Genomic DNA, 57,544 nt, shown 5'->3' with positions numbered 1-57,544 from the left:
GCACCAGAAGTCAGCGAACTGGATTACGCCAACGCCATCAACATCGGCGGCACGCCAGTGCCCGCGCTGACCGTGCGCCGCACAGACACCAGTGTGTCGCTGGCCGACGGCGAAAGTTTCGTCATCAGCGGTTTGATCAGCACCACCAACACTTCGCAGGTGAACAAGTTTCCGGGCCTGGGCGACATCCCCGTGCTGGGCGCGTTTTTCCGTGATTCGCAGATCAAACGCGAAGAGCGCGAACTGCTGATGATCGTCACACCGCACCTGGTGCAGCCGCTGGCCGCCGACGCGCAACTGCCGTCGTTGCCGGGGGAAAAACTGCGCAACTACGACCCGAATTTCTATCGCATGTTCTTCCTCGAAAACGGCAATTTCGACAAGCGCAGTGGGTTGTCCCAATGAGCCAGAGCCTGAGCCAGACGTTCCTCGCCATCACCCGCAACAGCACCGATCTGGAATGGCTGCAAAGCGCCCTCGCGCCGCTCGGCCAAGTGGTCAGCGCCGGTGGCGGCAGCCTCGACGAATTGCTCGCGCTGGTCGATGTCACCTTCGCCAATCTGGTGTTTGTCGGCCTTGATCGCGAACACGTCGTGGCGCAGAGCGCGCTGATCGAAGGTGCGCTGGAAGCCAAACCGATGCTGGCGATCGTCGCCCTCGGCGACGGCATGGACAATCAGCTTGTGCTGAATGCAATGCGCGCCGGCGCACGGGATTTCGTCGCCTACGGTTCGCGCTCCAGCGAAGTCGCAGGATTGGTGCGGCGCCTGAGCAAACGTCTGCCGCCGGTGGCACCGAACACGCAACTGGGTGGCCTGACCGTGATGTATGGCGTGCAGAGCAGCTCCGACGGCGCACTGCTGGCCAATCACATGGCGATGGTCGTGCAAAAGAGCGGTCAGCAAACCTTGCTCCTCGACCTCGGTCTGCCCCGTGGTGACAGCCTCGCGTTGCTGGGCCTAGAGAGCTCGTTCCACTTCGGTGATGCCCTGCGCCATCTAAGACGCCTCGACGCCACGCTGATCGACAGCGCTTTCACCAGCGCCGAAGCCGGGCTGCGCATCCTCGCTTACGCCAGCAGTGACGAGCCGCTGGAAACCACCAGCGCCGCCGAACTGTTCATGCTCCTCAGCGCCCTGCGTCAGCACTTCCAGCACATCGTCGTCAACCTCACCGGGCAAGCCGACAGCGAAGCCTTGCGCACTTTTGTCAGCCATTGCGACAAGCTGCTCTGGTACACCGATCAGAACGTGCTCAACTGCCGACGCAACCTCGCCGTGCTCAATAACTGGCGCGAGAAAGGCATGAAACTCGACCACGGCCGACTGCTGATCGACCGCTATTTAAGCAACGTCGCGCCGGATGCGGAAACCCTCGGCAAGACCTACAACCTGGAAGTTATCGCGGTTCTGGCGGCCAACGCCGAAGTCCGCCTCAACGCAAAAAATCAGGGTGTCAGCCTGTTCGAACTGGCGCCGCGAGAAAAACTCACGCAAAGCCTGCGCGCCCTCGGCGAACGTCTGGCGAAACGCTCCGAAGGGCTGGCGAAACCGAAAGTCACCTGGTTCGGGCGTCTGCGAGGCAACACATGAGCAGCGAAAAACTCTTCGGCTCGCCGCAACGCGGGGCGGTGGGCAACACCGATCACGAAGGCCTGAAACTGGTGCTGCACCGCTACATCATCGATGCCATCGAAGAGTCGGGAAAAAACCTGCTGGAGGGTTCGCGCCAGCAACTCGCGCAATTCGTCACCGACAAAGTCGCCGAATACATCGCCCGTTTGCACCTGGCGATCTCGCGTTATGAGATGGAGCGGCTGGGCGAAGAAATCGTCGACGAGCTCACCGGTTTTGGCCCGCTGGAAGTGCTGCTGCGCGATCCAACGGTGACGGAAATTCTGGTCAATGGCCCGCACCGGGTGTTCATCGAACGCGACGGCGTGCTGCATCAAAGTGACCTGCGTTTTATCGATGCGCATCACGTTGAACGGGTGATGCAGCGGATTCTCGCGCCGCTCGGTCGGCGTCTTGATGAGTCGTCGCCAATGGTCGATGCGCGCCTGCCGGATGGCAGCCGGGTCAACGCGATCATTCCGCCAATTGCCCTCGACGGCCCGTGCCTGTCGATTCGGAAATTTCGAAAGGACATGCTGAAAAGCAGCGACCTGATGGCGATGCAAACCATCGATCTGCAGATCTTCGAATTCCTCCAGGACGCGGTCGGCAAGCGCTGCAACATTCTCATCAGCGGCGGTACCGGCACCGGCAAAACCACGCTGCTGAACATCCTCAGCCAACTGATCAACCCGCACGAACGTCTGGTGACCATCGAAGACGTCGCCGAATTGCAGCTCGGCCACCCGCACGTGGTGCGTCTGGAAACCCGTCCGCCGAATGCCGAGGGCCACGGCGAAGTGAAGGCCAGCGACCTGATCCGCAACGCCCTGCGGATGCGCCCCGACCGCATCATCCTCGGCGAGATTCGCGGCGTCGAAGTGGTCGATGTGTTGACCGCGATGAACACCGGCCACGACGGTTCGATGAGCACCGTGCACGCCAACAATGCGCAGGATGCGCTGCTGCGTCTGGAGACGCTGGTCGGCCTGACCGGTCGCGCCATCGCCGAGCGCACCTTGCGCCAGATGATCTGCGCGGCGCTCGACGTGATCATCCAGTTGACCCGCATGCCCGACGGCCGCCGCTGCGTCAGCGAAGTGGTGGAAGTGGTCGGCATCCGCGAAGACGTCTACGTCACCAACACCCTGTTCCGCCTCGACCGCCGCACCGGTTTCGGCTTCCTCCGTGAAGCGGTCAATCCGGCGGGCGACAAGTTGCGCCACGAGACTCATCTGGGCTGACGGCAAGGAGCACGGAGCATGCTGGGACCGGTCATTCTCATCACCTTGTGTCTGGTTTTGCTCGGGCTGTCGATCCGTTTGTTTCTGCATGGCATACGCAAAACCGCCAACGAAAAAGTCCTCGGTCGACTGGCCGCCGGGCAACCGCAACTGGCCGAAGAAAAACCAAAATGGGTGGGCCTTGAGCGGATGTTTTTGCGCGCAGGTTTGGGCCGTCCGACCGAGCGTTTCGGCTTGTGGATGAGCCTGTGGGCGGTCTCCATTGGTCTCGGTTATCTGTTGTTCGACTGGGTCGGTTTGCTGGTGATGCTGGTCGCTCCGCCGCTGATTTTGCGGCTGTACATCGCCTTCCTTTATCGGCGCCGAATCAAGCGCATGATCGAGCAGCTGCCGCAGTTACTCGATCACACCGTGCGCAGTCTGAAGTCCGGGCGCACCTTGAGCGACGCGGTCATGGGCGGCATCGAGGCCAGTGACGATCCGCTGAAAAAAGCCATGGGCCGGGTGCAGCGCAACGTACAACTGGGGGTCAATCTGCCCGACGCGGTCAGCGACTTTGCCGAGCTGTACGAGCAGGACGAACTGCGCATGTTCGCCCTCGGCCTCAAGGTCAATCACCGCTACGGCGGCAACGCCAGCGAGCTGCTGGAGAACCTGATCAAACTGATCCGCGAGCGCGATCAGGGCGCCCGCCAATTGCGTGCCCTCACCGGTGAAACGCGGATGACCGCGTGGGTGCTTGGCTCGCTGCCGATCATCCTCGTCAGCTATTTCATGCTGACCAATCCCGGTTACATGCTCGGCATGTGGCACGACTCGGGTGGCCACACCATGTTGATCATCGCAGCGCTGTTGCAAGTGTTCGGATGCCTGGCGCTGTGGCGCATGTTGCGGAGTGTTTGAAATGCTCTATCTCGCCGCCCTGATGTTATTGCTTGGCGCCCTGCTGCTGGTGGCCAACCACTTGCTCACCGAGCGCCGTCGCGTGCGCCAGGTCAACCAGCGTTTGCAGGGGCATCTGGTGCGTGAAAACCGCTTCGGCACTTGGTTGCGCGCGTTCGGTAACACGCGTTTTGGGCGGCGCTCGGTGAGCATCGACAGCGAAACCCAAACCCTGCTCAGCCGCATTGGCTGGCGCCGCGCCAACGAGCGCGCGCTGTTCGCCGCCTGCCAGATCGGTACGCCGTTGCTGACTCTTGGCGTCGCGGTGTTTCTGCAGGAAGTGTTTTTCCCTCACGCCGATAACGAATGGATCATGCCGATGCTCGCTGCCGGCGCCGGTTACCTGTTGCCCAAACGCCTACTCGCCTACGCCGCCGGGCGTCGGCAGAAAATCATCTCGGTGGAAATTTCCACCTTCATTCCGCTGCTGCGCATCCTCTTCGAATCCGGCATGGCGGTGGAACAAGCGCTGCGCGTGCTGAGCATCGAAGGGCAAAAACTGCTGCCGGAACTGACCAGCGAACTGCGCCTGATCCTCGTCCGTGTCGACTCCGGCCTGGAGCTCGGTCAGGAGCTGAACAAAGCCGCGGTGATGCTCGCCGTCGACGAATTCACCGACACCTGCGTGATCCTTCAACAACTGATCCAACAGGGCGGCGGCGCGATGAAATCGCTGCTGGCGCTCAAACAACTGCTGGATGACCGGCGCCTGACACGCTTGCAGGAATACATCTCGAAGATGTCGGCAAAAATGTCGGTGGTGATGATGTTGTTCCTGTTCCCGGCGCTGCTGATCGTCCTCGCCGGCCCCGGCTTCACTGCGATTACCCGGGCGTTTGCATCCTGAATCCGACTCATGGAGCGTGTTTGATGAAAGTACTGATAGTCATCGCCAGTCTGCTGCTGCTCGGCGGTTGCGCCACCAACGGCCAGGCGCCGTGGACGTCGTTACTGTCGCCGTCCAGTTGCAGCAAACTGTCCTCGGAACAGGAACTGGCGCTGAACCTGGCGGACGACCTGGCCAACGACGGCAAACTGCACGCCAGCCTCGCCAACCTCGAAAGCCTGCCGGACAACCTCAGCGAAGTGCGTCTGCGCAAAGCCAAGGTCTATCGCCTGCTCGGCCGCAGCGAAGCCGAACCGCTTTACCGCAGCCTCGTCGGCGGCTGCCTGACCGCCGAAGCCGAACACGGCCTCGGCCAACTCTATGCCGCGCGCGGCGACAACGGCCAGGCCCAGGCGCACCTGCAACGCGCCGTGCGCCTGGCGCCCACCGACGAAAAAATCCGCAACGACCTGGGCGTGGTCTACCTCAACCAACTGCGCCTGAACGACGCCAGCTTCGAATTCCTCACCGCCCTCGAACTCAAGCAAAACAACCAACTGGCGGCGCAGAACCTGGTCACCTTACTGCTCTACCAGAACAACTGGCCGCAAGCCGCCGAAATCGTCAGCCGCGCCAAACTGACCCCGGATCAATTCACCGAAGCCCAGGAACGCGCGGAAAAACTCAAAGCCCCGGTCAAAGCCAAACCCGCGGCCAGCAACCAGGTCGCGGTCGTCGCCGACCCACTGCCGTCCTCGATCAAATAAGGAGACAGCCATGAACCCCGTCAAAGGCCTGTGCTACCTGACCCTGCTCAGCCTGCCCCTCAGCGCCCACGCCATCGACGCCGGCCCCGCCTCGGCGCAACAACAGGAAACCGAAGGCTGGCTCGTCCTGCAAAGCCGCAACCAGGCCGCCTCGAAAAACCCACAACCGGCGACGGCCACTGAGCGTGAATTGGCGATGCAGCGCTGGATCAAAAAATACAAATACGAAATCCCGGATCTGTATGACCCGGATGCGGGCGGGAAGATTGAGACCAAAAACTGACAATCTCATACCGTGTAGGAGCTGCCGAAGGCTGCGATCTTTTGATTTCGTTTTGTAAGACAAGATCAAAAGATCGCAGCCTTCGGCAGCTCCTACACAGGATGAGTGCACGCTCGGCCGCCGCGCATGATCTGAAAGCCCCTCACCCTAGCCCTCTCCCAGAAGGAGAGGGGACTGACCGGGGTGTTTGGGCGAGGTACGCCGACGTGAAATACCGAGCCGAACACAGACTCTGAAAACCACAAAAATCGGCCCCCTCTCCCTCGGGAGAGGGCTGGGGTGAGGGGCAGCCTCAACACAAAACCAAAGCCGAACACGCCACGCTCTTAACCACTCGACACGATGAGCGCAAGCTCGGGTGCAGCTTTTGATCTTAGTGCCCGTCGGGAGGCTGAGCGGGAGGAATTCGTACGGCGAAAGCATTGAGGTGCAGCGAAGCAAACCGTGGGCGATGCCCCCCTAGCCGAAGGCTGCCGCGTATGATCTGAAAGCCCCTTACCCTAGCCCTCTCCCAGAGGGAGAGGGGACTGATCCGGGTGTTTGGGCGAGTTACGCCGACGTGGGATACCGAGTTGAACTCACATTCTGAAAAGCCCAAAAATCGGCCCCCTCTCCCTCGGGAGAGGGCTGGGGTGAGGGGCGAATCCAACGAAGATCAAAAGATCGCAGCCTTCGGCAGCTCCTACATGAAATCGCGGCGATCCACGCCAACCACTAGGCCGAGTGTCAGCTCGCCTGCTTTTGATTTTGATCTTAGAGCCCGTCGGGAGGCTGAGCGGGAGGGATTCATACGGGGAAAGCATCGAGAGGAGGTGCAGCGAAGCAAACCGTAGGCGATGCCCCCGGATGAACCCGGAGCGAAGGAACCCGAGCCTTAGCGAGGGCCGGACGTCAGGGCAAAGACCTTTGGTTACTTTGGGGCGTTTGCCAAAGTGACCCGCCGTAAGGGCGGAACCCTAATCCGCCATCACACAAATACCGGATATGTACCCAAATCAATGCGCCGTAACCCGCCCCCGCCCAGGCGAAAGCGCCAACGCCAACTGCGTCCGATTATGCATATGCGTCAACCTTAAAACCTGCGAAACATAAAGCTTCACCGTGTTCTCGGTAATCCCCAACTCACAAGCAATCTGATAATTCGTCTGCCCCTTCCCCACCAACCGCGCCACATCCAACTGCCGTGGCGACAACTGATTGAAAATCTCCGGCATCTCCGCCGCCTCAGCCTCCCCGCCCAACCTATCCCGCACCACCGTCGCAGGACTACGCCGAACCTTATCCAGATCCTGGTAAAGGTCATCAATCGACTCAGACAAAAACTGCAACTTCTGATTCAAATGCCCAAGCTGCACATTTTTGTGCCGCTCCTGCAACGCCAACTCCTGACGCTGCAAACCCTCCAGCAACTCCGCCAGATCAATCGGCTTCTGATAATAATCAGCAATCCCCGCGCGCAACGCCTTGATCACGTCCTGCTTGTCCGCGCGCCCGGTCAACATGATCGCCTCGAACGCCCGCTGCTTGCCGGCCAGGCGCTGCAACGCCTGCACCAGTTCAATGCCATCCATCCCCGGCATGTGCAGATCGCACAACACCAGACCAATCTGCGCGTCTTCAGTAAAACGCTCGATCGCCTCTTGGCTGGAAACGCAGGGGACGCAGCGATAACCGCTGGACTCGAGAAACTCGCACAACTCCTCGACAATCAAGGGTTGATCATCAACCACGAGGACTTTTACCGCAGACGTAAGCTTGTTCACGTGCCACTCCATGCCCTAGGCCAAAGCTGACCATTCCTGTACTGACAGCCCTTGGCTGTATAACCAGCTCCTTTGAAAGTAGACGTACTTTCCGACTATGTACATAGAACTAGTGGCACCCGGCGACTAGTGGATCCAATAAAAAGCCAGCCCCGTGCCGAGCAGCACAAACGGCGCAAATGGCAGCTTTTTTGACGATCCCGGGCCCAAATATCGAAGACGATCTCTAAGCCCTTGACTCATATGCAGCCAGACTCTTGGCGCGAGCAGCAGCCAGAGCACGCTGGCGATACCGGCGCCGACAAATGTCCAAAGAACAAAAATACCGTCCGTCGCAAGGCCCAGAGCTGTCATTAGTTTCACATCGCCGGCGCCCATGCGGCCCATCAAATAACCCGGCAGGGTGAACGCCAACGCCAACAAAACCGCCCAGCCGCCCTGCCCGGCCTGAGCACCCAGCCATGTGCTGCCGGTGGCCAATAAAAACCCCAGCGCCAAGGCACCGACACCGACGGTCAAGAGATTGGTGATGCGCCGCTGCCGGGCGTCCTGAGCGGCGCAAACCAGCAGCCATACGAGAAGGATAAAACTCTGCATCCGGTAAAAACCGTCCGTTTTTGCTGAATGATTCTATGCTGATACTACGCAGTGACTGTCAGGGTAGACGCACTCATGAAAAACGGCTTTCGGAAGTCGCAAAAAGGTGCGGTGGCGATTGAGTTCGCCTTGGTGTTCGTGATCTTTTTTGCGGTGTTTTACGGCTTGATCAGCTACAGCCTGCCGTTCGTGATGATGCAATCGTTCAATCAGGCGACGGCTGAAGCCGTGCGCCGTAGCGTCGCCATTGACCCGACGACGCCCGGTTATGCGACGGCGGTCGTCAATGCTGCGAATGCAGCACTGACTCAACAATTGTCTTGGGTGCCGTCGTCGTTCAATTTGGTGATTGGCACCGATACCAGCGCGGTTTTCGACAGCACTAAAGGTCTCAACGGCACGCTCACCGTCAGCGTCAATTACCCGGTCAGCAAACTCAATCAGGTGCTGCCGTTTCTGGTGCTGCCGGGAGTTGGTACCGTGCCCAGCCTGCCGACCAATCTGACCGCCCAATCGAGTCTGCAATTTTGACGGCGGGCGATAAACTTTTCGGGCGGTTGCTCAAGCGTTCAGCGGTCGTCGCTCACGAACCGCTGGAGCCTCTGGTCTCGCCGATGCTGGGCCTGCACATTCATCTCGACGATGACGGCGCGGTATTGCAGATGGCCGGGCCGTTGCGCCATGTACTGGAACAACAGAAACCTCATGCTCAACCGTTACCGCTGAGCGACTACTTGCTTGCCCACAGTTGCCTGGCCATCGAGGGCCAGCCAAGTGATTGGCAGGGGCAACTGCTCGATCTCGACTTCGCCTGCCTCGGCGATCAGGTGCTGCATTTGCGCGGCTGGGCGCAGCGCTGGGGCAACGGCTGGCTGTTGCAGTTGATGGACATCGCCGACTTGCTCATCGAACGCCAGCAAGCGCGCCACCACGACGCCTGCCAAGTGATCGCCGGGCAAATCAGCGAACAATTGCGCAGTTGCGGCCCGCTGCGTTTGCCGACGATTGTCAGCGAACAACTGCAGATCATCGCCCAGCGCTGGCATATCCCTTGTCTGGCATTGGCGCTGCTCGATGAACAGGAACAGGGCTGGCAAATCTATCGGCAGTTTCAGGCCCATGATGCGCCGACGCTGTGGCACGACGGTCAGCGACTGGGCACGCCGCTCGACAGTTTGAACGGCACCGCGCCGCAGCGACTCGACGCGCATCACGGCCTCAACGAACATTCGCGGGTGCAGATTATCTTCGGCAACGCCGACGGTTTTGCCGTGCCCTACAGCGATGATCGCGGCGTGGTCGCATGGCTGCTCTGCGGTTTTTACGACGTTGATCACGCAGCGCCCTATCTGACCGTGCGCGACTGGATGTGGCTGGCAAGTTCACTGGCGGCGCCGTTGCTCGGGCGTCTGCGCGAGCAGCAACATCATCGCCAGCACGAACGTCTGGAATCCCTACAGACCTTGCTCGGCACCGGTTGGTGGGAAATCCCCGGTGTCGGCGACGCGGTGCAATTGGCGCCGTCATTGGCTGCAGCCCTACAACTGCAGGCGACACGATTGACCCAGGAAGAATGGCTGACGCAGATCCATCCTGCCGATCGCGAGGAAATGCGCAGCGGACTGCACGCCCTGCAACAACACGGCGAGCCGCTGACCTTGAGCGTGCGTCTGCACCCTGCGGATAACGAGCAGGCGCCGACGTGGTTTCGCGTGCAAGGACAAGTCACCGGCAGCGCCGAACACCGGCGGCTGGTCGGTTTCATGCTCGACATCAGCGACATCAAAAACCAGCAACAACTGGCCGCCGCCGCCCATGCGCGGCTGGACAATCTGATCGCCAGTTCACCGGCGGTTATTTACGTGCAGCACTACGCCGAAGGTGCGTTGCAACCGGCGTTTTTCAGCGCCAGCCTGCAACCATTGCTCGGTTTGCGTCTGGAGGATTGCAGCGCGGCGGCGCTGATCGAGCGCCTGCATCCGGAAGATCGCGAGGTGTATTTCCAGCGTACTCGGCAGCTGCTGCGCGAAGGTTCGGTGCGTGCGCGTTATCGATTGCGCGACAGCCGTGGCGACTATCACTGGCTGCTCGACGAGGCCAAACTGCTGCGCAACGACCTCGGTTTGCCGGTCGAAGCTGTTGGCCTGTGGCTGGATGTCACCGATGCGACGCTGGCCGCTGAGCGGATCAAACAAAGCGAAGAGCGCTATCGGATTCTGGTCGAAGATTCACCGGCGATGATCTGCCGCTATCGTCCGGATCTGACCCTGACTTTCGGCAACCGGCCACTGGCTAACTATCTGGAATGCACGCCGGAGCAATTGCCGGGCATCGATCTGGGCACCTGGATGTCCGACGAGCAGCGCGCCGCGTTCGTCCAGCGCCTGACGCTGCTGACCCCGGACAACCCGGTGAGCACCGCCGAAATCAGCCTGCAATTGCCTGGCCGCGAACATGCCTGGTGGGTGTGGTCGGATCGCGGTGTGTTCGATGAGCGCGGGCAGTTGATCGAAGTGCAAGCGGTGGGTCGCGACAACACCGAAGTGCGCCGCTCGCAGCAGCAACTCACGCAGAGCGCAAAAATGGCCACCCTCGGCGAGATGGCCACGGGGTTGGCGCACGAAATCAATCAGCCGCTGAACGTGATGCGCATGGCTATCGTCAACGTGCTCAAGCGCTTGAGTAATGGCGATGTGCAGGTCGATTACCTGACCGACAAACTCAACCGCATCGACGCGCAGGTGCAGCGTGCGGCGAAGGTTGTCGATCACATGCGCGTGTTCGGCCGCCGTTCGGAGATCGAGCAGCAACTGTTCAATCCGGCCTCCGCCATCGAAGGCACGTTGTCGCTGTTGGCTGAAGGCATGCGCGGCAAAGGCGTGGATCTGCGCATCAGCGACACCGGTTTTCAGGTACAGGTGCGCGGTTATGTCGATCAACTGGAGCAGGTGTTGATCAACCTGATGGTCAACGCCCGCGATGCGTTGTTGAGCAAGCGTGAGAAGGATTCGAGCTTCAAACCGTGGATTTCGATTTATGCCGAGCGTGATGATGAGAAGGTCAGGCTGTGGGTCGAGGACAACGGTGGCGGCATTGACCCGCGTTTGCTCGAGCGGATTTTCGAGCCGTTTTTTACCACCAAACCGATTGGTGTCGGCACGGGGTTGGGGCTGTCGGTGAGTTACGGGATCATCGACAACATGGGTGGGCTTTTGAGCGTGCGCAACTCGGTCGAGGGCGCGCGGTTTTGTATTGAACTGCCGATTGCGGCGGACGATTAGATGACTAGATAGGCTTTGCCGGTTTGCCCGCAGGTCATGTTGGCGCCGACGTCGACGTCCATCAGGTTGATGCCTAGGCTTTTTAGCAGGTTGTTGAGAATAGGATCCAGCAAGGGACTCAGCACAGCGGTGACCGCTGGGAGTAAACGGTTGGTGACGTCACTGATCAGTGACGCGACGCCCGTGACAATGGCACCCAACGGATTGCTACCCAGCGGTCGATAGACAATCAGGTTAACCCCCGCCAGCGTGTTCGACAGGCTGTTGACGATGTTGGTAGTCGGCACGGCCGCCTGAATGCTCGGCGGCAATTTCAGGTTGGCCGGGGTGGCGAACGGCGTTGAGCTGGAGAACACCAGATCCTGCGAGTTTTGCGCGACGCTGGTGTCGAGCATGATGCCGATACCGCCGGCGCCGAAAGGGACGTGGGTGGATGCATCACAGGTTCCGAGCCCGAGGATTTTGTGGCAGGTGACGATACCCAGATCGATCAATGCCAACGGCGCCACCGTCGGTTCGGCAGCCGAAGAGAACGCATTGGTCGCGTCGATCTTGCCGAGTTTGAGGTCGGCAATCGACGTGATGGTGTGGGCGGTCAGGCTTTTGGTGCCGGTAGCGCCCGTCGGGCAGCGGAAATCGGTGACATAACTTTTCGCACCGCCAACATCCAGGCTGATGTCGATGCGCGGCGTCGGCAGCAGTTGCGGATCCAGTTGCTCGCAACCCGCGCCAAGCAGGCAGCCCAGCGAGTTCAGCGTGCCGACCAAGTCCAGACTCAGCAGCGCATTGAGCGTCGGCGTCAATGCACCGACTAGTCCAAGCACGGCGTTGGTCAGCCCGGTCACGCCGCTCAGCACCGGTAGATTCGTTGAAATCAGCGTGCGAATTTGCGCAGTGCGCACATAAATCCGGTTCGCCCCCAGCGGATCGACCTTGGCCAGCGCCGGATCACCAATCGCAGAAAACTGCGGCGGCTCGATCACCTTCACTTTCACCGTGACATTCGCCAGCCCCAACACACTGATCGGCAACGTCGCCGCCACCGCGCTTTTGCTGTTGGCCAGTTGAATCACGCCCTGCACCAGTTGCAGCAGTTGCAGATTAGCGTCGAGCCCCGCCGCCGTGGTGCCGGTCTGCAATTGCAGAATATCGCCAAGTTTGACCGGCGCCGCGTTGATCGCCGCCACCTGCAACTGGCCCAGCGCGGTGATCACCTCCGCCGTCGCGCCGTTGAGTTGCACCACCGTCGCGGCGGCCTGAATCAGTTGAGTGACCGTGGCCTGGGTGTTGAGCAGTTGCGTGTAATTACCGGCGGCGACGTTGAGGTTGATCGCCAATTGATTGAGGTAGCTGAGCAGGTTGATATCGGTTTTGAGCAAGCCGTCCCAGCCCAGCGCCGTGAGGTTGACGTTACCGCCGAGCAGCCCGGAAAACAGCGGATTGAGGATGTTCGATTGCGCGGTATTGATCGTGGCCAACGTGCTGCGAATGTTCAGTTGGGCGATGGTCGGCTGGGGTTTCGCGGCGACGGCCGTGGCGTTAAGCGTGGTGTTGAGGCTGACCGCCGTGCCGCTGAACAACGCCTGCACGCCGCCGGCAAAACTGGTGGTGAGGGTGTGACTGCCGACTACGCGCACCGCTGCCACTTGCGTGGCATCCACGGTAAACGAGCGCAATCCGGTCGCGGCCGTGACTAACGAACCACAGGTGGTGGCGAGGGTGTTGTTGGCATCGACGGTAAAACCATTACGCACCGCGCTTTGCCCGGCGTAAGTGGCAGCGGTCAAACCGGGCAGACAGTTGCCGCCACGGCTCACCGCTTCCAGCGCGGCGTTATCCACCACCCGCTGCAATTTGCGCTGCTCCATGTACAAGCGCCCGGTGTCGACCACCAACAGCATCGCCACCAGCGCCACACTCAGCGTGGCAGCCGCCATCAACCCGATCGCCCCGCGTTGCCGGGCCGGGCCATTGAACTGCGAACGAGGCGACATGGCGCACTCCTTTGCCGGCGCACTGCCGAGCGCAACCTCCATTGATGCGATTGAGTGTAGACGCGACCGAGCAACACTGCTGGCAACACGCCAGCGCACACAGCACAAAATCTGTAGGAGCCGAGCTTGCTCGCGAAAGCGGACTGTCTGCCACATCAACGTTGGATGTGCCACCCTCTTCGCGGGCAAGCCCGGCTCCCACAGTGACCGAGGTGCGCACAAATTCTGTGAACACCCCAAAAACCTGTGGGAGCAGGCTTGCTCGCGAAAGCGAACTGTCTGCCAAATCAATGTTGAATGTGCCGCCCTCTTCGCGGGCAAGCCCGGCTCCCACAGTGACCGAGGTGCCCACAATTCTTCTGAACACCATAAAAACCTGTAGGAGCCGAGCTTGCTCGCGAAAGCGGTGGGGCATTCAGCATTGATCTGCCTGACACACCGTCTTCGCGAGCAAGCTCTGCTCCTACAATGACCGAGGTGCCTACAAATTCTGTGAACACCTCAAAAACCTGTGGGAGCGAGCTTGCTCGCGAAAGCGAACTGTCTGCCACATTAATGTTGAAAGTGCCGGCCTCTTCGCGGGCAAGCCCGGCTCCCACAGTGACCGAGGTGCCCACAATTCTTCTGAACACCATAAAAACCTGTAGGAGCCGAGCTTGCTCGCGAAAGCGACGGGTCATTCAGCATTGATCTGCCTGACACACCGTCTTCGCGAGCAAGCTCGGCTCCTACAGGGATTGGGATTTCAGCGCGGTGGGTAGTTGGCGAGGATCCGGGTGACGGTCTCGCGGATGGCGTTGCTGCGGTCTTCCGGGTTCGGTTTGCTGGCGAGCATCTGCTCGTCGCTGCCGCGCCACACCAGTTTGCCGTCTTTGCCGTCGAGCAAGTCGATCTGGATGGTCGCGACTTTGTAGGTGATGTTGCGTGTTTCGTTGTACATCGGCGCGCCCCAGTAGCCATTCCACGGGCCACCCCAACCGCCGCCGTAGTTGGTCGTCACTTGCTGCTGACGATCCTCGACGATCAAGTAAGTCTGCACACTCAAATCACCCTTGGCCCCGGCAGCGGCCGGGCGCAAACCGCGCTGATCGAGTTGATCGGTGACGGCCTGGCGGATGCGTTGCTCGGTCAGGTCGCTTTTGATCCGTGGATCATCCGGGCGATATTGCAGGGCGGGTTCTTTCCAGCTCCAGTTGCGATACGCAGCAAAATCGCGGCTGGCGTCGAAGTCATGATTGACCTGATTGGCGGCGCAGGCGCTGAGCAACGCGGCCATGGCCAGTAAGGCGAGACGACGGAACATGGTTTTTCTCCGGTAGAAGACATGACCTGCACAAGCTTCTCATTTGCAAGAAGCTAACTGGGAGGATACGCCGACATGGCCTTTTCCACAGCCTCCCGGATCGAATCAGCTTGATCACTCTGGTTGCCACGGGTGCCTGTTTCGGCGCTGGAACTCCAGACCGGTTGTCCGGTACCGGCGTCGAACAGATCCACCTGAACGACGACCACTTGTTCGGAGTACGTGCGCACGATCGGCACGCTGTTGTACATCCCGTAACCCCGACCATAACGATCATAGCCACTGTATCCGCCGCCGTAGTAGCCGTAATCGTCCTGCACCTGACGCAAGCGTGTTTGCAGACTCAGGTTGGCGCTGACCAACAGGTCGGCCGGACGATTGTCGTGCAGCGGGCGCAGACCTCGTTGATCCAGCGCGTTGCTGACTGCCTCGGCCACTTGCGCCGAATCCGCCCATGCCGTGCCCGGCGGCAATTGGCCGTTGAGCCAGGCCCAACTGCGATAGCGCCCGTAATCACGCGGCGGCGCCGGATAAGCACTGCGATCAAAGGTGTTGGCGGCTTGCGGCGGCGCCGGCGGCAAGGGCCGCGATTGCGCCACATAAGGGTTGCTGCCCTCGCAGGCGGCCAACCCCAGACAGATCAGCAATAACCCGGATTGAGCTTTCATTTCGCGCTCCGATCAGATCGGCCGGCAGATCCAGTGCAAGTAACGCCCAAGCCCGGCGAAGCTTGGGTGACGACGATGAGCGAGCTCCATCTCGAGCAAATCGACGAGTTCGGCGCGGGCCTGAAACTCCACCGGCATGTAGTCGTGGAAAACCCGGATCCCGCTTTGAGTTTCGACCTGCCACAACCCTTCGAGTTGCGTTGCCAATTCGCGCGGATCGAGTGGTTGCTGCGGGGTCAGGCTCTGCTTTTCACCGGCCATGTCGTTCTTGCGCATTTTCTTGAAATGGCCTTTGAGCAGGTTGCGGTAGATCAGCGCGTCACGGTTGTAGAACGCCAACGACAGCCAGCCGCCGGGCTTGGTCAATTGATGCAGCACCGGCAGGATCGCGTGGGGTTCGGCGAGCCACTCGAGCACGGCGTGGCAGATCACCAGGTCATACGGTTCGGTGAGTTGCCCAAGCAATTCCTGCCACGGCGCCTGAATAAACGTCGCGGTCTGCCCGGCTTCGGCGAAACGCTGGCGCGCACCTTCGAGCATCGGCTCGGCCGGTTCGGTGAAGGTCACGTCGTGGCCACGCTCGGCCAGCCACAGCGACATGTGGCCGAGACCACCGCCGATGTCGAGCACACGCAACGGACGATCCGGCAGCGCTTCAACGAGGTCGGCCTGCAACACCGCGAGGCGAATCGCGCCTTTGGCACCGCCGTAGATTTTTTCGGCGAAACGCGTCGCCAACTGATCGAAATGGCGGTCGCTCATCAGCTGAACCGCCGTTCGCTGTCGGCGAGCTTGGCGCGCACCACTTCATTCATGTCCAACCCCAACTCGCTGCACAGCAGCAACAGGTACAGCACGATATCGCCGACTTCCTGCCCGGCATGGGCGAGTTTGTCAGCGGGCAACTGGCGCGACTGGTCTTCGCTCAGCCACTGGAAGATTTCCACCAGCTCAGACATCTCGACGCTGGCGGCCATGGCGAGGTTTTTCGGGCTGTGAAATTGCCGCCAGTCATTGCGGTCGCGAATGGCGTGCAGGCGTTCGGTCAGTTCAACAAGGTTCATCGGGCTCTCCTGAAGGCGTATAGCTTCAAGCGGATGCCCGCTGAAGGCAAGCGCAAACCCTGTAGGAGTGAGCCTGCTCGCGATGACGCCATTGCATTCAACATCACCGTTGACTGACACACCGCTATCGCGAGCAGGCTCACTCCTACAAGGGCGGTGTAAACCCACTATCATGCAGGGAACTCGGCCACCTGCGTTGTGGCCCAAGGCTCAGCTCTTTCATCAGGATGCACACATGCAGGTAGAAAGCTTTTTCGAATGGCTCGGCCAGGCGCTCGGGTCGGTGATCCGCTTTATCGTCGATGGCCTCAGCGGGCTGTTCAATATTCTGAGCAATGCCGGCGGCAACTTTGTCGACGGGCTGGCGAAGACGCTGGGGATGGACACGTCGATCATCAGCATCATCGCGCTGATTGTCGGGTTGATGCTGTTGTGGTCGGCGATTCGGGCGTTTATGAATGCGTCGATCATTGCCGGGATTATCTGGTTGTTGCTGGGGTTGTGGTTGCTGAGCTGGATTATTCACTGACACCACCGCCCTCCTGTAGGCCTTCGCCTGCTCGCGATAGCGGTGGTTCAGTTGAAACATCTCTAGCTGACACACCGCTATCGCGAGCAGGCTCACTCCTACAGGGGATTGCGTTAATCGCTACAATGCCGCTCCCCCAAGGAGCCCGCATGTCCAACCTGACCACCGACTGGCGCGACCGCCCGACTCACCGCAAGGTCTGGGCGCTGGCTGCGCCGATGATCCTTTCGAATATTTCCGTGCCGCTGGTGGCGCTGGTCGACAGCACTGTCATCGGCCATTTGCCCCACGCCCATCAATTGGGTGCAGTGGCGGTCGGCGCCAGTCTGTACACCTTTCTCGCCTGGGCCATGGGTTTTCTGCGCATGGGCACTACCGGTTTTGCCGCGCAAGCAGCCGGGCGCAGTGACGGCGCGGCGTTGCGACAGATTCTCTTGCAAGGGTTGCTGCTGGCGATGGGTCTGGCGCTGGTGCTCGGCACCCTCGGCGTGCCGTTGAGCGGCGTGGCTCTGCATTTCATGCAGCCGTCGGCGGAGCTGGATCAGCTCACCCGGGAGTTTTTCCATACGCGGCTGTTCGGCCTGCCGGCGGCGCTGGCCAGTTATGCGCTGGTCGGCTGGTTCCTCGGCACGCAGAACGCGCGGGCGCCGCTGGCGATTCTGCTCAGTACCAACCTGATCAACATCGCCCTCAATCTGTGGTTCGTCATCGGTCTGGACTGGGGCGTGGTCGGTTCGGCCCGCGCTTCGGTGATCGCCGAATGGAGCGGCGCCTTGCTCGGCCTCTACATGACCCGCAAAGCCCTGCGCGCGTATCCGGGGCACATTGCCTGGGCGGCGTTGAAGCTGTGGCAGAGCTGGCGCCCACTGCTGGCGGTCAATCGCGACATTTTCATCCGCAGCCTCGCCCTGCAATCGGTATTTTTCCTGATCACTGTGCAAGGCGCGCGGCTGGGCGATGCGACCGTCGCCGCCAACGCGTTGCTGCTCAACGGCTTGCTGCTGACCGCCCACGCCCTCGACGGTCTGGCCCACGCCGTCGAAGCCCTCTGCGGCCACGCCATCGGCGCGCGTGATCGCCTTGCGTTGCGTCGATCGCTGGTGGTGGCTGGCGGATGGTCATTGATCGCCAGCGTCGGTTTTGCCGTGCTGTTTCTGCTCGGCGGGCATCTGTTTATCGAGATGCAGACCAACATCCAGAGCGTGCGCGACACCGCATTCATCTACCTGCCCTACCTCGCCGTGCTGCCGTTGATTGCGGTGTGGAGCTACTTGCTCGATGGCCTGTTCATCGGCGCCACCCGCGCGCGGGAAATGCGCAATGGCATGTTGATGACCGTGGTTCTGCTGCTGCCCTTCGCCTGGGCGCTGCAAGGTCTGGGCAATCACGGCCTGTGGATAACGTTTCTGCTGTTCATGGTCTTGCGCAGCCTGACGCTCGGCGCGCAAGCGCTGTGGCTCAAACGCAATGACGGCTGGTTCAACGGTGGCGCTCATTGAGTGGGCGTGTGCTCGATAAAACCGACCACCTGATCGAGCACCGGCGCCAATCGCCGCAATGGTCGTGACAGTGTCGCCACCAATGTGATGTGGCTGGGCCGCGAGTAATACAAATCTTGCACCGGCACCCCGGCTTCGCGCAGTTTGCGAGCGAGGCCGCCGGTGTTGCGCGTCGGGTTGACCAGATCATCCTTGCTCGCAGCAATCAGCAACGCCGGTGGCGCGCCGCGACTGACGTGATTGATCGGCTGCGATTGCGGCGGCGAATTCGGCCAGAAGAACACCGGGCGCACATCAGGGTTCTCGATCGGCAGAAAATCATACGGCCCGGCCAGACCGATCCAGCCGCGGAGTTCCTTCGGCGACATGCCGACCTTCCCCAGCAAATCGCCATCCAGCGCCAGCATCGCCGCGTTGTAGGCGCCGGAGCTGTGCCCCATCAAATACAGGCGCTGCGGATTCCCTGAATATTCACTGATGTGTGCCTTGGCCCACGCCACCGCCCGCGCGCCGTCTTCGAGAAACAGTGGATAACGCACCTGCGGATACAGCCGATAATCCGCCACCACTGCGACAATCCCCCGCGACGCCAGCGCTTCGCCGACAAAGGTGTAATCCGTTCGGTCGCCCGTATTCCAGCTGCCGCCGTAGAAAAACACCACCACTGGCGCATCCTTGAGCGGATGACGCGGCACATAGACGTCGAGCTTCTGCCGTGGATCGTCACCGTAGGCAATGCCAGCGGTTTTATCGAAGGTATCTTCGGGCGTCAGGGCGTTGAGCACCTTCACCGGCGAACAACCGCCCAGCACCACCAGCAAAATCCCGCCGATCAACACGCCAAACCGTTGCCGCAAAGTGCCTGCCATGGATGCCGAACCTCTGTTTCAGGGTTGATCGTTCTGCCACTGACGACGCACATGGTCGAGCCCTTCCTGCTGGGTCAATCCCGCCGGTGGCGGCACCAACACAGCGCGCGGATGCAGCAAGCGTAGCCACAACCAGCCGTCGAGCACGCCACGATCGCTGAAGCCCAGCGCCAGACCTTGTTGAACATGGGAGGCCATCGTCGCGTAGTCGGTTCCAAGCGATTGGCACCAGCACCAGATGTGCTGCTCCAGCAGACAGGTTTGCAGGCGCTCGCGTTGCTGCGCGGTCAGATTTTCTTCAACCCCGAGCGGCGCCACCGCCAAGCGTGGATTGCGCAATTGCTGCCAGCCGTGACTGCCAATCGCCCGGTCGGCCCAGGTGCCACCGTACCAGCGCAACTGCTGAATCGGCCCGAGCCAACGGCTCAATTCGCGGGCATCGCAAGCGTCGAAGAAATAGCTCGCAGTCTGGCGGTTGTAGTAACTCAGCAGCGCCCGGTGATGCAGGCCGAACGACACGGTGAGCATGCGCCGCAAATGCAGAAGCAATTCCGCGCTCGACACTTCGCTGTCCAGCAACAAGCCGCGCCAGGTCTGCGGGTCACGCTGACAGCATTCCAGCAGCGCCTCGCTGTCGTGCAACTCGATCAACAACGGCCCGTGCTCGCGCAGCGGTTGAAACTCCGTGGCATCGAACAGCCAGAAGTGCCGCAAGCCGGCAAACTCTTCACGCAGATTCTTCAGCGCCTGCGGTGCTTCCTGGACATCGAGCAGCAGCCATTGCGCCAGCGGTTCGAGCATGACGTCGCTCATCCGCGACCGCTCTGGTCGAGTTCACTGACCAATCGGCAGCTGCAAATAGCTTCGCGACAATGGTTGTAACTGCCGCCGCCGGGGATCAGGCACAGCAGCAGCAACGGTTGCGCCGACTTCAGCCATTGCGGCATGCCTTCGGTGATGATCTGCTCCGGCAACGGGTTTTCTTCTTCAGGCTCTTCATCGGCCAGCGGCGCCTGTAAAACCCCGCTGATCACCGGTTGATCCGGATCGCCTTCAAGAAAACTCACCACCACCTCGACCCCTTCGCGCAGCAAGGGCAGCGCCTGGTCGGCCAACGCCGGCGCCAGCGGCAGCCAGCAATGACTGGCCGCAGCGCCTTCGCCCTGATACAGCCAGTCGAACTGCACCGCCACCGGCCGCGAGCGATCCGGACGCGGCTCGTCGACCGCCACCACCCAGGCCCGTTGCAAACTGTGCATGCGTGGGCGCGCGGGCACGGTTTCCGGTACCGGCGCGGCATCCTGTAAGACCGCGAAAATCCGGTTGGCGTAAGGCTGTTCGAGGGACATGTCAGCGTGATGTTCAACGCGCGACAGCAGCCATTCACGATTGCACTCGGCAAACGGATGACCCGCCAGCGGCAGCCAGCGACCGCTGCGCAAGCAGGCCAGATCAGTTTCGCCCTCGGCCCTCTGCGCCGCTTGCGTACCGCCCTCGCTCGGCGACCATGCGTTGTGCAATTGCCAGCGACGCACCGCCGGCGCTTCGTCTTCTATCACGTCAGCAAATTGCGCGGCACCGGCCCGAGGCAATTGCGCGACATCGTCACCGAACACCAGACAATGGCCGTCACGCCGATGCTCGAAGTGATAGTGGATGCCCGCCTGCGCGCACAACCGCTGCAGCAGTTGCAGGTCGGACTCGCGGTATTGGGTGCAGAACGCCAACGGCGGATAGTCGCCGCCCAGCTCGAAGCGTCGCTGCCCACCGCTGATCCCGTGCTCTTTGAGCACTTGCGCGAGAATTTGCGGCACCGAGCAACCACTGAACACCCGCTGACTGAAACGCAACGCCAGGCAGTTCAATTTTGGCCCCAACCGCGCGCGACACAGGCGGACGCCCGGGCCATGCTCGTGCTGAACCAGGCTGTGCAATTGCCCGTGCACACCGTTGCGCAGCGCATCGAAATGCAGGAACACCGAGCGGTGCAGCAGACCGGCGAGATCCAGTTGCACATCGTCGATCAACACATCGATCTCGAACGCAAAGGGTTCGCTGAGGGCTTCGTTACCGGTAAACGCCAGCACTTCAAAGGCGTCGGACAGACCCGCTACATCGAGACGAAAGGTCGGCTCGTTGACTGGATCAAACATAGGCGGATCTCTACAGGAGGGGCGGCCGGGGATTCTCGCCGAGACCCATGGCTGAGTAGAGTGCCGAAGTACAACTTAGGAAATGACCTACGCGAAAAGCAGACCGGATGACTTTGCTGGCCGGGATGGCCAAGGATTTCGCGGGGAAGTTGGGATATGTCCCACCGGGTTATCCGAATTTTCCACAGCCAGTGGGGAAAATTTCAGACAACCCGGTTTAAGGACAACCTGCCGTCAGGAAGACAGGTAGGAGGAGCGGGTCAGACCCAGACGCAAGGCATCGAGGAATTGCGTGCGCTCGCTGGCACTGATGCGGGCACTGGCGCACTTGTCGCGGTAGTGGGTCATCAGTTCTTCCGGCGACAAGTGCACGTAACGCAGCATGTCTTCGATGGTGTCGTGGGTCTCGATGCCGGCGTGGTACACGCTGCCATCGGCATTCTGGTAGATGTTCACCGAGTCGGTGTCACCGAACAGGTTATGCATGTCGCCAAGGATTTCCTGATAGGCGCCGACGAGGAACACGCCCAGCAGATAGTCTTCGCCTTCATTCAAACCGTGTACCGGCAGACTGGTTTCGATGCTCTGCTCGTCGACGTACTGATTGATCTTGCCGTCGGAGTCGCAGGTCAGATCTTGCAGCACGGCACGGCGCAGCGGCTCTTCGTCGAGACGGTGCAGCGGGATGATCGGCAGTACCTGATCGATCGCCCAGGTGTCCGGGAGGCTCTGGAACACCGAGAAGTTGCAGATGTACTTGTCGGCCAGTTTGTCGTTGAGCTCGTCGAGCACCTGACGGTGCGAACGCTGACGGGCTTTCAGCGAGTTGTGCAGGCGGCGGCACACGGCGAAGTAGCACTGCTCAGCCAAGGCTTTCTCGGCCAATGTCAGCTTGCCGTCGGCGTACTGCGCAGCCACGTCGCTCATGTAGTGAGTCGCGCGCCAGTAGGTTTCGGTGACCATTTCGATGTCGGTCGGGCCGAGCAGGTCAACCAGCCACTGCACGGTTTCCGGCAGCGCTTCTTTGTTTTCGATCTGCGGGATTTCGTCGTTGTGCTTCTCGACGTCAGTCACCTGCACCACCAGCATCGCGTGGTGCGCGGTCAGCGAGCGGCCGCTTTCGGAGAAGATGTGCGGATGCGGCAGGGCCTGCGCATCGCAGAATTCCTTGAGCATGCCGACCACGACACCGGCGTAATCGTCCATGTCGTAGTTGATCGAGCTGGCGTTGCGCGAGTGCGTGCCGTCGTAGTCGACGCCCAGACCGCCACCGACGTCGATGTGATCGACCGGCAGACCGAGGTTACGCAGTTCGCCGTAGTAACGGATCGCTTCTTTGAAACCGTGCTGATAGTCAGCGAGGTTGGCAATCTGCGAACCCATGTGGAAGTGCAGCAGGCGAATGCCCTGATCCAGACCGGCCGCGCGGAAGCGCTCGACCACCGACAGCAGTTGCGCCGCCGACAGACCGAATTTGGATTTCTCGCCACCGGTGTCCGCCCACTTCGACGAGGCCAGCGACGACAGACGCACGCGCAGGCCGACCTGTGGTTTGACCTTCAGCGAGGCGGCTTCTTCGATCACCAGAGCGACTTCGGATTCTTTCTCGATGACGATGAATACGTTGTGGCCAAGCTTCTGACCCATCAGCGCCAGACGAATGAACTCGCGATCCTTGTAACCGTTGCAGACGATGGTGCCGCCCTTCGGCGCCAGCGCCAGGACGGCCAGCAGCTCAGGCTTGGAGCCAGCTTCCAGACCGATGGAGACGTCCTTGGTGGCGATGATGTTCTCGATCACCGCTTCTTGCTGGTTAACCTTGATCGGGTACAGCGCGGTGTACTTGCTCTGGTATTCCAGACGTTCGATGTTCGCATCGAAGGCGCCGGTCAACTGGCGGACACGGTCTTGCAGGATGTCGGGGAAACGAACCAGCAACGGCAAGGACAAACCGCTTTTGCGCAGTTGGTCGACTTGCTCGAACAGGTCGATAGGCGAGCTGCTCGGGCCGTTCGGACGAACTTCGACGCGACCGGCTTCATTGATCGCGAAATACCCGGCCCCCCAATGGCGAATCCCGTAAACACTGCGGCTGTCCGCAACTGTCCATTGGCTGCCATCGTCTTTACGTGTGCGTCGTACGGACATCGAAGTCCCCTATAAAGAAGTCATAGTGCGTCGCCTGATCGCAGGCTGGCGCAGTCTAAAGAATGAAAATGACGATTCGTCAGCGCGGCGGTAGACCGCGCTGACCGCGTGGAGTTTAGAAACCGGTCATGAACAGGCTCTGTGAAAACCATGGAGACGACGCCGGATCTGAAGTATTTCAGCGCCGGATCAAGCCGCAGATGGATTTCACAGAGGCTGCTAGCCGCCGGACTTCTTCGCTTTGAAACCGTGCTTGATCAGCTCAGCCAAGAGTAGCTCGACATGATCGCCCTGGATTTCGATGATCCCGTCTTTCAGCGCCCCGCCAGTGCCGCAACGTTTCTTCAACGTTGTCGCCAACTCTTTGAGCGCGTCTTCGGCCAGTGGCACGCCGGTGATGGTGGTCACCGTCTTGCCGCCGCGGCCCTTGCTCTCGCGACGCACGCGGGCAATGCCGTCCCCTGCCGGGATCACGGTTTGTTTGCAGATACAGGCGTCCACCGGCTTACTGCATTCCGGGCAATGACGACCTGCGTCGGTGGAAAATACCAGGCCACCAAGGGCGGCGAAGGATGCGGCTTTTTTGGCCACCGGCAATCCTCTTGGGAGGACAAAGACTGATCGCGACCTTGGGCAAGGTCATCGACCGCGAAGCCCCACTCAGGCAGGGGCAGCGCTACTGCACCGGATATCGATTCCTGGACTGCTCAATTGCTGAAATGTAGGAGCTGCCGAAGGCTGCGATCTTTTGATCTTTTTTAAAGGCCAAGATCAAAAGATCGCAGCCTTCGGCAGCTCCTACAGATTCTCCACAGGCCAGCAGTCAATCAGGCCAACCTCAAACTATTCGGTGCAGCTTGAAAAGGTCGCGCAGTGTAACGGCAAAAAACCCGATTGCTAAGTGCCAATCAGCGCCAATTTATGTGTTCTTTGCGACGTCGCTTTGTTGCGCCTTGAGATAGCGCTTCAACGCGGCCAGCGAGTCCGGGCAGTAAGGCTTTTGCCGGATTTCCTGCATGACCTGCTCGACCGGAATAAAGCGCGCTTCCAGCACCTCTTCCGGCTGCAGTTTCAGCGGGCCGTCCCAGACGGCGGAAAACGCCGAACACCAGAGTCGGTTGCCAGTGTCTTCGAAGTAGAAATGATCGTGAGCGGTCAACTCCACGCCGCTGACGCCCAGCTCTTCTTCCAACTCACGGGCGGCCGACTCGGCGTAAGTCTCGTCAGCCTGCACCATGCCGCCCGCCGCGACGTCCCAATAACCGGGATAAATCGCCTTGCTCAAAGTGCGCCGATGCACGCAAAGCTCACCGGCAGAATTGAACAGCATGATGTAAGTGCCGCGACCGATCAGCCCGCGTTCGCGCAGATCGGCGCGCACCAGAGCGCCGAGCAGGTTGTCCTGCTCGTCGACCCAGGCAATCTGTTCGGCATCGGAGGCGGCACGGTGCGCCGCCTCTTTCGCGCTATCGGACATGACTCATCCCTGATTAAGCAGTTGACGCAGATCGATCACAGCAGCGTTCGCACGGGAAATATAGTTGGCCATGACCAGCGAGTGGTTGGCCAGCACGCCGAAGCCGCTACCGTTCAGAATCATAGGACTCCACACCGGTTCCTGCGAGGCTTCCAGCTCACGAATAATCTGACGCACGCTGACGGTGGCGTTCTTCTTCGCCAGTACATCGGCGAAGTCGACTTCGATAGCGCGCAGCAAGTGCGACAGCGCCCAGGCCTGACCGCGTGCTTCATAGAACACGTTGTCGATCTGCATCCACGGGGTTTCGACGATTTCCTCATCGACCTGCGGCACTTCACCCACCGCCGGGGTTTCGGTTTTCAGCGCGGTGTTCAGCTTGACCCGACCGACACTGGCCGACAGTCGTTGCGACAGCGAGCCCAGACGGGTGCCGACATCGCCCAGCCAGTTGTTCAGGTTGTCAGCACGCGCATAAAACAGTGCGTTTTTCTGGCTCGGATCCGACAGGCGCGCCTGATAACGGCTCAGCGAGTTGATGCCTTCCTGATACTCGGACTCGCTTGAAGGGAGAACCCAGCTCTTGTTGTCGAAGTTGAAACGCGGCTCGGCCTTGGCCAGATCGGCGTCTTCCGCCGACTGCGATTGCGAACGGGCGAAGTCTTTGCGCAGGGCACGGGTCAGGTCGCGCACCTGAACCAGCACGCCGTATTCCCAGCTTGGCGTGTTGTCCATCCACAAGCCTGGCGGGAAGCGGTCGTTGGAAATGTAACCGCCCGGTTTGTTGAGCAAGGTGCCGGCGACGGTCTTCAGGGTTTCGACCGTGGTGTAGCCGATGACCATTTGCTTGCCTTCTTTCTCGGCAGCCACTTGCGCGTTTTGTGCGACCGGAAACAGCGCCGGCTCCTGGCTCCAGTACCAGCCGAGGCCGATGGTCACCAGCAGATAAATGCCGATCAGTGTGGCCAATGCGCGGCTGAACAGCAGCCCGCCAACATAGCTGCGGGTGGCCGACTTGGGCTCGGCGGCACGTTCAGGCGCGCTGCCCGCGCGGTTTTTCCAGTCCAGCATGGCGATATCCTTTCAATCACTTGGGTTCAACGGTTCGACCACAACCATACAACAACGTGCCAGAGCCGGGCACCCGCGCGTAAAGATAAGCCGCAAATCATGTGGGCAAATGACGCTTCGCGCCGAACTAAGGGTTTCCCTGATGCCCGAGCGCCCTTCACACGCATGCAGGCGCTTGAAAACAATCGAAAAGCGCATTCACCGCGATGATAAAAGCGTGGGCAAAAAACTCATCCGAAAATCACCCTGCCTCTATAACGCCCCCAGATCACGGGGACTTCACCGACGAGCAGGTCGAAAACAAAACCGATCGGTCAGAAACTGAATGATGACGCATTGCAGATTATTGCAGTACGACGCTCGTGTAAGGGAAAAGAGGTGCTAGCATAGAGCCACCAGTCGCCCTCAGCATGCAGCCTAACTAGTAGTCAGGATATGACCGAGCCAGAAGACCCCAGCCGTGAGCGTCTCAAGCACCACTTTGCCCAGCGGGTAATTCATCAGGCACGTCAGATTCTTGAGATATGGCAGCGCCTGCAACGCAGTGAGTGGTCCACCGTCGACCTCGCCGAACTGAGCGAGGCGAACTTGCGCCTGCTGCGTTTTGCCGAGCGCTTCGAACAGCCCGAACACACGCAACTGGCGCACCACATCAGTCAATCGCTGCAAGCGGTGGACGCCAATCGCGGCCGTCTCAGCAGCGGTCTGATCACCGACCTCAATCGTTTGATGCAGCGTTTGTCGCGCACCGGCCTGCGTCACGGCGATCAACTCGACCAGACCTTCCTGCCGCCGCTGCGCAAGCCGATCTACGTGATGCTGCAGGATCACGACCGCGCCGAGCGACTGGCCAAACAACTGGAATTTTTCGGTCTCAGCGCACAGGCGCTGGACAGCGTGGCAGCCTTTCGTTCGTCGATGGTCGAGCGCTTGCCCGCCGCCATCGTCATGGACGTGGACTTCAGCGGAGCCGGCATCGGCCTGAAACTCGCCGCCGAAGCGCAAGTCGGTCTGGATGAACCGCTGCCGCTGCTGTTCTTCAGCCTGCACGAAACCGACACCCCGACCCGTCTCGCCGCCGTGCGCGCCGGCGGCCAGGAATTCCTCACCGGCACCCTCGAAGCGTCGAGCCTGCTGGAGAAAATCGAGGTTCTCACCTGCGTCGCCCAGTACGAACCTTATAAAGTGCTGATCATCGACGACTCGCGTGCGCAGGCCCTGCACACCGAGCGTCTGCTCAACAGCGCCGGCATCGTCACGCGCACGCTGATCGAACCGATTCAGGCGATGGCCGAACTGGCCGATTTCCAGCCGGATCTGATCATCCTCGATATGTACATGCCGGCCTGCACCGGCACCGAGCTGGCTAAGGTGATTCGCCACAACGACCGTTATGTCAGCGTGCCGATCATCTATCTGTCGGCCGAGGACGATCTGGACAAACAGCTCGACGCGATGAGCGAGGGCGGCGATGACTTCCTGACCAAGCCGATCAAGCCGCGCCACCTCATCACCACCGTGCGCAACCGCGCGGCCCGTGCGCGCAATCTGAAAGCACGGATGGTGCGCGACAGCCTCACCGGTTTGTACAACCACACGCACATTCTGCAATTGCTCGAAGACTGCTCGTTCCGCGCCCGCCGCGAGAGCAAGCCGCTAAGCTTTGCGATGCTCGACATCGACCACTTCAAACGGGTCAACGACAGCCACGGCCACCCGATGGGCGACCGCGTGATCAAGAGCCTCGCACTGTTCCTTAAACAGCGTTTGCGCAAGACCGATTTCATCGGCCGTTACGGCGGCGAAGAATTCGCCATCGTCATGCCCGACACGGATATAGAGGCTGCGCACAAAGTGCTCGACGAAATTCGTCAGCGCTTCGCCGAGATTCATTACCCGGCACAACCGCAGGATTTGTGGTGCACCTTCAGCGCCGGCGTGGTGGAAATGCACGACGACTGCGACAGCCTGATGATGGCCAGTCAGGCCGACGAGGCGCTGTACCGCGCCAAGGGTGCCGGACGCAATCGCGTGCAGTCGGCGCGGGAATCAAAGCAAAGTGCCACCTTTTCATCAGATTCCACTGATTCGGTCATAACCTTGTAACAGAACCGCAATAAATTCAGGCGCTTACCATTTCTGCCGTTGGTAGCCGTCATGCGCCTGAAGTTGCTCACCAATCTCAATACCCTGCTGCTGGTCGCCGTGTGTGTCGCACTCGGCGCCACGCTGTGGTGGTCGCAAAAAGCCCTCGAACGCCCGTATCTATTGATGGAGCGGTATCTGGGGTTGTCACAGCAATTTCAGAACGAGGTCGCCCGTAACGTTGAGGATTACCTCGCCAGCGGCGACGCCTTGCGCCTGAGCGCCGCCAGTCAGGCCATTGATGGCTTGCACAAAGAACTCGGCGAACTGCCGCCGGCGCTGGCCGATACCGTGCGCCCGAGCCTGGCGGAGCTGGATGAATTCAGCAAAACCGACTTGCTCGCCGCCGGCAAACTGGCCGGTGATCCGCAGGCGCTGCTGTTGCAGGCCGAACGCGAACTGAGCGCCAGCCTTGAACAACTCAGCACCTACGCCAACGGCAACTCGGGTTACCTGACGCCGCTGCTTGCCGCCTCACAACATCTCGGCAAATTGTCGCTGGCGCGGGACAAACTGGTCAGCAGCGGTCGCAGCGAATTGGCGGCGGACGTTGAGCGTGAAGTCAGCAACATCAGCACGCAGGCGCAAGCAATTGATGCCCTGCCCTTGCTCGGGGTTGTTGCGAAAAGTGAATCCGGCAGCGACGATTTCGCCGCGATGATGGGCATCGAGAACACTGAAAAAGCCGTCGCCGAAGATGCTGGCGTCGGCCTCAAACGCGAACTCAACAGCTTGCTCGGTCGTTATCCGGCAGAGCTGGCGCGCACTCGCGAGCAGATCCAGAAGCGCAGCGATCTCAGCACCGCCACCCACCAGAAAATCGCCGCCGTGCAGCAAGCCATCGCCGGACTCGAGCCGGTGGTGCGTGCGCAACACGGGCAGATTCAGGGTGAAGTGCGCCTGATGCAGGGCGTGATGATCGGCCTGATTCTGTTGATCGCGCTGCTGATCGACACCTTGCAGCGCCGACTCTCGCGCACCCTGACCAACCTCGCTCCAGCGCTGTCGACCTGGGCTGAAGGCGATTTCAGCCGCGACATTCATCTGGGCAAAACCAACCGCGAACTGCATGACATCGAGGCTTCGCTCAATCGCTTGCGCGCCTATCTGGTCGATCTGGTCGGGACGATTCGCGGCAATGCCGAGCAAGTCGCGGGCAGCAGCCGCACCCTCGCCGAGCTGAGCAACGATTTGCACAGCGGCGCCGAGCATCAGGCCGGCGACACCGCACTGATCCGCGATTCCCTCGGCGAACTGGAGGCGACCATTCAACAAGTGGCCGGTGACGCGCGACAGGCCGCCGATGCCAGCCGTCATGCCGGACTGGCCGTCGAACATGGCCAAACCGTGATTGGCCAGAGCCTGACCGGGCTGCACGCCTTGGTCGGTGAAGTGCAAGGCAATGCGCAGATGATCGAGCATCTGGCTGAGGAGTCAGCGACCATCGGTGGCGTGCTGACGGTGATTCGCTCGATTGCCGATCAGACCAATTTGCTCGCGCTGAACGCGGCGATTGAAGCGGCGCGGGCCGGGGAAATGGGTCGTGGTTTTGCAGTGGTCGCCGAGGAAGTGCGTTCGCTGGCGCAGCGGACAGCCGGGGCCACGGCGGAGATTCAGACGTTGATTGCCGGCCTGCAAACAGCGGCGCGACAATCGGTCGAAGGCATGCGCGCGCAGGTCGAACACGCCGAAGCCACGGCCAGTCAGGCGCAGGCGGCGGATGGCGCGCTGGATAAAATTGTCGGTGCGATCCAGACCATTTCCGACACGGCGGTGCGCATTGCCGACGTGACGGCGCAGCAGAGTGGCGCGGTCAGCGAGATTCGCGATCACAGTGAGCGAATTCATCAGTTGGGTGGGGATAACTTGCTGCGGATCGGTCGTGGGCGCGAACAAGGCGAGAACTTGCTGGTATTAGGCGGGCAATTGCATACAGCCGTGCAGGCCTTTCGCGTCTGACAAAGATCCCTGTAGGAGCTGCCGAAGGCTGCGATCTTTTGATATTCCACCTAAAAATCAAAAGATCGCAGCCTTCGGCAGCTCCTACAAGGATTGCCGCAAATGACCGGATCTAATCACTCGGTCACATATTTTGCGCAAACATCGCCCATCGTGCTGGCTATTGCATAGAACTGGACAGTCACAAAGTCTTTGCGGCATAGTCGCCGGGTTCTGAACATTGCTCACCCATAACAAGGACAACGCAGATGGCAACGCTACTGGTGCTGCACGGCCCCAACCTGAACCTGCTCGGCACCCGCGAACCCGGCACTTACGGTTCAACGACCCTGGCGCAGATCAATCAGGATCTGGAGCGCCGCGCCCGTGAAGCCGGCCACCATCTGCTGTATCTGCAAAGCAATGCCGAGTACGAATTGATCGACCGGATCCACGCCGCGCGCGGCGAAGGTGTGGATTTCATCCTGATCAATCCAGCAGCTTTTACGCATACAAGTGTCGCATTACGTGACGCGCTGCTGGGAGTGAGCATCCCATTCATCGAAGTGCATTTGTCCAACGTGCACAAACGCGAACCTTTCCGCCATCACTCTTACTTCTCCGACGTAGCGGTGGGAGTGATCTGCGGCCTTGGCGCCAGCGGTTACCGACTGGCCCTGGAGGCTGCACTAGAACAGCTTGAAACACCGGCAACGACTTGAAATACAAGCGTTAAGCGCCCCTGACCGACCCTTGGGAGTTGATGATTCATGGATATCCGTAAAGTTAAGAAATTGATCGAATTGCTGGAAGAGTCCGGCATCGACGAGCTCGAGATCAAGGAAGGCGAAGAGTCCGTACGCATCAGCCGTCACAGCAAAACCCCGGCTCAGCAGTATTACGCGCCGGCTCCGATGCAAGCACCGGCTGCCGCACCTGTTGCTGCTCCGGTAGCGGCTGCAGCACCGGTTGCCGCTGCTGCGCCAGCGCTGAACGGCACTGTTGCCCGTTCGCCGATGGTCGGCACGTTCTACCGTAAATCTTCGCCAGCCTCGCCAGCCTTCGTTGAAGTCGGCCAGACCGTGAAGAAAGGCGACACTCTGTGCATCGTCGAAGCCATGAAGATGATGAACCACATCGAAGCTGAAACCAGCGGTGTGATCGAGTCCATCCTCGTCGAAGACGGCCAGCCGGTTGAGTACGACCAACCGCTGTTCACCATCGTTTGAACTGCGGAGAGCCTTTGATGACTGCGAAGTTGGAAAAAGTTCTGATCGCGAACCGCGGTGAGATCGCCCTGCGGATTCTGCGTGCCTGCAAAGAGATGGGCATCAAGACCGTCGCCGTTTACTCCAAGGCCGACAAAGAGCTGATGCACCTGGGTCTGGCAGACGAATCCGTCTGCATCGGCCCGGCGTCTGCCGCTCAGTCCTACCTGCACATCCCGGCCATCATCGCTGCCGCTGAAGTGACTGGCGCTACCGCCATTCACCCAGGCTACGGTTTCCTCGCGGAAAACGCCGATTTTGCCGAGCAAGTCGAGAACTCCGGCTTCGCTTTCATTGGCCCGAAAGCCGAAACCATTCGCCTGATGGGCGACAAGGTATCGGCCAAGCACGCGATGATCGAAGCGGGCGTTCCTACCGTTCCAGGTTCCGACGGCCCTCTGCCGGAAGACGAAGAAACGGCGCTGCGCATTGGTCGTGAAGTCGGCTACCCGGTGATCATCAAAGCCGCTGGCGGCGGTGGTGGTCGCGGCATGCGCGTTGTGCACAAGGAAGAAGACCTGATCGCCTTCGCCAAACTGACCCGCACCGAAGCTGGCGCGGCGTTCGGCAACCCGATGGTGTATCTGGAAAAATTCCTCACCAACCCGCGCCACGTCGAAGTTCAGGTGCTGTCGGACGGCCAGGGTCATGCGATCCACCTGGGCGACCGCGATTGCTCGCTGCAACGTCGTCACCAGAAAGTTCTCGAAGAAGCGCCGGCACCGGGCATCGACGAGAAGGCTCGCGAAGAAGTACTGGCTCGCTGCGTCAAGGCGTGCATCGACATCGGCTACCGCGGCGCGGGCACTTTCGAGTTCCTGTACGAGAACGGTCGTTTCTACTTCATCGAAATGAACACCCGTGTTCAGGTGGAGCACCCGGTTTCGGAAATGGTCACCGGCATCGACATCGTCAAGGAGATGCTCAGCATCGCCGCTGGCAACAAGCTGTCGTTCACTCAGGATGATGTGGTAATCCGCGGTCACTCGCTGGAATGCCGGATCAACGCTGAAGACCCGAAAACCTTCATGCCGAGCCCGGGTACGGTCAAGCATTTCCACGCTCCAGGCGGCAACGGCGTTCGCGTCGATTCGCACCTGTACAGTGGCTATGCCGTTCCGCCGAACTACGACTCGCTGATCGGCAAGCTGATCACTTACGGCGCGACCCGCGACGAAGCCATGGCCCGCATGCGCAATGCCCTGGACGAAATCGTGGTTGACGGGATCAAGACCAACATCCCGCTGCACCGTGATCTGGTTCGTGACGAAGGCTTCTGCAAGGGCGGTGTGAACATTCACTACCTCGAGCACAAGCTGGCTGGCGAGAAGCACTAAGCTTCAGCCCGCACCAGACAAAGCCGCCTTCGGGCGGCTTTGTTGTTTCTGCAGATTGCATAAATCCCTGTAGGAGTGAGCCTGCTCGCGATGAGGCCGGCACATTCAGCATTTATGTTGACGGCAACATCGCCATCGCGAGCAGGCTCACTCCTACAAGGGATTGGCGCTACAAATCCAGCTCCCACAAACCGCCTGCGCTCGCGTAAACTTGCGCGCTTCTCGCCGGCCGCTAGGCTGCAATCAATATTTTTCAAAGGTGCCCGCCATGCCTTGGCTGCAAGTACGTCTCGCCATCAGCCCGGAACAAGCCGAAACCTACGAAGACGCTTTCCTTGAAGTGGGCGCCGTGTCGGTGACCTTCATGGACGCCGAAGATCAGCCGATCTTTGAACCGGAACTCAATACCACCCCGCTGTGGGCACACACGCATCTGTTGGCGCTGTTCGAGGGCGGCACGGAACCGGCACCGGTTCTGGCCCATCTCGAACTGCTGACCGGCAGCCCGCTGCCCGAGCATCACAGCGAAGTCATCGAAGATCAGGATTGGGAACGCAGCTGGATGGACGGTTTTGAGCCGATGCGTTTCGGTCAGCGTCTGTGGATTGTGCCGAGCTGGCACGCCGCGCCGGAGCCTGACGCGGTCAACCTGCTGCTCGATCCGGGCCTGGCTTTCGGCACCGGCACCCACCCGACCACCGCGCTGTGCCTGGAATGGCTCGACGGTCAGGATCTGAAAGACTGCAACGTGCTCGATTTTGGCTGCGGTTCGGGGATTCTGGCCATCGCCGCCCTGTTGCTCGGCGCGAAAGAAGCGGTCGGCACCGACATCGACGTGCAGGCGCTGGAAGCATCGCGCGACAACGCCGGGCGCAACAACATCGCTGATGAACTGTTCCCGCTGTACCTGCCGGAAGATCTGCCGCAGGTGCAAGCCGATGTGCTGGTCGCCAACATTCTCGCCGGCCCGCTGGTTTCGCTGGCGCCGCAACTGTCCAGCCTGGTGAAATCCGGTGGCCGTCTGGCGTTGTCGGGCATTCTTGCCGAGCAAGGTGATGAAGTCGCCGCCGCTTACGCGCAGGATTTCGACCTCGACCCGATCGCCAATCGCGATGGCTGGGTGCGCATCACCGGCCGTCGGCGCTAATATGACCGCCTGCACAATCCGGATCGCCGCATGACCGACAGCTTCGTCACCCAGTGCCCGCATTGCCAAACCAGTTTCCGTGTCAGCCATGCTCAATTGAGCGTGGCCCGCGGGGTGGTTCGCTGCGGCTCTTGTCTGCAAGTGTTCAACGCGGCCAAACAGCTGCTGGAACAACACGCCGGCAAGGACGCGGTGACGCCGGTCGCGCCATCGATTGTCGAGCCTGCGCCGATTGTCGAGGCCGCGCCCGTTATCGAGCCGCCGCCCATCATCGAGCCGCCCGCACCGCGCGCCATCAGCCAAAAACAGTGGAGCGCGTCGGAGCTTGATCTCGACAGCCTCGATCTGGACGAAGAACTCGCCCGCCTCGAACAACGGGAAATCCAGCCGACCACCGAATTCGGTCGTCAACGCGAAGATTCCCTGAGTGCTCGCCGCGACAGCCCTGAGCCGGATGAAACGGTCTGGCGCGACACTCTTTTCAGCGAACGCGCCGATGAGCACGCCGCCGAACACGAAGAGCACGAAGAACACGAGCCAGAAGTTGTCGACATCGAGCCGGTGAAATCCGCGCGCACCGAGCCTTCGCTGTCGCTGGAACCGGTGGATCTCGACGACGAGCCGGCCATCCCGCAATTGCGCCTGCACGACCCGATCGATCCGAACGCCCGTCGCGAACGTTTTTCCGCCAGCGACGACAGCGAAGACGACGACCTGCCAACGATCACCCCGTTGCGCAAAAAACGTGACCGCGCAGACCCCGGCGTGCGCGCCGAAGTCCTGCAGGATCTGACCGACGACCCGCTGCAACTCGACTGGCAGAAGCGCCGCTCGCCGTGGGGCCGGCGCATGCTTTGGCTGTTGTTGGTGCTGCTGGCGGCGGGCGGTCTCGGCGCTCAGTACGTTGCTTACCATTTCGACGAACTGGCGCGGCAGGATCAATACCGGCCATGGTTCCAGGAGATCTGCCCGCAGATCGGCTGCACCGTGCCGTCGAAAGTCGACATCGCCCGCATTAAAAGCAGCAATCTGGTGGTGCGCAGCCATCCGGAGTTCAGCGGTGCCTTGGTGGTCGACGCGATCATCTATAACCGCGCGACGTTCTCGCAGCCGTTTCCGCTGCTGGAACTGCGTTTCGCCGACCTCAACGGTCACTTGATTGCCAGTCGTCGGTTCAAACCCGGCGAATACCTGAGCGGCGATCTCGAAGGCTTGGCGGAAATGCCACCACAGACGCCGATCCACATTGCGCTGGATATTCTCGATCCAGGCCCGAAAGCGGTGAATTACAGCCTGAGTTTTCACTCGCCCGAGTGAATCGCTTCACCGTTTCTCGATTGACGGCAGTTTTCTGACTGAGCGGCGGGCAACCAAACCGCTGGCAATAACAGAATAACTGTTCAGATTTTGTTCAATTCAGCCTTTATCCAGTCATCGAGAGCGGGTATCATGCCAACCCTTTTTCGAACTCTCATGATCCGGCCCCACTTCAGGGAAGTCCTATGTCGGCGGTACGCATCGGCCCATACATATTGCAGAACGGCTTGATTCTCGCCCCGATGGCGGGCGTCACCGATCAGCCCTTTCGTCAGCTGTGCAAGCGTTTGGGCGCAGGGCTTGTAGTCTCGGAAATGGTCACCAGCGACATGAGCTTGTGGAACACCCGCAAGTCGCGCATGCGCATGATCCACGAAGGCGATCCCGAGCCACGCTCGGTACAGATTGCCGGTGGCGACGCGCAGATGCTGGCGGATGCAGCCCGGGCCAACGTAGAGCTGGGCGCACAGATTATTGATATCAATATGGGTTGCCCGGCAAAGAAGGTCTGCAACAAGGCCGCCGGTTCCGCGCTGTTGAAAGATGAAGCACTGGTGACCGAGATCCTGCAGGCCGTTGTGGCTGCGGTTGATGTGCCGGTCACCCTGAAGATCCGCACCGGTTGGGATCGCGACAACAAGAACGGTCTGACCGTGGCGAAGATCGCCGAGCAGGCCGGGATCACCGCGCTGGCAGTGCATGGCCGCACTCGCGCCGATCTGTACAAAGGTGAAGCCGAATACGACACGATTGCCGCGATCAAGCAGGCCGTGTCGATTCCGGTGTTTGCCAATGGCGACATTGATTCGCCGGAGAAGGCCCGTTACGTCCTCGACGCGACCGGAGCCGATGGCCTGTTGGTAGGCCGCGCCGCTCAAGGGCGGCCATGGATTTTTCGCGAGATCGATCATTACCTGCGCACGGGCGAGAAATTGCCGGCGCCGCAGTTGATCGAAGTGGAACACATACTGCTAGAGCATCTGGCCGCACTTCACGCTTTCTATGGGGATGTGATGGGCGTGCGCATTGCGCGCAAGCATGTGGGCTGGTATCTCGCAACCTTGCCGGGCGCCAAGGAGTTTCGCGCCCACTTCAATCGTTTGGATGGTACGGAAACACAATGCGCCAATGTTCGGGAGTTCTTCGCCGAGCATTACAAGAGCCTGACAGGGGACGAAGAAGGGGTGGCCGCATGACGATGATGACCGAGACTTTAGTGAGTGGAACAGCACCCGTGAGCGACAACGTGAATTTGAAACAGCACCTCAATACCCCGAGCGAAGAAGGTCAGACCCTTCGCGGGAGTGTCGAGAAGGCGCTGCACAATTATTTCGCCCACCTTGAGGGCGCGTCCGTCACGGATGTGTACAACCTGGTGCTCTCCGAAGTCGAGGCGCCCCTGCTCGAAAGCGTGATGAATTACGTCAAGGGCAACCAGACCAAGGCCAGCGAGCTGCTCGGTCTCAACCGAGGCACGCTGCGCAAGAAACTCAAGCAGTACGATCTGCTGTAAGCATTCAATCAAACCAGAAAGGCGCCCGCGTAAAAAACGGTCGCCTTTTTTGCTGACTTCCTTTGCTTTTGATGGAAATTGAGATGACCGACCAGACTACCCGCCTGCCGATCCGCCGCGCCTTGATCAGCGTTTCCGACAAGACCGGGATCCTCGAATTCGCCAAGGAGCTTGAAGCTCTGGGCGTCGAGATCCTCTCCACCGGCGGAACGTTCAAGCTGCTGCGCGACAACGGTGTTGCCGCAGTGGAAGTCGCGGATTACACCGGTTTCGCCGAGATGATGGACGGTCGGGTGAAAACCCTGCACCCGAAAATCCACGGCGGCATCCTCGGTCGTCGCGGTATCGATGACGCGATCATGAACGAGCACGGCATCAAGCCGATCGATCTGGTTGCCGTTAACCTCTACCCGTTCGAAGCCACCATCAACAAGCCAGGTTGCGACCTGCCGACCGCGATCGAAAACATCGATATCGGCGGCCCGACCATGGTGCGTTCGGCAGCGAAAAACCACAAAGACGTCGCGATCGTGGTGAATGCCAGCGATTACGCCAGCGTGCTGGAAGGCCTCAAGGCCGGCGGCCTGACCTACGCTCAGCGTTTCGATCTGATGCTCAAGGCCTTCGAACACACCGCTGCCTACGACGGCATGATCGCCAACTACATGGGCACCGTGAATCAGGCCGCTGAAACCCTGAGCACCGAAGGCCGCAGCGAATTCCCGCGCACCTTCAACAGCCAGTTCATCAAGGCCCAGGAAATGCGCTACGGCGAGAACCCGCACCAGAGCGCGGCGTTCTACGTTGAAGCCAAACCTGCTGAAGTCGGCATCGCCACCGCGACCCAACTGCAAGGCAAAGAACTCTCGTACAACAACGTGGCCGACACCGACGCCGCGCTGGAATGCGTGAAGAGCTTCGTCAAACCCGCCTGCGTCATCGTCAAGCACGCCAACCCGTGCGGCGTGGCCGTCAGCCCGGACGCTGAAGGCGGCATCCGTCAGGCCTACGAACTGGCATACGCCACCGACACCGAGTCGGCGTTCGGCGGCATCATCGCCTTCAACCGTGAACTGGATGCCGAGACCGCCAAGGCGATCGTCGAGCGTCAGTTCGTTGAAGTGATCATCGCCCCAAGCGTCAGCGAAGAAGCCCGCGCGATTGTTGCGGCGAAAGCCAACGTGCGCCTGCTGGCCTGCGGCGAGTGGTCGGCTGACCGCGCTGCAGCGTGGGACTACAAGCGCGTCAACGGCGGCCTGCTGGTACAGAGCCGCGACATCGGCATGATCAGCGCTGATGACCTGAAAGTCGTGACCAAACGTGCGCCGACCGAACAGGAAATCCATGACCTGATCTTCGCCTGGAAAGTTGCCAAATACGTTAAATCCAACGCCATCGTCTACGCCAAGAACCGTCAGACCATCGGTGTCGGCGCGGGCCAGATGAGCCGCGTAAACTCGGCGCGTATCGCTGCGATCAAGGCTGAGCACGCCGGTCTGCAAGTCGCCGGTTCGGTGATGGCCTCGGACGCGTTCTTCCCGTTCCGCGACGGTCTGGATAACGCGGCCAAGGTCGGTATCACTGCGGTGATCCAGCCGGGCGGCTCGATGCGTGACGCTGAAGTGATTGCCGCCGCTGACGAAGCCGGCATCGCCATGGTGTTCACCGGCATGCGCCACTTCCGTCACTGATTATTGCTTGATCGTACCCACGCTCTGCGTGGGCACGCAGCCCGGGACGCTCCGCGTCCCTTGGACGCAGAGCGTCCGTAGAGGCATTCCCACGCAGAGCGTGGGAACGATCAGCCCCCACAGAATTAGCGTCATCCGAGGTTTTTGAAATGAATGTTTTGATCATTGGCAGCGGTGGCCGTGAACACGCTCTGGCCTGGAAAGTGGCTCAGGATCCGCGCGTGCAGAAGGTTTTTGTTGCACCGGGCAACGCTGGCACCGCCATTGAAGCCAAGTGCGAGAACGTCGCCATCGACGTGCTGGCCCTTGAGCAACTGGCCGACTTCGCCGAGAAAAACGTTTCCCTGACCATCGTCGGCCCGGAAGTGCCGCTGGTGGCTGGCGTCGTTGACCTGTTCCGCGCCCGTGGTCTGGATTGCTTCGGCCCGACTGCCGGCGCTGCACAGCTGGAAGGCTCGAAAGCCTTCACCAAAGACTTCCTCGCCCGTCACAAGATCCCGACGGCCGACTACCAGAATTTCACCGAGATCGAGCCGGCCCTGGCTTATCTGCGTGAAAAAGGCGCACCGATCGTGATCAAGGCCGATGGCCTGGCCGCCGGTAAAGGCGTGATCGTCGCGATGACCCTGGCCGAAGCCGAAGACGCCGTGCGCGACATGCTCGCTGGCAACGCTTTCGGTGACGCCGGTTCGCGCGTGGTGATCGAAGAGTTCCTCGACGGCGAAGAAGCGTCGTTCATCGTCATGGTCGACGGCAAAAACGTGCTGCCGATGGCCACCAGCCAGGATCACAAACGTGTGGGCGACGGCGACAGCGGCCCGAACACGGGCGGCATGGGTGCTTACTCCCCTGCCCCGGTGGTCACCGCCGACGTGCACAAGCGCGTGATGGATCTGGTGATCTGGCCGACCGTGCGCGGCATGGCTGAGGAAGGCAACGTCTACACCGGTTTCCTCTATGCCGGTCTGATGATCGACAAGGCCGGTAACCCGAAAGTCATCGAGTTCAACTGCCGTTTCGGCGACCCGGAAACCCAACCGGTGATGCTGCGTCTGCAATCGAGCCTGGTGCTGTTGGTCGAAGCCGCTCTGGCGCAAGCGCTGGACAAGGTTGAAGCACAGTGGGATCCACGCCCGAGCGTCGGCATCGTGCTGGCCGCTGGCGGCTACCCGGGCGACTACGCCAAGGGCGCGGCGATCAACGGTCTCGACGCAGCCGCCAAGCTGGAAGGCAAAGTCTTCCACGCCGGTACTGCGCTGAAGGATGGTCAGGTTGTCACAGCCGGTGGTCGCGTACTCTGCGCCACCGCAATGGGCGCAAGCGTCGGTGAAGCGCAGCAGCAAGCGTACAAGCTGGCAGCAGCCATCGACTGGGAAGGCAGCTTCTACCGCAAGGACATTGGCTACCGCGCCATTGCCCGTGAACGTGGCGAAACCCAGGAATAAGCTGTTCATCAAGTCCGGCGAGGGATACCGTTCCTCGCCGGGCTGTTCCGCCGCGGCGCATCGTTATATTCTGGCATCAACCTACGAAGGGATTTCGCCGTGCGCTGGCTCAGGATTGCCATAAGCTTCACCGTCACGATGTTGACCTTGCTCTGCATGCTTCCGGCCCAGGCCGCACAAGGCAGTGGCTGGTCGGTATTGCTCGACGATCAGGGCAATCTGCAACTGAGCGACATCCGCTCCGCTCGCTACACCAATCAATTCAGCCCCATCGACCTTGAGCGCCTCACCGCGTCCGAGCCCGATGGCGCACTGTGGCTGCGCTTCAGACTGGCGCCGGGCAAGCACGAACAAGTGCTGCGCATCTTTGCCCCCGACCTCTCGCAGCTCAATCTGTACGTGCTCGACGGCGACCAGTTGATCGAGCAACGCAACACCGGCACCGAGCAACCGCAGGCCGAACGACCGTTGCCCAGCAGCGACTTCATGCTCGCCCTGCCGCAAAGCGACAAACCCCTCGACGTTTATTTGCGGATGGTCTCCGACCATCAATTGCGTCCGCACATCACCCTGCAATCGGCCGTGATGAGCGCGGCCAATCAAAACCATTCGCTGATTTTCGGTTTGCTGTTCGGCTGCCTCGCCATGCTCCTGCTGCATAACGTGGTGCGTTACAGCTATTCGCGTTCACGCAGCAGCTTGTGGCTGGCGGTTTGCGAAGGTCTGCTAGGCCTGAGCCTGTTGCTCCTGCTCAATCTGCTCGGGCCCTGGCTGCCGAACTGGCACGCGATCCAGACACCGGGCGCTTATCTGGCGCTGCTGCTGACCGCCCCCGCCGGTTTGATGTTTGCTTATCGCTTCTTCGGCCCCCTCGGCCCGCACCCGCTGAACAAGCTGTTGATGGCCGACATCCTGTTCATTGTCATCTGCAGCCTGCTGCTGTTGTTCGTCAATACACTGCCGCTGAACATCATCACCTACGCATTGGTGGCACTCGCCGGTCTGAGCATGTTGTTCGTCGGCGTTTATCACTGGCAAAAAGGTTATCGCCCGGCGCGCCTGTTCGTGGCGGCCATGGTGGTGTTCAACATCGGCACGCTGATTATTTTGCCGGCGCTGCTGGGGCTGACACTGGTGTCGCCGCAAGGCTTGATCATGACGCTGATGGCGTTCATCTGCGTCAGCGGTCTGTTGATGAGCATCGCCCTCGGCGAGCGTCAGCGCAGCATCACCGAAAGCCGTTTCAGCGTCAGCCGCGACCTCGCCGCGAGCAACGCCGAGATCAACGCCAAAGCCGAATTCCTCGCCAAGATCAGCCATGAAATACGCACGCCGATGAACGGCGTGCTGGGCATGACTGAACTGCTGCTCGGCACGCCGCTGTCGGTCAAGCAACGTGACTACGTGCAGACCATCCACAGCGCCGGCAACGAACTGCTGACGTTGATCAACGAGATTCTCGACATCTCCAAACTCGAGTCCGGACAGATCGAACTGGACGATGTGCAGTTCGATCTCAATGCGTTGATCGACGATTGCCTGAGCATCTACCGCGCAAAAGCCGAACAGCAGAACGTCGAACTGATCAGCTTCATCCAGCCGCAAGTGCCGCGCGTGATCAGCGGCGATCCGACCCGCCTGCGCCAGACCTTGCTCAGCCTGCTGGAAAACGCCCTGAAGAAAACCGAAGAAGGCGAAGTGCTGATCGTCGTCGCCCTCGACGAGCGCAGCACCAAACCGCGTCTGCGCATCGCCGTGCAGGACAGCGGCGCGCCGATGGAGCAGGAAGAACGCGATGCGCTGATGCACGCCGAACTGCACAGCAAACACTTCCTCTCGGCGAATCGTCTGGGCGGCAATCTCGGGCTGGTCATCGCGCGACAACTGATTCGTTTGATGCAGGGTGAATTCGGCATCAAGAGCGGCGCCACGCAGGGCAGCACGTTGTGGCTGACTTTGCCGCTGGATCCGGATCGTCTCGAACACCCGACCTCCGATCTCGACAGTCCACTGCAAGGCGCGCGCGTACTGGTGGTCGACGACAACGACACCTGCCGCAAAGTGCTGGTGCAGCAATGCAGCGCCTGGGGCTTGAATGTCAGCGCCGTGCCGTCGGGCAAGGAAGCGCTGGCCCTGCTGCGCACCAAAGCGCACCTGCGCGATTATTTCGATGTGGTGTTGCTCGATCAGAACATGCCCGGCATGACCGGCATGCAGCTCGCGGCGAAGATCAAGGAAGACCCGAGCCTCAACCATGACATTCTGCTGATCATGCTCACCGGCATCAGCAACGCGCCGAGCAAGATCATTGCGCGCAACTCGGGGATCAAACGCATTCTGGCCAAACCGGTGGCCGGCTACACCCTCAAGACCACGCTGGCGGACGAACTCAACCAGCGCAACAAAGGTCAGGTGGTGTTCCAGCCGCAAGTGGTCACCGCGGCCACGGCGGCGAAAGTGCCGAGCGATTTCCGCATCCTCGTCGCCGAAGACAACACGATTTCGACCAAAGTGATTCGCGGCATGCTCGGCAAACTCAACCTGCAACCGGACACCGCCAGCAACGGCGAAGAAGCCCTGCAGGCGATGAAAGCGCAGCGGTACGATCTGGTGCTGATGGACTGCGAAATGCCGATTCTCGATGGCTTCTCGGCGACGCAACAATTGCGCGCCTGGGAAGTCAGCAACCAGCGCATCCGCACGCCGATCGTCGCGCTGACCGCGCACATTCTTGCCGAACACAAAGAGCGCGCGCGTCAGGCCGGCATGGACGGACACATGTCCAAACCGGTGGAATTGTCGCAGTTGCGCGAGTTGATCGAGCATTGGGTGGCTGAGCGTGATCAGCAGAATCGCGCGACAACCCAACCGTCGTAACGCCTGTTAGACTCCCCCACGACTACCCTCGCCAGTGAGCCAGCACCATGCTCCACGTGTTGTTCAGCGTTTACCTGAAGATGCTGGTGCTTTACAGCCCGTTCTTCGTGTTGTCGTGCTTCATTACCCTGACCCGTGGCTACTCGCGCAAGGAACAACGGCGCCTGGCCTGGAAAGTCGCCGCCGCCACGCTGATTTCCAGCGTCTTGCTGTACCTGTTCGGGCGAGTGATTTTCGATGTCTTCGGCATTACCGTGGATGCGTTCCGCATCGGCGCCGGCAGCGTGCTGTTTATCTCGGCACTGGGCATGGCGCAGGGTAAATCGGCGGTGCAGGCAGACAATGTCCAACAGGACGTGACCATCGTGCCGCTGACCATCCCGATCACCGTCGGCCCCGGCACCATCGGTGCCTTGCTGGTGATGGGCGTTAGCCAGCCGCACTGGGACGATAAGCTCATGGCGATCATGAGTATCACACTGGCCAGTTTTACCGTTGGCGTGGTGTTGTACCTGTCGAACCGGATCGAACGGATTCTCGGTGACCAGGGTTTGCAGATAGTCAGCCGCTTGATGGGGCTGTTCGTTTGCGCACTGGCCGCGCAGATCATCTTTACAGGGGTGAAAGGCTATCTGGTGTCGTAGAGGTTTAGCATCGACAGAGCATTACTGCCTGCTCAAAAAAGCCTTTCGACCTCTTCTGAATAACGCCCTTCAAGCGCCTTGAACACGGACTGCCTTTTTAACTCGGCGTAATCCTCGTCCAGTTGCGCAGAGAAGTATTCCATCTCTACGCCGCCAATGATGTTGCTCAGCATAAAATGCTGCGTGAAAAAGTTTGCCTGCACAGGTTCTTGAGTCGCAAAGTTGATCGTCACCATCTTCACTGTTGCCGTGTTATCCACCACACCGGCATGCACTCTCACACGGTGAACGGTCTCACCATTGAGCGTATCTTCTGCCACCTCTACAGCATGGCGCCCCAGCAACTTCATTCCTTTACTCTCGCGCTGCAGATCCGATAATTGCTGCAGCAGCACCTCCAGGTATCCATGCTCGTCCGGCAACAACAAGGGAGCCAACCCTTCGCGGATGATGGTTTCAAGCTTGACGGTTTTGCTTGGCGAGGAGGAGGAAAAAGTGATTCTGACACGCCCCGCTACATTGTAATGAAGGTACCTCATGGCCTCTGCATAGCGGATATTCCAGGCACTGAAGTCCTTGAACTCCGGGTATTTCTTATTTGAAGTCAATTGCAGATAGAGCGTGGACAACAGGATGTCCTCGCGCATCTGCTCGGGCACCGACGCCTCGAAAACCAAGGGACTCCCCGCACTGACATAACCCAAACCATTCATTCCGTTCACTCCAAAAAAAAACCAGGCGCAGTGCGCCCGGTTTTTAAAGATTCAGATGCCGAATTCCAATTCCGCTGCGGCATCCAGCGCTTCATAGAACGCGTCTGCTGCCGCCTCTTTTTTAGGTGTGTAATCGTCTTCGTAGATCGTGAAAGCGGCTTTCGATTGATAGATCGTGCCGGACGATTGCGTTTTATCGAAGAAGACAATCTTGGTGTTGCCGGACGAAGCGAAGTAGGAAACGCCGCCCAGAGCTAAATAAACATCGCCTTCTTCATCCTGAGCGATGGAACCTACACCGAAGTTGGCGCCATCGCCTTTCTTGCCATTGCTTTCATATAGCGCCAACGCCTCTTTATTACCCTTCAGGCCAGCAAGGGCCGCCTCGGCACCTGCTTTAAGGGCAACGCCCACACCACCGGTAACGCCACCGATAACCGCCTGGACGATATCCAGAACGAGATTGGACATGGTCAGCCCGCTCGACGTCTCCTCATAGTTGATGTGTGCCTTGCTGAACGACGTCCAGCCCATTGCCTTCATGCCCTTGAGCATGTGTTCCCAGCGTTGAACACGATCCTTGTCATCTGGAAAGGCGATCTGAGCGGTCACGTCGGCGAACAAGTAAGTGCGCTTCACAATGTTGCGATTCCGACGCTTCATGCCTGGGGGAAAAACCAGCATGGTCGAATTGAGAATCGCGGCGTTCAATTTTTCGATATCAATTGGCAGATCAGCCAGGTGGCTGACACGACGGCCCTTGGCAATCTGAGCGAGCACCGGCAACGTTTTCTCCAGCGCCGTATCAATGAAGGCCTGGGATTCAACTTCGGTCATGTCAGCAGTCACAATATTGTTCATACTCTAATTTCCTTATTATTTATCAAATGAGCCACTCCGGCTCGAGCACAAAGTTAAACATCCAACCTGTTATTTACAACCTTGAAAAAACCACAATACATTACGGAAAATAAATCATCACAACCTGAGTTCTATTTCTTCCATATCGCTACTTTCAATTAACGCTTCAACCTTTTCTCTGGTTTGCGCGTAGGCTTCTCGATCCAAATAAAAACTGATGTAGTTGTGACGCAACACCGCCGCTTCAGTCTCCCACTTGAAGAAAAGAAATCCATCGATCCGACGCTGCGCACTCAAGCGCGCGTGGTTCAATACCAGCGTCAGTTTTCCTTTTTCATCGCGGCCCGATGGCATGATCTGAAACAAACTTCCGTGCTGACTCGCTCTGGCGTAATAGGAAAGATTCGATGAATTGCCTTTCAATGCTGAAAAAGCGGCCTGACAATGGCCTGACATCAAATCTCCCCCCAACTCCTTTACCGTGGTCATTATTTTCTGCGAAGCGTCAGTGGAAAACTCACGATAAACCCGCTCACCCGGGTTCCTATCGGTGTACCACCCCACATGATTCAGCGCCCGAGAGTAAAGTTGCAGCCATCCGGCAAGATCAGTTGACTCATTTTTAAATTCATCACTCAACAGCTCAGCAAACCGCACACTGTTTTTTATTTCTTTTTTTTCCGCCCGACTCAGACCCTCCATACAACTCAAAAGCGTGTTATTGATCAATATCGCATCCTGTCCTTCTTTTTCCGAGGCCCTCGCAGCACCTGCACTTGATAGGCTCCTGAATCTGGCAGGTTTGCCTCTTAGTGTTAACTCAGCTTTTTCCACAAAATCGATACGTTGTTCAAGCGTGGGAACCACGCCGCTATTAAATTCCATTTATCCAACATCCTTTAATCAGTTTAAAGCAGCACACCGGGACAGCGGCCTAGTTACAATAAACCACGCCCACACACAGCCTACACAAGCCATGTTTAACTTGATGTTTTCTTAAGGCATAAAAAAGACCCGCAAACATGACTGTTGACGGGCCTTTAAAGTTACTGTTTCGCGGAGGTTCAGGGGACGGGCTTCTCGCCATACCAGCGCGGCGTGTAAACCCAATCCCCCCCAGTTGCGCGAGGAAAGGTGCACGTGGTGGACGAACCGATCAGCACCATTGTGCGCATGTCCACCTGATCCGGTGTCAGCGCGCCCAATGTGGTGGTGCGCAGTGTCTGTCCAGGCCGGCCAACATCCCGCCCCAACACCACTGGCGTTTCTGACGTGCGATGTTGTGCGACGATTTCCAGCGCTCGCCCCAACTGCCATGGCCGCGCCTTGGAAATAGGGTTGTAGAACGCCAGCGCCAGATCCGCTTCCGCCGCCAGATCCAACCGCTTCTCGATGATCGACCACGGCTTGAGGTTGTCCGACAGCGACATCACGCAGAAGTCGTGCCCCAGCGGCGCACCGGCCTGTGCGGCGGTGGCCAGCGAAGCGGAAACGCCGGGAAGAATTTCCAGATCGACGCTGTGCCAGTCGGGATCATCCGACTCGTGCAGCGCTTCGAGCACCGCCGCCGCCATGGCGAACACGCCCGGATCGCCCGAAGAAACGACGATCACCGAACGACCTTTAGCTGCCAGCCGGAAAGCATGACGCGCGCGCTGCATTTCTTCGCGGTTGTCGGTGCAATGCTGCACTTGATCGTCGCGGAACGGGCCGGCCATGCGCACATAGGTTTCGTAGCCGAGCACATCGGTACAACGCGCCAGTTCGGCTTTGACGGCGGGAACCATCAGTTCGGCAGCGCCGGGGCCAAGACCGATGACGGCGAGACGACCGCGTGGGCGGCCGACATGAGCAACGTCCAGCGGCTGCTCGGCAATCGCGATGGCGAGGTTGTTTGCGGTCACGATGCTCGCTGAAGGTACGGCATTAAGTGCCAATGCTTCGAGATCAGTTTGCGCAGCGACAAACCGCAGCGGCACGCCCAGTTCAAGCGCTGCATCACGCAAGTTCGCCGAAGCCATGTCACTGTCAGCGGCAACCAGACACGCCAGCGATTGCAACGCGACTTTCGCCTGCTGCAGCGCTTTGCGAACGGCGCTCGGCAGATCGACAACGTCGGCAGTGACCGCCACCGCCACACTGCGCGGATAAATCAGTAATTCGTTGGCGCTGACTTCACGCTCAGCACTGCTGACATGAATCGAACGCTGCGCCTGCGGGTCTTCCTGCAGTTGCGCGTGATCCAGCCACGGCGCCTCGCCTTCAATACGCACGCTGTGCCCGGCTAGCAGGTCGGAGACAAAACGCTTGCCCAGTTCCAGATCGGCGAGCGCATAACCGCTGGGTGGATTGAGCAGGCAAGTGCCAAAGCGCAACTCGCCGCTGGTGGTGATCGCCGCCGTCACTTGCAGCCCGGCAGCGATTTCCCGCGCCATGACATTCACCCCGCCGAGGCCGCCGAGCAGCGGCACCACCGCGCTGCCATCTTCAGCCACTGCGAGCACGGCAGGTTCGGCGCCCTTCTCCAGCAACAGCGGCGCCAGTGTGCGGATGACAATGCCCGCCGCACACAGGGCAATGATCGGCGTGTTGTGCTGATACAGATCGCGCAAGGTCGCGCCGAATTCCTCATAGCTGCAGTCGGCGCCGTCAACGCGACCGGCGAGGCCGTGGATCTGCGCCGCCGGATAGACCTGCTGAATGCGACGGGCCGTGGCCAGGCTGGCCTGACCGAGAATGACGATGGCGGGTGTGGAGTGAGTCATCAGCCCTGCCACCGTTCGCCCGGCACGATGATCAGCGAGAAGTACGGCGAGGACATCGGCTCGACCTGATCCATCGGCACGATCTTCTGATTGGCCATGGTCGCGCGCTCAACGTACAACGCACGCTCGGCCAGACCGAGTTCTTCCAGTACCTGACGCACTTTCGGGAAGTTGCGCCCAAGCTTCATGATCACGGCGGCATCAGCATCGGCCAGACGTCGCTTCAATTCTTCATGGGGCAACACGCCGGAGAGCACCGACAGGCTTTGATTGCGATACACCAACGGCGCGCCCAGCACCGAAGCGCCACCGAGCATCGAGCAAACGCCCGGCACCACTTGCGCTTCATAGCGCGTGGCGAGGCGATCGTGCAGGTACATATAGGAGCCGTAGAAGAACGGATCACCCTCGCAAATCACTGCGACATCGCGACCGGCATCCAGATGCGCAGCGACGGTTTCGGCGGCTTCATCGTAGAAATCGCTGATGACTTGTTCGTAAGAAAGCGGCGCCGGCAATGCTTCGGTAGTCACCGGATACACCAGCGGCAGCAGGTTTTGCGCTTCTTGCAGGTGCGCTTCGATGATGCCGAACGCGTTGCCCTTTTTGCCCTTGGCGACGAAGTACGCCACCACTGGCGATTCGCGCAGCAAGCGCAGCGCCTTGACGGTAATCAGTTCCGGATCACCGGGGCCGACGCCCAGGCCAATCAAACGTCCTTTAGCCTGCATCATTCAATCTCCGTGGCGAGGGCATTGACGGCGGCGGCGGCCATGGCGCTGCCACCGAGGCGGCCTTGCATGATCACGAACGGCACGCCACGGCTGTCGGCGGCCAGTGCCGCTTTCGATTCGGCAGCGCCAACGAAGCCGACCGGGAAGCCCAGAATCAGCGCCGGTTTTGGTGCGCCGGCATCGAGCATTTCCAGCAGATAGAACAGCGCAGTCGGCGCGTTGCCGATCACCACAACACTGCCTTCAAGGTGCGGACGCCACAGTTCCAGCGCAGCGGCGGAACGAGTGTTGCCCAGCTCGCGCGCCAGCTCCGGCACGCTGTCGTCGCGCAAGGTGCAGATCACTTCGTTGTTGGCCGGCAGGCGCGCGCGGGTCACGCCTTCGGAGACCATCCGCGCATCACACAGAATCGGCGCACCGGCGGCCAGCGCCTCGCGCCCGGCCTTGCCCGCGCCTTCGGAAAACTGCAGACCGTCGATGGCCTCGACCATGCCGCAGGCGTGAATCACCCGCACCGCGAGTTTTTCCAGATCGGCCGGGATTCGCGCGAGGTTGGCTTCGCTGCGAATGATCGCGAAGGAGTTGCGATAGATCTCCTGACCGTCGCGAATGTAATCAAGCATCAAGGGGGCTCCGGGAGCGGGCGTCGAGCAGGGTCGCGGCCGCTTCAATAGTAAGATTGCGTGCGTGCAACGCGCCGAAACCCGGCAGCGTTGCATCGCGAAAATAGAGGTCGTAATGACCGGGGCTGACCGCCAGCAACGTCACCGGCGCACGGTGCGCGGCGGCGCAGGAACGCGAGCAACCGGACAGGTGCACGCTGAGCGCCGAGGGCAGCAGCGTCGCCAGATGGCGGGCGTCCTGTTTGGTGTCGGCGAGGCCTTTGCCGCAGCCGTTGGAACCGGTGCAGGCAATCAGGCGCGACAGCAGTTCGCTCGGGTCGGTCAGCAGGTTGAGTTGCTTGAGGCCTTGCAGCACCTCGGCGGCGTCAGTGATTTTGACATCGGGCAGCAACAGGCTTTGCCACGGGGTGAAACGCAGGTGGCCGTTGCCGAACTGGCGAGCCAATTGTGCGACACCGCGCAGCATCGTCGGATCGAGACGACCGAGCGCTGGTACGGCGCCGATGTACACCAAATCCGAGGTATTTTGCGGATGAACGCCGATGTGCAGATTGTCCGCTGCCGGCGGGCGCTGCCAATCGCTGACAGCTTGCAGGGTGACCCGCTGAGCGAGTTTTTCAAGAAACAGCTCAGGCGTCATTTCGCTGAGCAAATGGCGCATCCGCGTTTGCTCAGGGCGCGCCAGTTCAAGGAACAATTCGAGCACCGCGACCACCAGCGCATGGCCGTTGTCCAGTGCCACCGCACCAAGCGCACAATCCGTCGGGCAACCGGCCAGACCGAATGCCAGCAATGTCTCGCCGTCCCTTTTGAAGGCCGACAACCACAGGTCATGCGGGTGTTCGAGCATCGCCAAGGCTTCAGCGCCGTCCAGTTGCACGGCGAACTTGGCGCTCAACTCATGAAAGCGCGGATGGTTTTGCAGGGTATCGAGGATCTGTTCGGCGAGCGGACGAGTGTCGAATTGCATCTGCTGGTCGATCCCGGCAGTCGGGCTGAGCATCAGGTTGCGCACGTCGTCGCCGGCGGCGGATCGCGGGCCGAGGCCGGCAGCCAACAGGCTGTCGATCAATGCAGAGGACTGCGCGCCGATCCCGCGAATCTGCAGATTGGCGCGGTTGGTCGCCTCGATGGCGCCGCTGGCGAACTGTTGTGCCGCATCCGCCACCGCATCCGCCTGTTCGGCGCTGATCGAGCCACCGTTGAGTTTGATCCGACAGATCCCTCCGTCCAGCGCCTGGACGATACGCAGCAACCCCGGACAAGCCGAGGGGCGTATGGCAGTGGACATCGGGCGTTCGTTCAAGGGGCAGACCGGCTACGTGGGAAAGGCGCTTCGCGGGCGAAGGCGCGGTATTATGCCTGCTTTGTCCGGCGGCATGAAAAGACTGCCCGTCGGAACGGCATGTTTAGAGGAATATAGATGTCACCCTGGCTGACCGTAGTGGGAATCGGTGAAGACGGCTTCAAAGGCTTGGGCAAAAATGCCCGGCGCGCCTTGATGAACGCCTCGCGGATTATCGGTGGCCAGCGTCAGCTGGATTTGCTGCCGGTGTGCATTCGCGGCGAACGCCAGTTGTGGCCGAGCCCGTTTTCTCTCGCGCCGGTGCTTGAGCAGCGCGGCGAAGCGGTCTGTGTGCTGGCCAGTGGTGATCCGATGTTCTACGGCGTTGGCGCCAGCCTGGCGCGGCAGGTACCGAGCGATGAGATGCTGATTCTGTCCGCACCGTCGTCCTGCTCACTGGCGGCGGCAAGGCTGGGCTGGCCGTTGCAGGAAGTGAGCATCGTGTCGTTGGTGGCGCGGCCACTGGCAGCGCTCAATGCGCAGTTGTTCAGCGGCGTGCGGTTGCTGCTGTTGAGCAATGACGGACGGAGCCCGGCGGCAGTTGCGCAATTGCTGCGTGAACGCGGCTTTGGTTCGAGTCGCATGAGCGTGTTCGAACACTTGGGTGGCGATGCCGAGCAACGGATCGACGCCAGCGCCCACGACTGGAACCTTGCCTCGACTGCCGACCTCAACGTAATCGCCATCGAATGCCTCGCCGACGCCAACACGCCACGCTTGTCGCGCCTTGCCGGCCTGCCGGACTCGGCGTTCAAACATGACGGCCAACTGACCAAACGCGACGTGCGCGCCATCACCCTCGCCCGCCTCGCCCCGACGCCCGGTGAATTGCTTTGGGACGTCGGCGCCGGCAGCGGCTCGATCGGCATCGAATGGATGCGCGCACATCCGAGCTGTCGCGCGCTGGCCATCGAAGCCGATGACGGTCGTCAGCAATTGATCGAGCTCAACCGAGATGCGTTGGGCGTGCCCGGTTTGCAGTTGATTCGCGGCAAGGCTCCCCAAGCGCTGCAAGGTCTGGAGCGCCCGGATGCGATTTTCATCGGCGGCGGCGTCACCCGTGAGGGCGTGCTTGAAACGTGCTGGGAACGGCTCAAACCCGGCGGGCGTCTAGTGGCCAACGCCGTGACCCTGCAAAGTGAAGTCACCCTGATGAGCTGGCGCGAACGTTTCGGCGGTGAGCTGACGCGCATTCATGTCGCGCAGGCGCAGCCGCTGGGCGAGTTTGATACGTGGCGACAAGCGTTGCCGATCACGCTGCTTGATCTGGTCAAACCCCTCGATGCGTAAACGAATCCTGTTGCTCGGCGGCGTCACCGAAGCCCTCGCGATCGCCCGTACGCTGGGGCCGGAGCACATTTACAGCCTCGCCGGTGTCGGTCGTGTGCCGACCGATCTGATCTGTCAGGTGCGCGTCGGCGGTTATGGTGGTGCCGAAGGTCTGGCGCAATTTATTCGCGCCGAAGGCATCGACCTGCTGCTCGACGCCACGCACCCCTACGCCGCACAAATCAGCCAAAACGCCACCACCGCTGCGCATCTGACCGGCATCCCCTGCTGGGCCCTGCGCCGCCCGGCGTGGCAGCCGCAAGCGGGCGATGACTGGCGCGAAGTCAGCGACTGGGCGGAGCTGATCAATGCCCTCAAACCATTCCGTCGTCCGCTGTTTACCCTTGGCCGAGAACCATTGCAGCATCTCGACGAAATCCCCGCCGAGCAATTCTGGACACTGCGCGCCCTCGACGTTTATCCCGGTAACGAACGCTGCGAAGTCATCGGCGCGCGCGGGCCGTTCCTGATCGACGAAGAACGCGCCTTGTTCGAACGCCGGCAGATCGATGTGCTGATCAGCAAAAACAGCGGCAGCACCGCCACCGAGCCGAAATTGGAAGTGGCACGCGAGCGTGGAGTGCCGGTGCTGGTGTTGAAGCGGCCGGTGTTGCCGGGGGCTGATAGGGAGTTTGGGTCGGCGTCTGAAGTCCTCGCGGCCCTGACGACGCAAGACTTTTCCTAACTTTCAATTTTTCTGCGAATTTGCCTGCAATTTTTGAGGACGCAGCCGACTGTTCTTCACTACACCTTCCCCCAATACTTCGGTTCCTTTAATCCCGACAAGCAGACAGCCAAGAAAAGCGGCTTGCCAGCTTGTATCCCAAGGAATACGATTCAGAATGATCGTCGTTGAACGAACCCGCCTGTTTTCCGAATGGCTCGACTCCTTGAAAGACATCATCGGTAAAGGCCGAATCATCTCCAGACTCAAGGCAGCTGAACATGGCAACTTTGGCGACTGCGGGTTTGTGGGTGATACCGTTTATGAAATGCGCGTTCATTACGGCCCTGGTTACAGGATGTACTTCACACGTAAAGGCGAAGTGGTTTATCTGCTGTTGATCGGGGGCGACAAATCGACACAAAAGAGAGATATCAAACGCGCCGTGCAGATGGCGCATAACATCGGAAATGAGGAGTGAATCATGACCGAAGAATTCGCCCGTTTTGACGCTGCCGAATACCTCAAAACTCCCGAGGACATGGCGGCATATCTAGACGCCTGTTTTGACGACGATGAAGGCGATGGCGTTCTGATCCGTGCAGCGCTCAATGACATCGCCCGCGCTCAAGGCATGACGCAAGTGGCACGGGATGCAGGTTTGGGTCGCGAAAGTCTCTATAAAGCGCTGAGTAGCACTGGCAACCCTGAATTCGCAACTATCATGAAAGTCATGAAGGCGCTCGGTATGAGGCTGCATGCCGTAGCGTCTTGAAAAACGCTGCGACACCAAACCGCACGACGCTTTTTTACTTATCGGCCCTGATCAGGCTAAATAGCCCGCGCCTGATCGCCCACCCAATGGATCTCTCCCATGAACCGACAACGGCTAGCATTTGCCTGGATCGCCTGCTTTGCAGTGCTGTTCAACATGCTCGCCATGCCGATGACGGGGGCGATGGCGCAGGCAGCCAATTCACCGGCCGATCAGTTGCTGTGGAGCAGTTTCTGCACCGGCAGCGGGACGAAGATGGTGGCGATCAACATCGGCGCTACCGATCAAAAAGCGCCGGCCAACGACACGCATTCCAACATGCAGCATTGCTGGTGTTGCTCGGGTTCTGCGCCATTGGTGGCGTTGCCGGGCCATTCGCCGCAGCTGTATTTCGCCCGCTATGAAAGCAATCACAGCGTCGCGCCGCTCTCACTGCAAACCCCTACTCCGCGCCAGCAATGGCCGAGCCTCAATCCCCGCGCCTCTCCTCTGGTTTGATTTGTTCTCGCAATTGACCTGCGTTTCAAATCGTTCTGGAGAACTGCCATGTTGAACAAACTCATCGTCATCGCTGCGCTGTTGCTGCCCGCGTGCTTCGCCAATGCCCACGAATACAAGGCTGGCGAGATTGAAATCGCCCACCCGTGGTCGCAGGAGTTGCCACCGAATGCGCCGACCGTAGCGGCGTATTTCGTGATTCACAACGGCGGCAAAACGGCTGACCGCTTGCTCAGCGTCGACTCGCCGATCGCCCCCCAAGCGCAGTTGCATGAGCATGTGATGCAGGGCGATCTGATGAAGATGCAGCAGGTGCCTAGCGTGGAAATCCCTGCTGGCGGCAACGTGATATTTGCGCCGATGGCCTATCACGTGATGCTGCTCAACCCGACTGATCGCAGCCTGCTCACGGACGGCAAGCAATTCCCGCTGACGCTGCATTTCGAGAAGGCCGGCGACGTCACCGTCGAAGTTTCGGTGCAGAAGAAGCCCCCGGAAACCACGCAGGCTCACGCGCACGCTCAGTAAGCCTTCCGGCAGATTCCGCCCATGCGCCCGCTGAGCGCCAGGCCCTCCGCGCCACGCCGTCAGACTGAACACCTGACTCGCGGCAGCTGGATCGCCCTGTTCGCCATGTTGATGATTTTCATCGGCCCACTGATTTCTCAGTCGATGCCGATGGATCAACACGCCTCGACCTCCATGCCAATGAGCATGGACATGTCGATGGACATGCCGGGGATGGATCACTCCGGACATGACGCGAAACCCAGCGCCGAACACTGCCCGCCACAATCCTCGCACCATGTGCTGTGGGAAAAATGCGGCTATTGCAGCCTGCTGTTCAATTGCCCGGCACTGACCGGCGGCGGCGATTTCGTCGCCTTCAACATCCCGCCACTCAACACTTTCACTCCGCCCTCCCCGCGCCTGGGCCACGCCCGGCAAACCTTCTTCCCCGGCGCCCGCAGCCGCGCACCACCCATCGCAGCGTAAACACGCACCTTTGATTGCACATGGTTGAGAAGACAGCTTCAGGCTGCCGGCCGTGTCGTTTACGACTGTTTGATGGAAATTGTCATGTCCAGGTTTGCTGCTGTTTCACGCTCGGGTTCCGCCCCGGTGTCCTTCGCTTTGAACGAATCGCGGATTCGTTTCAGGCACGCTAGCGCCGTCCTTTGCGGCGTCCTGCTGTCCCCGTTGGTGTTGGCCGATGATCACACCGGCCACAACGAAGAACTGAGTCCAACGGTGATCACCGCGATCGCGCCGAGCTCACCGCTGACCATCGTTACCAACCCAAAAGATCCACGCCAACCAGTGCCGGCGAGTGACGGCGGCGATTATCTGAAAACCATTCCGGGTTTTGCGCTGGTGCGCAATGGCGGCACCAACGGCGATCCGGTATTGCGCGGCATGTTCGGCTCGCGTCTGAACATCCTCACCAACGGCAGCATGCTGCTCGGCGCTTGCCCGGGCCGTATGGACGCGCCGACCTCGTACATCTCGCCGGAAACCTACGACAAACTTACCGTGATCAAAGGCCCGCAAACCGTGCTTTATGGCCCGGGCGCCTCGGCGGGCACAGTGTTGTTTGATCGCGAACCGGAGAGCTTCGGCGAACTCGGCACGCGGGTGAACGCCAGCGTTCTGGCCGGCTCTCACGGACGCTTCGACAAGGTTGTCGACGCCGCTGCCGGTGGCCCGCTGGGTTACGTGCGCGTGATCGGCAACACCGCGCATTCCGACGATTACCGCGACGGCAACAACGACATCGTCGCCTCGCGCTACGACAAGTGGAACGGCGACGTCGCGGTCGGCTGGACGCCGGATGCCGACACCCTGATCGAACTCACCGCCGGCAAGGGCGACGGCGAAGCACGCTACGCTGGGCGCGGCATGGACGGCTCGCAATTCCTGCGTGAAAGCCTCGGTCTGCGCTTCGAAAAATCCAACATCACCGACGTGCTGGAGAAACTCGAAGCGCAGGTCTACTACAACTACGCCGACCACGTGATGGACAACTACACCCTGCGCACGCCGTCCGGCACCGGGATGATGGCCGGGCCCATGGCGTCCAACGTCGACCGCCGCACCCTCGGTGCGCGGATCAAAGCGACCTGGCGTTGGGCCGACATTCAACTGATCACCGGCCTCGACGCGCAGACCAACGAGCATCGCCAGCGCAGTTCAATGGGCGTCGACACCTACAAAGATCTGCCCTACACCAAGGACGCCGATTTCCATAACTACGGCGTGTTCGGTGAAATGACCTGGTACGCCGCCGACCGCGATCGGCTGATCACCGGCGCCCGCGTCGACCGCGCCTCGGCCAAGGATTATCGGCAAACCAGCGGCTCGGGAATGATGACCCGCCCCAATCCGACCGCCGACGACACCCGCGCCGACACCCTGCCCAGCGGCTTCGTGCGCTACGAGCATGACCTCGCCGACAGCCCGACCACGCTCTACGCCGGCCTCGGTCACGCGCAGCGCTTTCCGGATTACTGGGAGCTGTTCTCGGCGAGCAGCGGCCCGGTCGGTTCGCTCAACGCGTTCGATTCGATCAAACCGGAGAAAACCACGCAGTTCGATTTCGGCGTGAACTACAAGAGCGCCGATCTGGAAGCCTGGGCTTCCGGTTACGTCGGCGTGGTGCGCGATTACATCCTCTTCGATTACACCCCGGGAATGATGGGCATGAGCACCTCGCGCGCCGAGAACATCGACGCGCGAATCATGGGCGGTGAACTCGGTGCCGCGTATCAACTCACCGACAACTGGAAGACCGATGCGACCCTGGCCTACGCCTGGGGCAAGAACAGCAGCGACGGTTCGGCCCTGCCGCAAATGCCGCCGCTGGATGCACGCTTCGGTCTGACCTATACCAAAGACAACTGGAGCGCCGGCGCACTGTGGAGGGTGGTTGCCGCGCAAAACCGTATCGACCAGAACAAGGGCAACGTGGTCGGCAAGGATTACGACAAGAGTTCGGGCTTCGGCGTGTTCTCACTCAACGGTGCCTACCGGATCAACAAAAACTGGAAGGTCAGCAGCGGCGTCGACAACCTGTTCGGCAAGGCTTACGCCGAACACCTGAACCTGGCGGGCAACGCCGGATTCGGCTACCCGGCCAACGACCCGCAAGCCATCAACGAACCGGGGCGCACGCTCTGGACCAAGGTGGACATGAGTTTCTAACAAGAAAAGTCAAAAGATCGCAGCCCGCATGTACCCCTGTAGGAGCTGCCGAAGGCTGCGATCTCTTGATCTAAAAAATTCGCCAAGCGGAGCACACGTGATGAATCAGCCCAAACCGAATTTCTACAACCTCGCCTGGCGTTGGCATTTTTACGCCGGGCTCTTCGTCGCCCCTTTCATGGTGATGCTGGCCCTGACCGGCATGATTTACCTGTTCAAACCGCAACTCGATTCATTGATGTACAGCAGCCTGCTCAACGTCCCCGCCGGTCATCACAGCGTCCCGGCCGATGACTTGCTGCAACGGGTAAAAAGCGCTTATCCACAAGGCCAGGTCACCCAATACCTGCCGCCGGTCAACGCCGAACGCAGCGCGCAATTTGTGGTGACCAATGCCGGTCACGAACTCAATGTGTTCGTCGATCCGTACCACGGCGACATCCTCGGCGAACAAGATGCCAAGCAAAACCTGCAAGCCATCGCCCGCGCGATTCACGGCGAATTGATGATCGGCACCGTCGGTGACCGTCTCATCGAAATGGCCGCCGGTTGGGGCGTGGTGTTAGTGGTGTCCGGGCTGTTCCTGTGGTGGCCGCGCGGTCAGGCCGCCGGCATTTTGTGGC

General features: G+C 60.2%; 53 protein-coding genes and 1 pseudogene (2 of these 54 only partly in view). 33 read left to right on the top strand and 21 right to left on the bottom strand.

The features are described from left to right. The 7 genes in view from AD669_RS03150 to AD669_RS03120 are tightly spaced (at most 23 nt apart) and all read left to right on the top strand, a layout consistent with a single transcriptional unit that may run on beyond the window. Positions 1-405, top strand: partial view of a type II and III secretion system protein family protein gene (locus AD669_RS03150; RefSeq protein ID WP_053116929.1) — the 3' end only. It extends 819 nt beyond the left edge of the window; the window shows 405 of its 1,224 coding nt (coding positions 820-1,224); its start codon lies off the left edge, out of view; it ends in the stop codon at positions 403-405. Then, positions 402-1,592 carry a pilus assembly protein gene (locus AD669_RS03145; RefSeq protein ID WP_053116928.1) on the top strand — a complete coding sequence of 397 codons (1,191 nt, stop codon included), beginning with the start codon at positions 402-404 and terminating at the stop codon, positions 1,590-1,592. The genes AD669_RS03150 and AD669_RS03145 overlap by 4 nt, the downstream gene beginning before the upstream one ends. Further along, a complete protein-coding gene (locus AD669_RS03140) occupies positions 1,589-2,857 on the top strand; it encodes a CpaF family protein (RefSeq protein WP_053116927.1) in 1,269 nt (422 codons plus the stop codon). The genes AD669_RS03145 and AD669_RS03140 overlap by 4 nt, the downstream gene beginning before the upstream one ends. Before the next feature lie 18 nt (positions 2,858-2,875). Continuing rightward, complete coding sequence (locus AD669_RS03135; protein ID WP_053116926.1) at positions 2,876-3,760, top strand: type II secretion system F family protein; 885 nt, start codon at positions 2,876-2,878, stop codon at positions 3,758-3,760. A gap of 1 nt (position 3,761) precedes the next feature. Next, positions 3,762-4,646, top strand: a complete 885-nt coding sequence (locus tag AD669_RS03130; RefSeq protein WP_053116925.1) for a type II secretion system F family protein — start codon at positions 3,762-3,764, stop codon at positions 4,644-4,646. A 23-nt stretch (positions 4,647-4,669) separates the two neighbouring features. Continuing rightward, complete coding sequence (locus tag AD669_RS03125) at positions 4,670-5,392, top strand: tetratricopeptide repeat protein (protein WP_053116924.1); 723 nt, start codon at positions 4,670-4,672, stop codon at positions 5,390-5,392. A 10-nt stretch (positions 5,393-5,402) separates the two neighbouring features. Beyond that, positions 5,403-5,675: a DUF3613 domain-containing protein gene (locus tag AD669_RS03120; protein ID WP_053116923.1), complete on the top strand. Its 273-nt coding sequence runs from the start codon at positions 5,403-5,405 to the stop codon at positions 5,673-5,675. A gap of 995 nt (positions 5,676-6,670) precedes the next feature. On the opposite strand, the gene AD669_RS03115 is transcribed toward AD669_RS03120, so the two are convergent. Both AD669_RS03115 and AD669_RS03110 read right to left on the bottom strand, forming a co-directional pair. After that, entirely contained in the window at positions 6,671-7,438 is a 768-nt protein-coding gene (locus AD669_RS03115; RefSeq protein WP_053116953.1) for a response regulator transcription factor, read from the bottom strand. Positions 7,439-7,564: 126 nt separating this feature from the next. After that, complete coding sequence (locus tag AD669_RS03110) at positions 7,565-8,035, bottom strand: prepilin peptidase (RefSeq protein WP_053116922.1); 471 nt, start codon at positions 8,033-8,035, stop codon at positions 7,565-7,567. Positions 8,036-8,110: 75 nt separating this feature from the next. Here AD669_RS03110 and AD669_RS03105 point away from each other — a divergent pair, with 75 nt between their 5' ends. Together AD669_RS03105 and AD669_RS03100 are read left to right on the top strand one after the other, a co-directional pair. Next, positions 8,111-8,566 carry a TadE/TadG family type IV pilus assembly protein gene (locus tag AD669_RS03105; RefSeq protein ID WP_053116921.1) on the top strand — a complete coding sequence of 152 codons (456 nt, stop codon included), beginning with the start codon at positions 8,111-8,113 and terminating at the stop codon, positions 8,564-8,566. Continuing rightward, positions 8,563-11,316: an ATP-binding protein gene (locus tag AD669_RS03100; RefSeq protein ID WP_053116920.1), complete on the top strand. Its 2,754-nt coding sequence runs from the start codon at positions 8,563-8,565 to the stop codon at positions 11,314-11,316. The genes AD669_RS03105 and AD669_RS03100 overlap by 4 nt, the downstream gene beginning before the upstream one ends. On the opposite strand, the gene AD669_RS03095 is transcribed toward AD669_RS03100, so the two are convergent. From AD669_RS03095 to AD669_RS03075, 5 genes are all read right to left on the bottom strand, one after another. Beyond that, the gene (locus tag AD669_RS03095) at positions 11,313-13,310 is read right to left on the bottom strand and encodes a pilus assembly protein TadG-related protein (RefSeq protein ID WP_053116919.1); all 1,998 of its coding nucleotides are present in this window, start codon (positions 13,308-13,310) and stop codon (positions 11,313-11,315) included. The genes AD669_RS03100 and AD669_RS03095 overlap by 4 nt on opposite strands. A 745-nt stretch (positions 13,311-14,055) precedes the next feature. After that, entirely contained in the window at positions 14,056-14,613 is a 558-nt protein-coding gene (locus AD669_RS03090) for a DUF4136 domain-containing protein (protein WP_053116918.1), read from the bottom strand. Between the two features lie 53 nt (positions 14,614-14,666). Then, on the bottom strand, positions 14,667-15,281 hold the full coding sequence (locus AD669_RS03085) for a DUF4136 domain-containing protein (RefSeq protein ID WP_053116917.1): 615 nt from the start codon (positions 15,279-15,281) through the stop codon (positions 14,667-14,669). Between the two features lie 12 nt (positions 15,282-15,293). Further along, entirely contained in the window at positions 15,294-16,043 is a 750-nt protein-coding gene (locus tag AD669_RS03080; protein ID WP_053116916.1) for a methyltransferase, read from the bottom strand. Continuing rightward, positions 16,043-16,345 carry a MazG-like family protein gene (locus AD669_RS03075; protein ID WP_053116915.1) on the bottom strand — a complete coding sequence of 101 codons (303 nt, stop codon included), beginning with the start codon at positions 16,343-16,345 and terminating at the stop codon, positions 16,043-16,045. The genes AD669_RS03080 and AD669_RS03075 overlap by 1 nt, the downstream gene beginning before the upstream one ends. A 235-nt stretch (positions 16,346-16,580) precedes the next feature. Between AD669_RS03075 and AD669_RS03070 the strand changes: the two genes are divergently transcribed. Then, a complete protein-coding gene (locus AD669_RS03070) occupies positions 16,581-16,874 on the top strand; it encodes a hypothetical protein (protein WP_007914623.1) in 294 nt (97 codons plus the stop codon). A gap of 149 nt (positions 16,875-17,023) precedes the next feature. After that, complete coding sequence (locus tag AD669_RS03065; protein ID WP_053116914.1) at positions 17,024-18,373, top strand: MATE family efflux transporter; 1,350 nt, start codon at positions 17,024-17,026, stop codon at positions 18,371-18,373. Here the strand turns inward: AD669_RS03065 and AD669_RS03060 are convergent. The 7 genes from AD669_RS03060 to AD669_RS03030 form a co-directional block, all read right to left on the bottom strand. Beyond that, complete coding sequence (locus AD669_RS03060) at positions 18,367-19,242, bottom strand: alpha/beta hydrolase (protein ID WP_053116913.1); 876 nt, start codon at positions 19,240-19,242, stop codon at positions 18,367-18,369. The genes AD669_RS03065 and AD669_RS03060 overlap by 7 nt on opposite strands. Positions 19,243-19,260: 18 nt before the next feature. Then, positions 19,261-20,055, bottom strand: a complete 795-nt coding sequence (locus tag AD669_RS03055) for a DUF4123 domain-containing protein (protein ID WP_053116912.1) — start codon at positions 20,053-20,055, stop codon at positions 19,261-19,263. Next, positions 20,052-21,395 carry a contractile injection system protein, VgrG/Pvc8 family gene (locus tag AD669_RS03050; protein WP_053116911.1) on the bottom strand — a complete coding sequence of 448 codons (1,344 nt, stop codon included), beginning with the start codon at positions 21,393-21,395 and terminating at the stop codon, positions 20,052-20,054. The genes AD669_RS03055 and AD669_RS03050 overlap by 4 nt, the downstream gene beginning before the upstream one ends. Before the next feature lie 234 nt (positions 21,396-21,629). Further along, positions 21,630-23,543 carry an arginine decarboxylase gene (gene speA, locus AD669_RS03045; RefSeq protein WP_053116910.1) on the bottom strand — a complete coding sequence of 638 codons (1,914 nt, stop codon included), beginning with the start codon at positions 23,541-23,543 and terminating at the stop codon, positions 21,630-21,632. 219 nt (positions 23,544-23,762) lie between these two features. Next, a complete protein-coding gene (locus tag AD669_RS03040) occupies positions 23,763-24,134 on the bottom strand; it encodes a translation initiation factor Sui1 (RefSeq protein WP_007914613.1) in 372 nt (123 codons plus the stop codon). A 328-nt stretch (positions 24,135-24,462) separates the two neighbouring features. Beyond that, positions 24,463-25,020: an NUDIX hydrolase gene (locus AD669_RS03035; protein WP_053116909.1), complete on the bottom strand. Its 558-nt coding sequence runs from the start codon at positions 25,018-25,020 to the stop codon at positions 24,463-24,465. Between the two features lie 3 nt (positions 25,021-25,023). Further along, positions 25,024-26,091, bottom strand: a complete 1,068-nt coding sequence (locus AD669_RS03030) for a DUF2333 family protein (protein ID WP_053116908.1) — start codon at positions 26,089-26,091, stop codon at positions 25,024-25,026. 435 nt (positions 26,092-26,526) lie between these two features. On the opposite strand from AD669_RS03030, the gene gcbA reads away from it, so the two are divergent. The 13 genes and pseudogenes from gcbA (at position 26,527) to AD669_RS02965 (ending at position 43,413) form a co-directional block, all read left to right on the top strand. Beyond that, on the top strand, positions 26,527-28,197 hold the full coding sequence (gene gcbA, locus AD669_RS03025) for a diguanylate cyclase GcbA (protein WP_053116907.1): 1,671 nt from the start codon (positions 26,527-26,529) through the stop codon (positions 28,195-28,197). Between the two features lie 1,491 nt (positions 28,198-29,688). After that, positions 29,689-30,195: pseudogene (locus AD669_RS28960) on the top strand (methyl-accepting chemotaxis protein); the annotation flags it as partial. 248 nt (positions 30,196-30,443) lie between these two features. Next, a complete protein-coding gene (gene aroQ / locus AD669_RS03015) occupies positions 30,444-30,896 on the top strand; it encodes a type II 3-dehydroquinate dehydratase (RefSeq protein ID WP_008078187.1) in 453 nt (150 codons plus the stop codon). Positions 30,897-30,944: 48 nt separating this feature from the next. Next, positions 30,945-31,403: an acetyl-CoA carboxylase biotin carboxyl carrier protein gene (gene accB, locus AD669_RS03010; RefSeq protein ID WP_008078186.1), complete on the top strand. Its 459-nt coding sequence runs from the start codon at positions 30,945-30,947 to the stop codon at positions 31,401-31,403. 17 nt (positions 31,404-31,420) lie between these two features. Continuing rightward, positions 31,421-32,779: an acetyl-CoA carboxylase biotin carboxylase subunit gene (gene accC, locus AD669_RS03005; RefSeq protein WP_038360556.1), complete on the top strand. Its 1,359-nt coding sequence runs from the start codon at positions 31,421-31,423 to the stop codon at positions 32,777-32,779. A gap of 268 nt (positions 32,780-33,047) precedes the next feature. Then, the gene (gene prmA / locus AD669_RS03000) at positions 33,048-33,926 is read left to right on the top strand and encodes a 50S ribosomal protein L11 methyltransferase (protein WP_053116905.1); all 879 of its coding nucleotides are present in this window, start codon (positions 33,048-33,050) and stop codon (positions 33,924-33,926) included. Between the two features lie 30 nt (positions 33,927-33,956). Then, positions 33,957-35,243 (top strand): DUF3426 domain-containing protein, encoded by a 1,287-nt coding sequence (locus AD669_RS02995; RefSeq protein WP_053116904.1) that lies wholly within the window; start codon positions 33,957-33,959, stop codon positions 35,241-35,243. Positions 35,244-35,428: 185 nt separating this feature from the next. Beyond that, positions 35,429-36,439 (top strand): tRNA dihydrouridine synthase DusB, encoded by a 1,011-nt coding sequence (gene dusB, locus AD669_RS02990; protein ID WP_053116903.1) that lies wholly within the window; start codon positions 35,429-35,431, stop codon positions 36,437-36,439. Further along, positions 36,436-36,756: a DNA-binding transcriptional regulator Fis gene (fis, locus tag AD669_RS02985; protein ID WP_003221275.1), complete on the top strand. Its 321-nt coding sequence runs from the start codon at positions 36,436-36,438 to the stop codon at positions 36,754-36,756. The genes dusB and fis overlap by 4 nt, the downstream gene beginning before the upstream one ends. 83 nt (positions 36,757-36,839) lie before the next feature. After that, positions 36,840-38,447 carry a bifunctional phosphoribosylaminoimidazolecarboxamide formyltransferase/IMP cyclohydrolase gene (gene purH, locus AD669_RS02980; RefSeq protein WP_053116902.1) on the top strand — a complete coding sequence of 536 codons (1,608 nt, stop codon included), beginning with the start codon at positions 36,840-36,842 and terminating at the stop codon, positions 38,445-38,447. Positions 38,448-38,596: 149 nt separating this feature from the next. Then, complete coding sequence (gene purD, locus AD669_RS02975; RefSeq protein WP_053116901.1) at positions 38,597-39,892, top strand: phosphoribosylamine--glycine ligase; 1,296 nt, start codon at positions 38,597-38,599, stop codon at positions 39,890-39,892. A 99-nt stretch (positions 39,893-39,991) separates the two neighbouring features. Further along, positions 39,992-42,769: a hybrid sensor histidine kinase/response regulator gene (locus AD669_RS02970; protein WP_053116900.1), complete on the top strand. Its 2,778-nt coding sequence runs from the start codon at positions 39,992-39,994 to the stop codon at positions 42,767-42,769. A 47-nt stretch (positions 42,770-42,816) separates the two neighbouring features. Next, complete coding sequence (locus tag AD669_RS02965; protein WP_053116899.1) at positions 42,817-43,413, top strand: MarC family protein; 597 nt, start codon at positions 42,817-42,819, stop codon at positions 43,411-43,413. A gap of 32 nt (positions 43,414-43,445) precedes the next feature. On the opposite strand, the gene AD669_RS02960 is transcribed toward AD669_RS02965, so the two are convergent. The 7 genes from AD669_RS02960 to cobG all read right to left on the bottom strand — a co-directional run bounded on the left by AD669_RS02960 (position 43,446) and on the right by cobG (position 50,400). After that, entirely contained in the window at positions 43,446-44,126 is a 681-nt protein-coding gene (locus tag AD669_RS02960; protein ID WP_053116898.1) for a hypothetical protein, read from the bottom strand. A 51-nt stretch (positions 44,127-44,177) separates the two neighbouring features. Next, positions 44,178-44,987, bottom strand: coding sequence for a hypothetical protein (locus tag AD669_RS02955; RefSeq protein ID WP_053116897.1), 810 nt, complete (start codon positions 44,985-44,987; stop codon positions 44,178-44,180). A 117-nt stretch (positions 44,988-45,104) separates the two neighbouring features. Continuing rightward, the gene (locus tag AD669_RS02950) at positions 45,105-45,872 is read right to left on the bottom strand and encodes a hypothetical protein (protein ID WP_053116896.1); all 768 of its coding nucleotides are present in this window, start codon (positions 45,870-45,872) and stop codon (positions 45,105-45,107) included. A 179-nt stretch (positions 45,873-46,051) separates the two neighbouring features. Beyond that, the gene (cobJ, locus tag AD669_RS02945; RefSeq protein WP_053116895.1) at positions 46,052-47,752 is read right to left on the bottom strand and encodes a precorrin-3B C(17)-methyltransferase; all 1,701 of its coding nucleotides are present in this window, start codon (positions 47,750-47,752) and stop codon (positions 46,052-46,054) included. Beyond that, positions 47,752-48,486: a precorrin-2 C(20)-methyltransferase gene (locus tag AD669_RS02940; protein WP_370872600.1), complete on the bottom strand. Its 735-nt coding sequence runs from the start codon at positions 48,484-48,486 to the stop codon at positions 47,752-47,754. The genes cobJ and AD669_RS02940 overlap by 1 nt, the downstream gene beginning before the upstream one ends. Beyond that, positions 48,483-49,109, bottom strand: coding sequence for a precorrin-8X methylmutase (locus tag AD669_RS02935; protein ID WP_053116894.1), 627 nt, complete (start codon positions 49,107-49,109; stop codon positions 48,483-48,485). Before AD669_RS02935 ends, AD669_RS02940 begins: the two co-directional genes overlap by 4 nt. Continuing rightward, the gene (cobG, locus tag AD669_RS02930; RefSeq protein WP_053116893.1) at positions 49,102-50,400 is read right to left on the bottom strand and encodes a precorrin-3B synthase; all 1,299 of its coding nucleotides are present in this window, start codon (positions 50,398-50,400) and stop codon (positions 49,102-49,104) included. The genes AD669_RS02935 and cobG overlap by 8 nt, the downstream gene beginning before the upstream one ends. Before the next feature lie 132 nt (positions 50,401-50,532). Here cobG and AD669_RS02925 point away from each other — a divergent pair, with 132 nt between their 5' ends. The 9 genes from AD669_RS02925 to AD669_RS02885 form a co-directional block, all read left to right on the top strand. Beyond that, positions 50,533-51,744 (top strand): bifunctional cobalt-precorrin-7 (C(5))-methyltransferase/cobalt-precorrin-6B (C(15))-methyltransferase, encoded by a 1,212-nt coding sequence (locus AD669_RS02925; RefSeq protein WP_053116892.1) that lies wholly within the window; start codon positions 50,533-50,535, stop codon positions 51,742-51,744. Beyond that, positions 51,737-52,468: a cobalt-precorrin-6A reductase gene (locus tag AD669_RS02920; protein ID WP_053116891.1), complete on the top strand. Its 732-nt coding sequence runs from the start codon at positions 51,737-51,739 to the stop codon at positions 52,466-52,468. The genes AD669_RS02925 and AD669_RS02920 overlap by 8 nt, the downstream gene beginning before the upstream one ends. A gap of 157 nt (positions 52,469-52,625) precedes the next feature. Further along, complete coding sequence (locus AD669_RS02915; RefSeq protein ID WP_053116890.1) at positions 52,626-52,928, top strand: type II toxin-antitoxin system RelE/ParE family toxin; 303 nt, start codon at positions 52,626-52,628, stop codon at positions 52,926-52,928. A 3-nt stretch (positions 52,929-52,931) separates the two neighbouring features. Then, a complete protein-coding gene (locus AD669_RS02910; RefSeq protein ID WP_053116889.1) occupies positions 52,932-53,222 on the top strand; it encodes an addiction module antidote protein in 291 nt (96 codons plus the stop codon). Positions 53,223-53,321: 99 nt separating this feature from the next. After that, positions 53,322-53,720, top strand: coding sequence for a DUF2946 domain-containing protein (locus AD669_RS02905; RefSeq protein ID WP_053116888.1), 399 nt, complete (start codon positions 53,322-53,324; stop codon positions 53,718-53,720). Between the two features lie 48 nt (positions 53,721-53,768). Further along, complete coding sequence (locus AD669_RS02900; protein ID WP_053116887.1) at positions 53,769-54,248, top strand: copper chaperone PCu(A)C; 480 nt, start codon at positions 53,769-53,771, stop codon at positions 54,246-54,248. A 21-nt stretch (positions 54,249-54,269) separates the two neighbouring features. Further along, positions 54,270-54,716, top strand: coding sequence for a DUF2946 domain-containing protein (locus tag AD669_RS02895; protein ID WP_053116886.1), 447 nt, complete (start codon positions 54,270-54,272; stop codon positions 54,714-54,716). Positions 54,717-54,800: 84 nt separating this feature from the next. Next, positions 54,801-56,921, top strand: coding sequence for a TonB-dependent copper receptor (locus AD669_RS02890; protein WP_053116885.1), 2,121 nt, complete (start codon positions 54,801-54,803; stop codon positions 56,919-56,921). Positions 56,922-57,021: 100 nt separating this feature from the next. Continuing rightward, positions 57,022-57,544: the start of a PepSY domain-containing protein gene (locus AD669_RS02885; protein ID WP_053116884.1), read on the top strand. 857 nt of this gene lie beyond the right edge of the window; only the first 523 of its 1,380 coding nucleotides appear in the window; it begins with the start codon at positions 57,022-57,024; its stop codon lies beyond the right edge, outside the window.

It is taken from the genome of Pseudomonas sp. P1.31, assembly GCF_001269815.1.
Lineage (GTDB): Bacteria > Pseudomonadota > Gammaproteobacteria > Pseudomonadales > Pseudomonadaceae > Aquipseudomonas > Aquipseudomonas rustica.
Note: the sequence above shows the minus strand (reverse complement) of the source record. Positions and strands in the feature narration are given on the sequence as shown.

Coding starts and splice junctions, on each gene's coding strand:
- purH (WP_053116902.1), top strand. CDS start 36,840: ATGACCGACCAGACTACCCGCCTGCCGATCCGCCGCGCCTTGATCAGC.
- AD669_RS03035 (WP_053116909.1), bottom strand. CDS start 25,020: ATGTCCGATAGCGCGAAAGAGGCGGCGCACCGTGCCGCCTCCGATGCC.
- AD669_RS03095 (WP_053116919.1), bottom strand. CDS start 13,310: ATGTCGCCTCGTTCGCAGTTCAATGGCCCGGCCCGGCAACGCGGGGCG.
- AD669_RS03090 (WP_053116918.1), bottom strand. CDS start 14,613: ATGTTCCGTCGTCTCGCCTTACTGGCCATGGCCGCGTTGCTCAGCGCC.
- AD669_RS02890 (WP_053116885.1), top strand. CDS start 54,801: ATGTCCAGGTTTGCTGCTGTTTCACGCTCGGGTTCCGCCCCGGTGTCC.
- AD669_RS03135 (WP_053116926.1), top strand. CDS start 2,876: ATGCTGGGACCGGTCATTCTCATCACCTTGTGTCTGGTTTTGCTCGGG.
- AD669_RS03085 (WP_053116917.1), bottom strand. CDS start 15,281: ATGAAAGCTCAATCCGGGTTATTGCTGATCTGTCTGGGGTTGGCCGCC.
- dusB (WP_053116903.1), top strand. CDS start 35,429: ATGTCGGCGGTACGCATCGGCCCATACATATTGCAGAACGGCTTGATT.
- aroQ (WP_008078187.1), top strand. CDS start 30,444: ATGGCAACGCTACTGGTGCTGCACGGCCCCAACCTGAACCTGCTCGGC.
- AD669_RS02925 (WP_053116892.1), top strand. CDS start 50,533: ATGTCACCCTGGCTGACCGTAGTGGGAATCGGTGAAGACGGCTTCAAA.
- AD669_RS03110 (WP_053116922.1), bottom strand. CDS start 8,035: ATGCAGAGTTTTATCCTTCTCGTATGGCTGCTGGTTTGCGCCGCTCAG.
- AD669_RS03125 (WP_053116924.1), top strand. CDS start 4,670: ATGAAAGTACTGATAGTCATCGCCAGTCTGCTGCTGCTCGGCGGTTGC.
- AD669_RS02920 (WP_053116891.1), top strand. CDS start 51,737: ATGCGTAAACGAATCCTGTTGCTCGGCGGCGTCACCGAAGCCCTCGCG.
- AD669_RS02915 (WP_053116890.1), top strand. CDS start 52,626: ATGATCGTCGTTGAACGAACCCGCCTGTTTTCCGAATGGCTCGACTCC.
- AD669_RS03030 (WP_053116908.1), bottom strand. CDS start 26,091: ATGCTGGACTGGAAAAACCGCGCGGGCAGCGCGCCTGAACGTGCCGCC.
- AD669_RS02955 (WP_053116897.1), bottom strand. CDS start 44,987: ATGAACAATATTGTGACTGCTGACATGACCGAAGTTGAATCCCAGGCC.
- purD (WP_053116901.1), top strand. CDS start 38,597: ATGAATGTTTTGATCATTGGCAGCGGTGGCCGTGAACACGCTCTGGCC.
- AD669_RS03050 (WP_053116911.1), bottom strand. CDS start 21,395: ATGTTTGATCCAGTCAACGAGCCGACCTTTCGTCTCGATGTAGCGGGT.
- AD669_RS03120 (WP_053116923.1), top strand. CDS start 5,403: ATGAACCCCGTCAAAGGCCTGTGCTACCTGACCCTGCTCAGCCTGCCC.
- AD669_RS02910 (WP_053116889.1), top strand. CDS start 52,932: ATGACCGAAGAATTCGCCCGTTTTGACGCTGCCGAATACCTCAAAACT.
- AD669_RS03130 (WP_053116925.1), top strand. CDS start 3,762: ATGCTCTATCTCGCCGCCCTGATGTTATTGCTTGGCGCCCTGCTGCTG.
- AD669_RS02895 (WP_053116886.1), top strand. CDS start 54,270: ATGCGCCCGCTGAGCGCCAGGCCCTCCGCGCCACGCCGTCAGACTGAA.
- speA (WP_053116910.1), bottom strand. CDS start 23,543: ATGTCCGTACGACGCACACGTAAAGACGATGGCAGCCAATGGACAGTT.
- AD669_RS03145 (WP_053116928.1), top strand. CDS start 402: ATGAGCCAGAGCCTGAGCCAGACGTTCCTCGCCATCACCCGCAACAGC.
- gcbA (WP_053116907.1), top strand. CDS start 26,527: ATGACCGAGCCAGAAGACCCCAGCCGTGAGCGTCTCAAGCACCACTTT.
- AD669_RS03070 (WP_007914623.1), top strand. CDS start 16,581: ATGCAGGTAGAAAGCTTTTTCGAATGGCTCGGCCAGGCGCTCGGGTCG.
- AD669_RS02950 (WP_053116896.1), bottom strand. CDS start 45,872: ATGGAATTTAATAGCGGCGTGGTTCCCACGCTTGAACAACGTATCGAT.
- AD669_RS02965 (WP_053116899.1), top strand. CDS start 42,817: ATGCTCCACGTGTTGTTCAGCGTTTACCTGAAGATGCTGGTGCTTTAC.
- AD669_RS03060 (WP_053116913.1), bottom strand. CDS start 19,242: ATGGCAGGCACTTTGCGGCAACGGTTTGGCGTGTTGATCGGCGGGATT.
- accC (WP_038360556.1), top strand. CDS start 31,421: ATGACTGCGAAGTTGGAAAAAGTTCTGATCGCGAACCGCGGTGAGATC.
- AD669_RS02995 (WP_053116904.1), top strand. CDS start 33,957: ATGACCGACAGCTTCGTCACCCAGTGCCCGCATTGCCAAACCAGTTTC.
- AD669_RS02905 (WP_053116888.1), top strand. CDS start 53,322: ATGAACCGACAACGGCTAGCATTTGCCTGGATCGCCTGCTTTGCAGTG.
- AD669_RS03140 (WP_053116927.1), top strand. CDS start 1,589: ATGAGCAGCGAAAAACTCTTCGGCTCGCCGCAACGCGGGGCGGTGGGC.
- AD669_RS03080 (WP_053116916.1), bottom strand. CDS start 16,043: ATGAGCGACCGCCATTTCGATCAGTTGGCGACGCGTTTCGCCGAAAAA.
- AD669_RS03105 (WP_053116921.1), top strand. CDS start 8,111: ATGAAAAACGGCTTTCGGAAGTCGCAAAAAGGTGCGGTGGCGATTGAG.
- cobJ (WP_053116895.1), bottom strand. CDS start 47,752: ATGACTCACTCCACACCCGCCATCGTCATTCTCGGTCAGGCCAGCCTG.
- prmA (WP_053116905.1), top strand. CDS start 33,048: ATGCCTTGGCTGCAAGTACGTCTCGCCATCAGCCCGGAACAAGCCGAA.
- fis (WP_003221275.1), top strand. CDS start 36,436: ATGACGATGATGACCGAGACTTTAGTGAGTGGAACAGCACCCGTGAGC.
- AD669_RS03065 (WP_053116914.1), top strand. CDS start 17,024: ATGTCCAACCTGACCACCGACTGGCGCGACCGCCCGACTCACCGCAAG.
- AD669_RS03055 (WP_053116912.1), bottom strand. CDS start 20,055: ATGAGCGACGTCATGCTCGAACCGCTGGCGCAATGGCTGCTGCTCGAT.
- AD669_RS02940 (WP_370872600.1), bottom strand. CDS start 48,486: ATGATGCAGGCTAAAGGACGTTTGATTGGCCTGGGCGTCGGCCCCGGT.
- accB (WP_008078186.1), top strand. CDS start 30,945: ATGGATATCCGTAAAGTTAAGAAATTGATCGAATTGCTGGAAGAGTCC.
- AD669_RS02900 (WP_053116887.1), top strand. CDS start 53,769: ATGTTGAACAAACTCATCGTCATCGCTGCGCTGTTGCTGCCCGCGTGC.
- cobG (WP_053116893.1), bottom strand. CDS start 50,400: ATGTCCACTGCCATACGCCCCTCGGCTTGTCCGGGGTTGCTGCGTATC.
- AD669_RS02935 (WP_053116894.1), bottom strand. CDS start 49,109: ATGCTTGATTACATTCGCGACGGTCAGGAGATCTATCGCAACTCCTTC.
- AD669_RS02960 (WP_053116898.1), bottom strand. CDS start 44,126: ATGAATGGTTTGGGTTATGTCAGTGCGGGGAGTCCCTTGGTTTTCGAG.
- AD669_RS03075 (WP_053116915.1), bottom strand. CDS start 16,345: ATGAACCTTGTTGAACTGACCGAACGCCTGCACGCCATTCGCGACCGC.